The organism is Rhodospirillales bacterium (genome assembly GCA_016710335.1).
GTDB lineage: Bacteria > Pseudomonadota > Alphaproteobacteria > Rhodospirillales > Defluviicoccaceae > JADJXQ01.
In genome coordinates this window covers 57,672-113,812 of record JADJXQ010000005.1, presented here as the reverse complement: position 1 = coordinate 113,812, position 56,141 = coordinate 57,672, and the positions used below count along the sequence as shown (strand labels likewise).

Genomic DNA, 56,141 nt, shown 5'->3' with positions numbered 1-56,141 from the left:
CCGCAGCTCCATCACATAAGGCCCGTTACCGGCCCGCACGTGGGCGACGACGTCGGCCGCGGCGGCGCGCACGTCGAGCACGTTCATGCCGTTGACCTGGAGTCCGGGGATGCCGAACGCCTCGCCGCGACGGTAGAGGTCGGTGGTCGCGGACGCGCGTTCGACCGATGTGCCCATGCCGTAGCGGTTGTTCTCGATCACGTAGATCACCGGCAGCTTCCACAGCGACGCCATGTTGAAGGATTCGTAGACCTGCCCCTGGTTGGCAGCGCCGTCGCCGAAATAGCAGAAGTTGATACCGCCGTCGCCGCGGTATTTGTGGGCGAAGGCGAGGCCGGTCCCGAGCGGCACCGAGGCGCCCACGATGCCGTGGCCGCCATAGAAATTCTTCTCGCGGCTGAACATGTGCATCGAGCCGCCCTTGCCCTTGGAATAGCCGCCGCTGCGCCCGGTGAGTTCCGCCATCACACCTTTGGCATCCATGCCGCAGGCCAGCATGTGACCGTGATCCCGGTAGGTGGTGATCACCGAATCGACGGCTTCCGAAAGGGAATGAATGCCGACCACCACCGCTTCCTGGCCAATGTAGAGATGGCAGAAGCCGCCGATTAGCCCCATCCCGTAGAGCTGCCCCGCCTTCTCCTCGAACCGGCGGATCAGCAGCATCTGGCCGTAGAGCTCCAGGAGCTGCTCCGAACTCAGCCCGGCGCTCGTTGACGCTTCGGCCGTGCTGTCGTCGTGGCTTGCGGAACTGGCCTCGATTGCCATGGAACCTACCTCTGATCGCTTGAGAATCAGGTGCGGCCGCACGTCGAATGGCGGGCGGGTGGGCGACGATTCTGCATACTATTGCGACGGCTTCGCAGACACAAGGCTCGCCGCGTTCCGCGTATCGGTCGCGATGATGCTCAAGGACGGCCATGTTCGATGTGAGCCTTTGCCTGTACCGGACGGCCGGGCGCCCTGTGGGTCCGCGACGGGAGAGGAAGGCCGCCTGTAATCGTCTCAACACGGTCCCGCCGCTGCGCTTGACCTCGGTCCCCCCTTGCGCCTAGTGTGCATGAGCGAACGATGCGCCGCGCGGAGTTGCAGAAATCCATTTAAGTTGTGAGGGTTGCCTGAGGTTTTTGCGCGCCGGGCGGCGGGTCAAGAGAAACTTTACGGGAGATGGCGGCAACAATGAAACTTCTCGTCGGCGTCAAGCGCGTCATTGATTACAACGTCAAGATCCGCGTCAAGGGCGATGGCTCCGGTGTGGAGACCGCGAACGTCAAGATGTCGATGAATCCCTTCGACGAAATCGCCGTTGAGGAGGCGGTGCGCCTGAAGGAGGCGGGCACCGCAACTGAGATCGTCGCGGTGTCGATGGGCGCGAAGCAGTGTCAGGAAACCATCCGTACCGCGCTGGCCATGGGCGCCGACCGCGGCATCTTGGTCGAGAGCGACGCCGAGTTGCAGCCGCTGGCCGTCGCCAAGCTGTTCAAGGCCTTGGTCGAGCGCGAGACGCCGGACCTGGTGGTGCTCGGCAAGCAGGCCATCGACGACGACTCCAATCAGACCGGACAGATGTTGGCGGCCCTGCTCGGCTGGGCCCAGGGGACCTTCCTTTCCAAGCTTACGTTGAAGGACGGCGAGGCAGAGGTGGTCCGCGAGATCGACGGCGGCCTCGAGACCGTCGCCATCAAACTGCCGGCGGTGCTCACCGCCGACCTCCGCCTCAACACGCCCCGCTACGCGTCGCTTCCCAACATCATGAAGGCCAAGAAAAAGCCTATCGAAACGATCAAGGCCGAAGAGCTCGGCGCCGACATCGCGCCGCGGCTGAAAACGATCAAGGTCGCAGAGCCGCCGAAGCGGGAGGCAGGCGTCCGGGTCGAGAGCGTCGCCGAACTCATGGACAAACTCCGGAACGAAGCGAAGGTCATCTGATGAGCGTCCTCGTCATTGCCGATCACGACAACAAAGCACTTAAGGCCGCCACCCTCAGCACCATTGCCGCCGGGGGTCAACTGGGTGACGTCGCGGTGCTGGTGGTGGGCAGCGACTGCCGCGCCGTCGCCGAGGCGGCGGCCAAGGTGCAAGGCGTCAGCAAGGTGCTTTTGGCCGATGCCGAGGCTTACGCGCATCCGCTGGCGGAGGCATTGGCCCCGCTCATCGTCAAGCTGGCGGCGGATTATTCACATATCCTTGCGCCGGCGATGACCACCGGCAAGAACGTCTTGCCGCGCGTGGCAGCGCTTCTCGACGTGGCGATGCTGTCGGATGTCAGCGCCATAGAAGACGCCGACACCTTCGTCCGCCCGATCTACGCAGGAAACGCGCTGGCGACGGTCAAGAGCGCCGATCCTGTCAAGGTCGTCACCGTGCGCGCCACGTCCTTCGAAAAACCGGACGCCGAAGGGAGCAGTGCGGCAATTGAAGAGATCCAAATCGCAGAGGACCCCGGCCTGTCGCGGTTCATCGGCCAGGAACTGACCAAGAGCGAACGCCCGGAACTGACCACGGCCGGCATCGTCATTTCCGGCGGCCGCGGCATGGGCAGCGGCGAGAACTTCAAGCTGATCGAAGAGTTGGCCGACAAGCTCGGTGCCGCTGTCGGCGCATCCCGCGCCGCGGTCGATGCCGGATTTGTCCCCAACGACTATCAGGTGGGCCAGACCGGCAAGGTGGTGGCGCCGCAGCTCTACATTGCCGTTGGAATTTCGGGCGCCATCCAGCATCTCGCCGGCATGAAGGACAGCAAGGTCATCGTCGCCATCAACAAGGACGAAGAGGCGCCGATCTTCCAGGTCGCGGACTACGGCCTCGTCGCCGACCTGTTCAAGGCCTTGCCGGAGCTGTCTGCAGAGCTGGACAAGTAGAAGCTCCGGACCAGAATCCGGGCGCCTCGGGAGAACGCCGCCGATGGCCATTGCCAAGGTCGCCATCATCGGTGCCGGGCAAATGGGGACCGGTATCGCCGAAGTGTGCAGCGTCGCCGGCTACGATGTCTACCTCATGGACGTCTCCGAAGCCCGCCTTGCGGCCGCCACCGACGCCATCAATGAAAGCCTCGAGCACATCGTCGAGCGCGGCCGCATGACCGAGGCCAACGCACGCCAAGCCCTCGCCCGCATCACCTGCGGCCTGGACTATGCGGGCGTCGGCGACGTGGAACTGGCGATCGAAGCCGCCGACGAAAACGAGGAGATCAAGACCCGTATCTTCCGCGAGTTGTGTCCGGCGCTGCGTCCGGACGCCATCATCACCACCAACACCTCGACGCTGTCGGTGACCCGTCTCGCCGCGCGCACGGATCGGCCGGGTCGGTTCATGGGCACCCACTTCATGAACCCGGTCCAGAAACTGGAGCTGGTCGAACTGATCCGCGCCATCACCACCGACGAGGACACCTTCCGGACCATCCGCGAGTTCGTGACCTCGCTCGGCAAGACGCCGGTGCCGGCCGAGGACTTCCCCGCCTTCGTGGTGCACCGGGTGCTGATGCCGATGATCAACGAGGCGATCTACGTGCTCTACGAGGGCGTCGGCACGGTGGTCAGCATCGACACCGCGATGAAGCTCGGCACACACCATCCCATGGGTCCGCTGGAGTTGGCGGACTTCATCGGCCTCGACACCTGCCTGGTCGCCATGCACAACCTGCACGAAGGTCTCGCCGACACCAAGTACCGGCCGTGCCCGCTGCTCGTCAAATACGTCGAGGCCGGCTGGCTGGGGCGCAAGACGGGGCGCGGCTTTTATGACTACTCGGGGCCTGAGCCGACGCCGACCCGCTGACCGGGCGCCGGGACGGGTTGCAGAAGCAGTCGAATCCACTTGATGCCGCCGAAGGCGTTTGCCATACCTGTGTCATTCGCTGGCCGTCGTTCATAACGGAGCCCCTCGAACTGGTTGCTCAGATGGCAATGCTCGACACGGGGCGGAACAGCGAAATTCAGCCGTTGATCGTCAACAATTTTGCGCTCCGCCTGGCACGCAACGCTGACGAGGTCGACGCGGCGCAGGCCCTCCGCTATCGCATCTTTTACGAGGAGTTGACGGCGGAGCCGACTCCGGAAATGAAGGCCCGCCATCGGGACTTCGACGACTTCGACGACATTTGCGATCACTTGCTGGCCATCGACATGGATCCCGAACACGGCGGCTTCGTCGTCGCCGGAACCTACCGGCTGCTGCGGCGCTCGGTGGCGACGCGGCACTGGGGATTCTACTCCGAGAAGGAATACGACGTCGCCGACCTGCTCAGCTTTCCCGGCGAGATCGTCGAGCTCGGCCGCTCGTGCGTCGACCTGAACTACCGCTCCCGCGGCGTCCTAAAGCTGTTGTGGCGGGCACTGGCGAATTACGTCGCGCATTATGACATCGACCTGTTGTTCGGGTGCGCCAGCTTCCCCGGCACCGAGCCCGACGCCATGCGCGCGCCCCTTTCGTACCTCAACCACTTTCACATGGCGCCGCAGGGGCTGCGGCCCCGCGCCCTCGATCAGCGCTATGTGGGCATGAACCTTCTGCCGCCGTCGGAGATCGACGTGCAGTCGGCGCTCGGGGATTTGCCGCCGCTCATCAAGGGCTACCTGCGGGTCGGCGGGTTCGTCGGCGACGGCGCCGTCATCGACCGCCAGTTCAACACCACCGATGTCTGCATGATCGTCAAGACGGACCAGGTCACCAAGAAATACGACCGCCACTACAAGCGCGGCACCGGCGACCCCCCCGGCAGTTGAGCATGCCCGTGTCCCGCTTGCGGTCGGCAGTGCGGCTGACAGGCTTCATCCTGCTCACGGCGGTGTTGTTGCCGATATACGCGCTCAGCCTGGGCCCGTTCCTCCGCACCAGGCGCCCGATCCAAGTCTTCTGGTGCCGGCTCGTGTGTGTCCTTTGCGGGCTGACCGTCCGTGTCTCCGGTACGCGCCACGACGGCGGCGCCACGCTGTTCGTCAGCAACCACGTCTCCTACCTTGACATCCCCGTCCTCTCCCGGCTGATCGAGGCGACGTTCGTCGCCAAGAGCGAAGTGGCCGATTGGCCATTGTTCGGCCTGATCGCCCGGCTGACGGGGACTGTTTTCGTCGATCGGCTGAGCAGCAAGGCCCGCGGTCAGCGCGCGGAAATTCGCCGCCGGTTGGCGGGCGGCGAGAACCTGTTGCTGTTCGCGGAAGGAACCAGCACGGACGGAACCGCGGTCGCGCCCTTCAAGTCGGCGTTGATGGACGTCGCCGTCGACAGCGCGGCGCCGGCCAACTGCGTCGTGCAACCGGTCTCCGTTACCTACCCCCGCGCCCGCGATGGATCGCCCCTGACCGGCGCGCGAGCGCAGCACTACGCCTGGTACGGCGACAAGACCCTGGCGCCGCACCTTTGGCAAATGCTGGGGCGGCCAGGGGCCGAGGCCGAGGTTCAATTCCATCCGCCGGTGCATCCGGCGTCTTTCGCCGACCGCAAGAGCCTTGCCCGCCACTGTTACGCCGCCGTTGCTTCGGGCGTTGCCGCGGCGCATGCCCGGGCCTATAGCGGGTGGAATAAGCACGCCGCGGAGTAACCGGCCACCGCCGCCAGTGCGGTCACGAACGTGCCCCAAGCGAGGTCGACTACTGCAAAGCGGAGCGGCCAGTCGCGCAAGGTGGCGAGATTGGTCAGATCATACGTCGCGTAGGCGAATAGACCGAACAGGGCGCCGAACACCAACGCGGTGCGCCACGATCCAGTCTCGAACGCCGGCGACACCGCGAACACGACGACGCCGACGATATAAAGAAGGTAGAACACCGCCGCCGCCGCAACGTTCACCTGCTCCGCCATCATCGGACCGATGGCGTTGCGGTAGAAGGACTTGGCCACCAGTCCGAGCCAGAAGCCGTCGGCCACCAAAAACACGGCGGCGGCGGCGGCATAGGCGATCGCGAACTTGAGCATTCTGCTATCCTCTCTGCGCGCCGCCGATGCCGGCGGCTCCGATGGATGGAGGTACGCGGCATATTGGCGGGGGGATCACCGGCGACAGCGGGCGCCAAGTCGAAGCGGTGCACGCCGCCGGCGGGACATGGAAAAGGAGGAGCCGGTGAAATTGCCGGGAATGCTTGCGTTGCTGGTCTGCTGCGTAACCGTCGCCAACTGCGCGAGCGGACCGAGGTTTGGCAATGTCGAAAGGAAGCTCGCCGCCCTTCCGCCGGGGATGGCCCGCGTTTACTTCTACAGAACGGGATTGCTCGGGGCAGCGGTTCAGCCGGACGTCTATCTCAACGGCTACCGGATCGGGGAATGTGTGCCGAACGAAGTCTTCTACCGCGATGTCTGGCCAGGGCGGTTCGAGGCCGTCGCCGTAACCACCACTGAACGCAGGTTCACGTTCTCCATCGCCGCCGGCGAGACCAAGTTCGTGAAATGCTCGGTCGGCGTCGGGTTGGTGTTCGGCCACGGCCAACTCGAAACCATCGACCCGGTGCAGGCGCGGCGCGCCATTCAGGATTTGGAATTCGTCGAGCCCTAGATGCTGAACCTCTGGCAGTTACTCGCACAGCATGCTGTATACCGGCGCGAAACTCCGGCGATGATGTGGCGTTACGCCGAGGCGTGCGATCGCCATACGATGCTCTGCGGTGCCGTAGCCGGCATTCCGCTCCCAACCGTAGCCGGGATAGAGGCGGGCAATCTCCTCCATCCAGCGGTCGCGGGTGACCTTGGCGACGACGGAGGCCGCGGCCACGGAGAGGCAGCGTCCGTCGCCGCCGACCACACAGTGGGCGACGCAGGATAGCGCAGGAGCGCGATTGCCATCGACCAGCACCGCATCCGGCTCAACCCCCAGCGCCGCGACGGCGCGGGCCATCGCCAGCAGCGTCGCCTGCAGGATGTTCACATGATCGATCTCAACAACATCCGCGTGCCCCACGCCCACCCGGCTGCAGGTCGCCAACATCTCGAACAGCGACTCACGCGTGGGCCGGCTGAGGCGCTTTGAATCATCCAGCCCGTGCAGCAGCGCGTCGCTCAGGCAATCGAGGTCGAGGATCACAGCGGCAGCCACGACAGGACCGGCCAGGGGCCCGCGGCCGGCTTCATCGATGCCGGCAACAAGGCCGCCCAGCGCGCGTTCCATGGTGAGATCCGGCACCTCAGCCCCCCGTCATGAATTCCTCGAGCAGCGCCTGAATGCGGACCGGATCGGTTTGCTCCATGATCTGTTGGGCGCGATGAGTGGCGGCGACCAAGTCGAGGTCCAGGATCTGACGTTTGACTGCAGGCAAGCTGGTCGCCGTCATCGACAGTTCGCGGAAGCCGAGGCCGAGCAGCAGGGCGGTCATGCGCGGATCCCCGGCGATCTCGCCGCAGACGCTAGCCGGGATGCGCGAGCGCAGCGCGGCGGCCGCAGCGAACTGGATCAGTCGCAGCACCGACGGGTGCAGCGGATCGTAGAGATGGGCGACCCACTGGTCGCCGCGATCGATGGCCAACGTGTACATGGTGAGGTCATTGGACCCGATCGCGAAGAAGTCGCTGACCAGCGCCAACGAGTCCGCGGCCAGGGCAGCGGCCGGCAACTCGATCATGGTGCCGAGCGGCGGCAGCGCCATGGGGATCGCGGCGCCCCGGCGGTGCAGTTTGCGGGCCGCCCTGGCGAGGATTTCGCGGGCGGCCCGGACTTCGGCGAGAGTGGAGACCATGGGCAGCAGAATCCGCACCGGGCCATGGGCGCCGGCTCGCAGAATGGCGCGGAACTGCATTTCGAGCATGTCGGGGCGCGCCAGCGACAAGCGGATGCCGCGCATCCCGAGCAACGACGCGCCGCTTTGCCCGAACTCAGCCGCCATCGTCTCGGTGGCAAGCTCACCGCCGAAGTCGGGGGTGCGGATTGTCACCGTGTGGCCGCCGGCGCGTTCGACCAGTTCGTGCAGGGTCTCGTACTGCTCTTCCTCGTTGGGCGGGTTCGGGCGATTGATGAACAGGAACTCGCTGCGCAGGAGGCCAACGCCGGAGGCTCCGACTTCGTTGACCATGTCCATTTCGATCGGCAGCTCGACGTTGGCCTGCAGGCTGATCTCGACACCGTCGCGGGTGATCGCCGGTCGCTTGGCGAGCCGCGTCAGGCGCCGCTTCTCGCGCAACCGGTCGCTGCGCCGACGGCGGTATTCAGTCAGCGTGTTCGGGGTCGGGTTGACATAGACGCGCCCCAGATCGCCATCGACCAGCACCCGCTCGCCGGGCTTGATCTCCCCCGTAATGCCGGGGATGCCGAGCACCGCCGGCAGTCCGAGGGCGCGCGCCATGATCGCCGTGTGGCTCTGGCGCCCGCCGGCGACGGTGGCGAGACCGACGACGCGCGTCGGGTCGAGCTGCGCGGCATCGGCCGGTGTCAGCTCATCGGCGACGATGACGCTGTCCTTGGGCAGGGTCGAGAGGGTGGTGCCCGGCGTCTGCTGGACGAGATGCCGGATCAGGCGACGCCCGACCTCCCGGATGTCGTCGCCACGAGCGGAAAGGTAGGGATCCTGCATTGCCTGGAAGCCGTCGGTGATCGACACGATCTGCGCCTGGACAGCGGCCTCGGCGTTGATGCGGTCACTGGCGATGCGGTCGTTGGCGCCCCGCACCAGCCGCGAGTCCTTCAGCATGTGGAAATAGACATCGAGGAGGAGGCCGATCTCCTCCGCGGCGATGCCGGAGATGGCGTGGGCCTTGCCGCGCACCTTGGCCTGCAGGCGCTGGATCTGGCGTCGCGCACGGATCGCTGCGGCCTTGAGCCGCTTCTGCTCGGCGATCACCTGGCCGGCCGCAATGCGGTACTCCGGTACCTCGCCGAGACTCGACTCCCGAACGTAGGCGGTGCCGAGGCCGACACCGGGCGACACGCCGAAACCGTCGAAGATCAACTCCGGCGGGACGTCCTCTGGCACGAGGGCGTCAGGAAGTGCGTCGCTCTCCGGTTCCAATCTCACCACCTGCGATCATGCGTTGCCCATTGACGGCCTGCGTAAATGTCTCAGTCCTCCTCGAACTTCGCTTCGATAATGTTGCTGAGCACCCGAATGGCTTCCTCCGCCTCGCGGCCTGTGACGGCCAGCTCCAGCTCCGTACCGCAGCCTGCCGCCAGCATCATCAGACCGAGAATCGACCGGCCGGACACCGACTGGCCCTTCTTGGTGACCGTAACGTCACAATCGAAACCGGCCGCCAGCTTGACGAACTTGGCGGCGGCCCTGGCATGCAATCCTCGCTGGTTGGAGATCACGACGGTTGTGCGTAGGACATCGCTCCGCTGTTCTGCAGGGCCATCGTCGACGCTCACGTTTCCTCCTGCGTGAGCAGACGGGACGCGATGTTGATGTACTTGCGCCCCGCCTCCTGCGCGGACTGGGCGGCGTCCTGCAGTGACTCGGTCTGCCGCACGCTGGCAAGCTTGATCAGCATCGGAAGGTTGACGCCGGCGATCACCTCCACGTTGGCCTGGTGCATGATGGAGATTGCCAGGTTGGACGGCGTGCCGCCGAACATGTCGGTCAACAGGATCACCCCGTTGCCCTCCTCGGCGCGCGCGACGCTATCGAGGATCTGGGAGCGGCGCAGCTCCATGTCGTCGTCCGGACCGATGCAGATCGCCACAATGTTGACCTGTGCGCCGACAACGTGTTCGAGGGCGAGGATCATCTCTTCGGCCAAGCGACCATGGGTTACCAGAACCATTCCGATCATGGGATCGACATTGCCCCTTGTTGTTCCGCGCCGTCAGTCGCTTCTGTCGACATCGCGATGGAAGAGACGGACGCGGTGTGCCGTTTGCGCCAACCACGCTGCGACCTGTTCGGCGACGAACACTGAACGGTGGCGGCCGCCGGTGCAGCCGATGGCGATGGTGAGATAGCTCTTCCCCTCCGCCGCATAGCGCGGCACCAGAAGCCGCATCAGTGCCTGCAGGGTGTCGATGAACTCGGCCCAGGCAGCATCGTTGCGAATGTAAGCGGCGACCTCCTGGTTTTTGCCGGTCAGCGCTTTCAGTTCGGGTTCATAGTACGGGTTGGCGAGAAAGCGAACATCAAACACGAGGTCCGCCTCCCGCGGCAGACCGAGGCGGAACGAAAAAGACGTGACGAAGATGGTCAGGCCCGGCTCGCTCGTGTTCCCGAATTGCGCTTCCAGTATGCGCTTGAGGTCGCCGAGGTTGAGGCCGGTCGTGTCGATGACTTGGTCGGCCCGCGTGCGCAACGGGTGTATCGTCCGCCGCTCGATGGCGATCCCGTCGCTGAGCGGACGGTCGACGGCAAGCGGATGTCGGTGACGCGTGACGGTGTAGCGCCGGCTCAGTTCCTGATCATCACAGTCCAGAAACAACAATTCGACGTGCCGACCGCTTTCCTCGGCGACGCGGCCAAATTCCTGCAGGAAAACGTCGGCATCGAAGGCGCGGGTGCGAATGTCGATGCCGATCGCGAGAGATCGGGCCGGCAACGCGCCGTCGGCTCCTGTGGGAACGACCAGTCGATCCAGCAGCGACAGCGGAGCATGGTCCACGGTCTCATAACCGAGATCCTGAAACGCCTTGAGCGCCGAAGTCTTGCCGGCGCCCGACATGCCGGTCACGAACACGACACGGGCGGTTGGGCGCGCGCGCAACTCTGAAAGCTCCGGCACGTCTCCACCTGCGGCCGGCGGGGATTCACGTCTGGTGTTCATTGAACCGGCATTATACCGCCAGTGGCAATCCGCACCGCAAGCCGAACCTTGGCCGCTGCCGATGCTTCGAATGCTGCCAATCGCACGAGCGGCAGGGAGACACCGGCGATGTCGGTGGCGGCGGGCGCCGGCAGCCGTTCCACCGACGACGATGATCCGAGCTCGACGACGACGACCACGCGCACTGGCGCGTGCGCGGCGAAGCGGAGGATGCCGAGCCCGCGCACTTCGATCAGGCCGCGGATCGGCTCCGGCGCCGTCGCCGTCAGCCCGCCGTCGTTGATGGTTAGGGCGGTGTAGTCATCGGCAACCAGCCCGGCGCCGTCATCGATCAAGCGAAGCGCGAGGTCGGATTTACCGGAACCGGACGGGCCGCGGATGAGCACGCCGTGCCCGTCGACCGCGACGCATGTGCCACGAATGTGTTGCATCTCCGGAACAGTAGGAAGGCCGCGAAGCGGCTGTCAACTAGCGCTCAGTTTAGGGTGCGCTCTGCGGTTGGCCTTGTGGCGCGTCGCCGGCAGCCGCAGCACGAACCGCGCGCCAAGCACCCGGCCGTCGCCGCTCAGGAGGTTCTCTCCGAAGATTCTGCCAGCGTGCGCTTCGACGATCTGTTTGGAGATGCTGAGCCCGAGGCCGGAATGGGTTCCGAACTTCTCTCCCTCCGGTCGCTCCGAATAGAAGCGGTTGAAGATCGCCGCTTCCTTGCCGGCTGGCAGCCCGGGCCCCTGGTCTCGCACTTCAGTGACCACCATACCGTTCTCCCGCCTTGCCATGAGCACGATTTCGCCGCCGGCGGGACTGAAGGAGATCGCATTGGCTATGAGGTTGCGGAAAACCTGAACCAGCCTCCCCTCCATACCGTGAACAACAAGGTCCTTTTGGTCCCTGAGCCGCAACCGGAACTTGAGGCCATGGGCCGCTGCTGACATTTCGGTGACTTCCGCAAGCGTCTCAAGCATCTTGCCCACGTCGATCGGCGTCGCCTCGGCGCGGGACAATTCCGCATCGAGGCGCGATGCGTCGGAGATGTCGCTGATCAGGCGATCTAGCCGATGGACGTCGTCTTCGACGATGGCGAGAAGCTTGTTGCGCTGCTCCGGATCCTTGACCCGGGCCGCCGTCTCCACCGCGCTCTTGAGGGACGTTAGCGGGTTCTTGATCTCGTGGGCGACATCGGCGGCGAAACGCTCTATGGCGTCGATACGCGAGCGCAACGCCTCGGTCATTTCGCGGAGTGCTACCGAAAGCTGACCGATTTCGTCCCGGCGGTGGCCGAAGTCGGGGATCACGTGTTCGCGCGACCGATCCTTGCGCACCCGCTCGGCAGCTCTGGCGAGGCGCAAGATCGGCCGTGCGATGGTGCCGGACAGATAGATGCTGACCAGAACGGTCACCAGCAATGTCACCGCGAACACCTTGAGAATATCGAGCCGAACCTTGAAGAGCGCTCCGTCGATATCGCGCGCCGTCTTGGAGAGCATGAGCGCGCCCAGTACGTGCTTGTAGCGCTGCACGGGAGCGGCAACGCTCAGGAGGGTCGAGCCGTCGGGGAGGATGCGGACGCTTTCGCCTTGTTCGCCGAGCAGGGCTTCGAGCACCTCGTCATAATCCGCAGCAGTCTGTACCGACTTCTCGCGGTAGACCGAGGTGGCCTTGTCGCCCTTGAAGCGCTGGATGATGTCGTCGAACAGGTTGAGGAACGTGCTCAGGCGCTCTTCACCCCGGCGAGGCGGCGGCAACTCCTGGATCAGCACATTGCCGCCCGGCCCTTCCAGGATGCGGCTGTCGGCGAGCAGCGCGCCTTCGACGCCGAACAGGCGGGCGCGAGTGTCGGATGCTTCAGCCAAGCGTCGTGTGATCTGTTGGGCAATCGCCGGGTTGAGAACCTCGTCGCTCGATGCGCTCGTGGGGTCTAGCGACCATGCACCCTCGCCGAGGGCAGCGGCGAACAACTCCGCCTGGGTCTTCAACGCCGCAAGCTCGGCGTCGATGAGGCCGCGCCGGTAATCCGCCAAGTACAGCATCCCGGCGACGAGGATCACCAGGGCGAGAACGTTGACCGTAAGGATGCGACGCGTGATCGGCGATATCGAGCGCCGATCGGACGGCAGTTCGGGATCTTTGCCCAGAAATCCGAGGAACACGGTGGCTTAAACGCCTTCACGACGCGCGATAGCGATACCCGACCCCATACAGCGTTTCGATGTGTGCAAACTCCGGGTCGGCTTCCTTGAATTTCTTGCGAAGACGCTTGATATGGCTGTCGATGGTGCGGTCATCCACGTAGATGTGCTTCCCATAAGCGGCGTCGATCAACTGATCGCGGCTCTTCACATGACCCGGCCGGCGCGCCAGGGCCTGCAACAGCAGGAACTCGGTCACCGTCAGGTTCAGCTCCGCCCCGTTCCATCGGCACAGGTGACGATCGGGATCAAGAACCAGCGCGCCTCGGCAGATGACGCTACTCTCCTCCTGACCCTCGGCAAGGTCCGGCACCCGCCGCCGCAAGACGGCACGGATGCGCTCGATCAGGAGGCGCTGCGAGAAAGGCTTGGTGATGTAGTCGTCCGCCCCCATGCGCAGTCCGATCATTTCATCCAATTCGTCGTCCTTGGAAGTAAGGAAGATGACCGGGAGATTGCTGTGTTGACGGAGGCGGTTGAGGAGTTCCATGCCGTCCAGCCGCGGCATCTTGATGTCGAGGATGGCGAGGTCCACCGGTTGGCGCAAAACTCCGTCGAGAGCCTCCGCGCCGTCCGTGTAGGACTGGACCTCGAACCCTTCGGCCTCCAGCCCCATGGTAACGGACGTCAGTATGTTGCGGTCGTCATCGACGAGAGCGATGGTGTGCGACACGTATTGAACCCCTCCACATCAGCAGTCAGTCACGCCCGCGCATGAGTGCGCGCAGCGATTAGAGCCAACGTATCGTCCGATTGTGGCCAAATCAGAGTGGAGCCGCAGACTCTGGAAGTAAACTCTTTTCAGGTTAGGCGATCAACCTCGTGAGAACGAACAATGATCGAGCGACGCGCCGCCATGTGATTTTCGCAGGTCAGATGCGCTAACCCCTAATCCGCTTACTCCGGCGGCATCGATATCATAGGCACGCCATGGGGACGCCCGGACGACAACATCGGCATCGGCTACGCCTTCCTCGACGGCGGCAACGGGGACCTCAGCGCCGCTCATGTCGCGGAGGTGTACTACCGCTTCGCCGTTACTGAGCACCTGGGCCTGACCGCGGATGCCCAGTACCTGAACGACAACATCAAAGCCGACACCGGCCCCTCCGGCTTCATTCTCGGGCTGCGCGCCACCGCCACGTTCTGACGGCGTGGATTCCGGCGCCGGCGTGATCCACAATGCCGCGCGTAGCGCTGGTGCAACAAGCGCCGCGCGCTCCAGGGTGCGGCGCGGCGGTGGGAGAGGGGTCGACCGCACATGGGGCCGTACATCCGCCGCTTCATCCGCCTACTGGCTTCGGCGTTTCGGGATCTCCTGCCGATGGCGGTTGTGATCGCGTTCTTCCAGTTGGTCGTCCTCCGGCAGCCCTTCCCAAATCTGGAGCAGGTGATCGCCGGCGTCGTTTTCGTCGCGATGGGACTGACGCTGTTCGTCCGCGGCCTGGAGATGGGGCTGTTTCCGCTCGGCGAGGCCATGGCCGATGCTTTCGCCCGCAAGGGCAGCTTGACCGCCTTGCTGGCGTTCGCGTTCGCGCTCGGCTTCGGGACCACGATAGCCGAGCCGGCGCTCATCGCCGTGGCGGGTGAAGGAGCGGACGCCGCCGCCGATTTCGGCGCCATTGCGTCCAGCGATCACGCCAAGGCTGCGTACGCCATGGAGATCCGGCTGACCGTGGCGCTCGCAGTGGGTTTGGCACTGGTCATCGGCGTCGTGCGCATCCTCAAGGGATGGCCGATCCACTACCTGATCATCGGCGGCTATGTGGCGGTAGTGGCGCTGACGGCGCTTGCCCCGGACGAGATCATCGGCCTTGCCTACGATTCCGGCGGGGTGACCACGTCGACGGTGACGGTGCCGCTGGTTGCCGCTCTCGGAGTGGGCCTGGCGTCGTCGATCCGCGGACGCAATCCGGTGATCGACGGGTTCGGGCTGATCGCCTTTTCGAGCCTGACACCGATGATGCTCGTCCTCGCCTACGGGATCATGACCCACGGCGGGTGAATGGAGCTCCTCCTACAATTATTGGCCACGTTGCTGGCGACGGTGCGGGACGTGGCGCCGATCGTGGCGATCCTGGTGTTCTTTCAGTTCGTCGTGCTTCGCCGCCGCCCTCCCAATCTCCGGCGTATCGCCCTCGGCGTCGTTTACGTGGTCCTCGGCCTCGCGCTGTTTCTGGTCGGGCTCGACGAGGCGCTGTTCCCGATCGGCAGAACCATGGCCGATCAACTGTCGTCCGACGACTTCGTGCGCGAGATGGCGTCGGGCGGCCCGGCCGCCTGGCAGCATTACGGCTGGGTTTATGCATTCGCCGCGGCGATCGGCTTTTCGACGACGGTTGCCGAGCCGGCGCTGATTGCGGTGTCTCTCAAGGCGCAGCAGGTATCGGGCGGCGCCATCCGGGCGGTGCCGCTCCGCATGGCGGTCGCGTGCGGGGTGGCGGCGGGCGTCGCCATCGGGGCGCACCGCATTGTCGTCGGCGCGCCGCTGCCGTACTACATCATCGCCGGCTACGTGATCGTCATGCTGCAGACCCTTACCGCACCGAAGATCATCATTCCGCTGGCCTACGATTCCGGCGGCGTAACGACTTCGACCGTCACGGTGCCTGTCGTCACCGCCCTCGGTCTCGGGCTGGCGTCAACCATCCCCGGGCGAAGCACGATGATCGACGGGTTCGGACTGATTGCATTCGCCAGTCTTTGCCCCATTATGGCCGTGCTAAGCTATGCCTGGACGGCGGAACGGCTGCAACGAAGGCGGGCGCGCAGGCGGGAGGCCGCGCAATGAACCTGAAGCTGATCATGGCGCTGGTTGCGGACGAAAAGACCGAAGCCGTTCTCAAGGCTGCGCGCGACGCCGGCGCCACCGGCGCGACGGTGGTCACCAACGTGCGCGGCGAAGGGCTGAAGAAGGAGCGCACGTTTCTGGGCCTCGAGCTGACCGGCCAGCGTGACGCGCTGATGTTCCTGGTGGCCGAGCCCAAGGCGCGGGAGATCCTGGAGACGATCGCGGCGGCCGCGCAGCTCGACGACGAGCCTGGCGCCGGCATCGCTTTTCAGCTCGCCATCGAGGACGCCGTCGGCCTGCGGACCCAGGAGCCGGCTCTGATCAAGGAAATCGAGGACCGCATATGAACGGCGCCCTGATCCGCGTCCGCGACGTGATGACGCCGTCCATCCGCATGATCGGGCGCATGGACACGGTCGCCCAAGCCATCGAGGCGATGCGGGACGCCGGGGTCAGCTCCCTCGTGGTGGAGCGCCGCGATCCCGCCGACGAGTACGGCCTCGTCACGGTCGCCGGCATCGCCCGCGACGTGATCGCCCGCGAGCGCCCGCCGGAGCGGATCAACGTCTACGAAGTCATGACCAAGCCGGTGCTCACCGTGCCCACCGACATGCAGACCAAGTACGCGGTGCGTCTGCTCGTCACGTTCGACTTGTCGCGGGCGCTGGTCGTCGATCATTCGCGGGTCCCGGTCGGCATCGTCACGCTGCGCGACATGGTGCTGCGCGAGGCCGGATCGACAGCGCAGCAGCTACGATGACTGCAGCGGCTGCGCCTGAGGCCGAGGCGCGCACGGTCATGCGCCGCGCGCGCTCCGCCGCGCTGGCCACATTGATGACCGGCGCCGACGCCCACCCCTACGTATCGCTGGTGACGGTCGCCACGGACGTGGACGCGCGCCCGATCCTGCTGCTCTCCGACCTCGCCGATCATACCCGGAACCTGCAGGCGGACGCCCGGGCGTCTCTGCTGTTCGAGAACGCTTCGGGCCGCGCCAACCCGCAGACCGGCCCGCGGATCACCGTGCTCGGCCGCATCGGCAGGGATGACGATCCGCGCCTCCGCCGGCGATTTCTCGCACGCCATCCGACGGCGGAGCTCTACGCCGGGTTCGCCGACTTCCGCCTGTATGCGATGGCTGTGGAGCGCGCCCACTTCGTCGGCGGCTTCGCGCGGGCGCAGTGGATCGAGGGACGGGATGTGCTGCTGGACGCCGCCGCCTCGGCTGGCATCGCCGCCTGCGAGGCATCCGCCATCGACCATATGAACGCCGATCACGTTGACGTCGTCCGGCTCTATGCCAGCCGGCTCCTCGGGCGCAGCGGCGACGACTGGCGTTTGGCGGCGATCGATCCGGAAGGCTGCGACCTGATGGCCGGGCACCATCATGCCCGCCTAGATTTCGAGAAGCCGGTCGCCGATGCGTCTTCGTTGCGGGCTGCGCTAATGGAGCTTGCGGCAGCAGCGCGGGGCCGCTTGGTCAGGTAGAGTCTCGCCGATATTAACGACCGGTTGGAGGAGAATACCCGAAACGCGCGCAGAGCGTTAGGCGCGGCGCGTACGGTCGGTGGTCGCCGGATTCGCTTGATGCACTGCAACGAACTCCCTACACTGGACGAATTCCAGAAAGCGGGACCGCTCAAGAATCTGGCGTGGTATCAGCCGCCATTGCATGCCTTCCAAGAGGACCATGGAGCGGACCCATCGGACAACGATCTTGCGAGGGAACAACATGACAGCTCCTACCAACAACGCCAAGCTGATCGCCTGGGTCGACGAATGGGCGCAGCGATGCAAACCGGATCGCGTTCATTGGTGCGACGGCTCCCAAGAGGAAGCCGATCGTCTGAGCGAAGAGATGGTGCAAGGCGGCACTTTCATTCGCCTGAACCCGGAAAAGCGCCCGAACAGCTATCTTGCCCGCTCCCATCCCAGCGACGTCGCGCGGGTCGAAGAACGCACCTACATCTGCTCCAAGAACAAGGAAGACGCCGGTCCAACCAACAACTGGATGGACCCGGACGAGATGCGGAAGACGCTCTACGAGCAGTATGACGGGTGCATGCGGGGCCGCACCATGTATGTGATCCCGTTCAGCATGGGCCCGATCGGCTCGCCGATTGCCTATCCGGCGGTGCAACTGACGGACTCCGCATACGTGGTCGTCAATCAGCGCATCATGACGCGCATGGGCCAGAAGGCATTGGATGCCATCGGCGATGACGGGTTCTACATCCCGTGCGTGCATTCGGTCGGCGCGCCGTTGGAGCCCGGCCAGAAGGACGTGCCTTGGCCGTGCGAGGGCGACATCAGCCGCAAGTACATCGTTCACTTCCCCGAGACCCGCGAGATCATGTCCTACGGCTCCGGTTACGGCGGCAACGCGCTGCTCGGCAAGAAGTGCCTGGCGCTGCGCATCGCCTCGGCCATGGCCCGCGACGAGGGCTGGCTCGCCGAGCACATGCTGATCCTCGGCCTGGAGTCGCCGGAGGGCGAGAAGACCTACCTCGGCGCCGCATTCCCGAGCGCCTGCGGCAAGACCAATCTCGCCATGATCATGCCGCCGGAGGGCTTCGAAGGCTGGAAGGCCTACACCGTCGGCGACGACATCGCCTGGATCAAGCCGGGGCCAAACGGCGAGCTTCGCGCAATCAACCCCGAGTACGGGTTCTTCGGCGTCGCCCCGGGCACCTCGTACAATTCCAACCCGATGGCCATGGAAACGCTGAAGCCGGGCAACTGCATATACACCAACTGCTTGCTCACCGACGACGGCGACATCTGGTGGGAGGGCATGGACGGGCCTCCGCCCAAGCATGGCATCGACTGGAAGGGCAACGAGTGGACGCCGGAGTCGGGCACCCCCGGTGCGCATCCGAACGCGCGCTTCACGGCGCCGGCCAGTCAGTGCCCGACCATCGATCCCGCCTGGGAAGATCCCGCCGGCGTGCCAATCAAGGCCTTCCTGTTCGGCGGCCGCCTCTCCAAGACCTTCCCACTGGTCTACGAGGCACGGGATTGGAACCACGGCGTGTTCATGGCCGCATCCATGGGCTCGGAAGCGACCGCGGCCGCCATCGGCCAGGCCGCCATCCGCCGCGACCCGATGGCGATGCTGCCGTTCATCGGCTACGACATGTCCAAGTACTGGACCCACTGGATCAACATGGGGAAAAAGTCGAACCTCCAACTCCCCAAGATCTTCCGGGTCAACTGGTTCCGCAAGGACGAGAACGGCAAGTTCGCTTGGCCCGGCTTCGGCCAGAACATGCGTGTCCTCAAGTGGTGCATCGACCGGGTGAACGGCAAGGCCGACGCCGTCGACAGTCCGTTCGGGATGATGCCGCGGTACGAGGACATCACCTGGGCCGGGATCGACTTCTCGCGCGAGAAATATCGCGGCATCACGGATATCGAGCGTGAAGGCGCGGTCGCGGAGGCGGAAGCCCTCAAGGACTACTTCGCCCAGTTCGACTTCCTGCCGCCCGAGTTGGAGCAGGAGCGCCAGGACCTCGCCGAACGCGCCAAGAAGGCGCCGGAAGTCTGGAGCGCCGCCGCCTGACACCGGCGCCGCAACAGCCAACTGACACGGAAGCCGGCCTTCGGGCCGGCTTTTTTTTCGCGAGGACAAGAGTCCCAGCGCCAGAGTCAAGGTGCGTTGTTTCAGCAGGCACCACTATCACATGTTGCAACTGCTTCCTATGTGGCGTACTTCCCCGCTTGTGCCGTTTCATGTAGAATAGGGGAAAGGGTCGCGGCCAGCAACTTTGGTAGGCGTTCAGAAGAAGCCTGCTGCCCGCAGGGGAGGCGACCATGGGGCGGTTTCTGTATGCGGTCGTACTTGGCGCGCTGCTCTTCGCGTTTGAATTTCCGTACAGCACGGCGGTGGCGGCGCCGTGGATGGGCAATCTCGTTGTGCGGGACGCGGCGGTTTGGCCGGGCGGACGCGCCGGCAATTACGGCACCGTCAAGTATTTCGTGGACGAAGACGCCGGCGACTCCATCCCGGTTCAGGTGACGGTGGAGGTTTACAACGACGGCCAGCCGCCGGCCGGCCTCGAAGTGCAACTGTTCACCAACCTCAATCGCCGTCAGTTCGCCAAGCCGTTCGAGACCCCCGGCGCCGCGGGCTTGAGCGACAGCTACTGGATGACGGTGCCGATGGCCTATGCCGGGCCGAGCGGCAACAACCACCTTTATCGCGCCAACCTCGACGTGATGCGGACCGGAGCCTATCGCATCACAGCCCGCTTCCGCGACGGCGGCGGCCCCTGGCTGTGGCTCAACGACTTCGACCTCGACGGCGCCAAGCAGCGCGACTGCGCCGTGGTGGTGTCGCCGAAGAAGGTGCTGGGCCTCACGCTTTACGAGGTCAATACCCTGGTCGTCGAAGCGTTCCCCGGCGGCGGGTCAGGCCAGCGCAGCACCCTCGAGGACTTCACCGACCACGACGCCGACGGGCACGACCCATTCAACCTCGCCCACATCCGCAACACCCTCGGTTTCCACGGGGTGTGGCTGATGCCGGTGTTCCCGATCACCAACCTCCGCTACGACCCCGGCGTCGGCCACGACGTCGCCAACAACGCCCCGGGAAGCCCGTACTCGACCAGGAATTATTATGCGGTGAACGGCCTCTTCGACGACACCGGCGACGAGGCGGCGGCTTTGAACGAGTTCGAATACCTGGTCGACCGCGCCGAGACCCTCGGGCTCGATGTGTTCATCGACGTCGCCTTCAATCACTCCGGTCGCGACACCGTTTTCGGTCAGGGCGCGGTCGATCTCGGGCTGGTGCCGCCGGCGGACGTCAACACCGAGATCCGCCTCCGCCGGCCCGCGTGGGCGACCAACAACGCCGACTACCGCGACCACGCGCACGACTTGTTCCAGTGGGCGGTGTTCGCCCCGAAGGACAGGCTCGGCGAACATCAGTGGTATGACGCAGGGCTGGATTGGTATTTCGGCAACTATTCGTCGCTCGGCCCGAAGCCCGGCTTCGGCGACACCTCCCAGGGCGGCGCTCTCGACGAACGCGATCTCTACTACACCGATCTCGACCCGGTCGGCGGCCACGATAGCGAGGTCAAAGCCGTTTGGGACTACTTTGCGAATGTCCTGCCGTACTGGCTGGAGCGCACCGACAACAAGCTGGACGGCATCCGCGCAGATTTCGCGCAGGGATTACCGCCGCGCGCCTGGGAATACATCATTAACAAGACCCGCCAGAAAAAATGGGACTTCGTGTTCCTCGCCGAGGTACTCGATCCCGATCAAGTCCGCTACCGGGCAAACCGTCACTTCGACATCGTCACCACCGTCGACCACTATCTCTACCGCAACAACGACGTCACCATGGGGCAGCTTCAGGGAAGCCTTGAGGGTGAGACCGGGCTCTACGGCTACAACGCCGCGGTGCTCCACAACGGCACCAGCCATGACGAAGACGGCAACGGCAACGTGTGGTTGATGGCGGCCCGCTATGCCGTCGCGGCGGCGAGCTACGGTGTCCCCATGGTCTACATGGGCCAGCCGCTCGGCGTTCCCTACAAGGTCGACTTCCAAAACTCCTGGCAAGACATCAAGAGCTTCTGGGACAACGCCAATCCGGCCGCGTTCACGATGTACCGGCGCATCAACGCGGCCCGGGATGCGAGCCCGGCGCTCCGCTCGACCAACCGCTGGTTCCTCACCCGACAGGCAGGCGGCGGGTTCAACGAAGCCATCTTCTCGACGGCGCGGTGGGTCGATGACCAGGTGGTCCTGGTGTTCGTCAATCTCCGCGACGCAGTGATCCCGCCCGAAACCTTCGCAATTCCCGGTGCGGTTCCGCTGGACGCAGGCTCCGGCGTCCGCTACCAGGCTTTCAACCTGCTCGCCGACGATCCCGACGCGCCACTGTGGCCGACGCCCCGCAGCGCCGCCGACATCTACGCCAACGGCATCTTTGTCGGCTTCAACTTCGCCAACGAGAGCCAGTACCTGCAGCTTCGCAAGGTTCCTTGAGTTCGGCAGGCTCTCGGAAGTCATTCGTGCGCCAATTTTCGGATACCTTGTCGCTGCCGCTCTTCGTGATGACGGACAGCATCGGAAACACCCGCAGCGGTCGTTTTGTCCTTGCCAGCGGGCGCCGGAATGCGCCACACGGCTCAAATGGCGGATGTCGTCGTCTGTTACGCCGAACAGGATGCTGCGATCGCGCGCCGGCTGATCGCCTCGCTCCGTGAGCGCGGCTGGTCGGTCGACCCGACCGCCGCCGCCGCGGCAAGTTCGGGGGACGAGGCGACGGAGCCGGAAAGTCCTGACGCGGCGCAGCTGATCGTCCTGTGGTCCAAGGACGCCGTCCGCAGCGAGTGGTTGACGACCCAGGCCCGTCGCGCCGCCCGCCGCATCCGCCTCATCTCCGGCCTCCTCGATGACGCCCGGCCTCCGTTCGTGTTTCCCATGGTGCGCCCCATTCCGTTGACCGACGCCGCCGGCCGGCTGAGTTACCCCGGCCTCCTGCAGCTCAGCAACGCGCTGTTGCGGTCCGCGAAGACGGGGCCGGCTCCGACGGTTGCCGCCGACGATGCACCCGCATCGGCCTCAAACGAAGTTGGCGGCGACCTCCACAACCGGCTGCGCCGCTACGAGGCAGGACGCCGGCTCTTGCGTCTGTTTGATGATATCGAAGCCTCCGACGCAACACTCCCGCAGGCTGAGATCCAGTTCGCCAAGGTGTTCCTGGCTGCGGAGATGCTGGGCGATGAGCGGCCGGCGCCGGACGTGCAGTGGGTGCTGACGGACGTCAACAACGAGATCTATAGCCGCATCATTTCCAGCGCCTGCGATCAGATGGCCGAAGCCGGCTGGGGCGACCTGCCGGTGCCGCTCAGTGTGATTGTCATGGGTTCAGGCGGGCGCGGCGAGAACTACCTGTTCTCTGACCAGGACAACGGCTTCATCCTCGGCGACTACCCGGACGAAGACCACGGGCGCATCGACACCCATTTCCGGGAACTGGCCGAACGCCTCAGCCGTCGCCTCGACGATGCGGGCCTGCCGTACTGCAGCGGCTACTGCATGGCCGTGAACCCGCTGTGGCGAAAGACCCTGCCCCAGTGGGCGGAGCAGATCTCGCTGTGGATCACCAGAAGCAACTTCGTCGCGCTCCGCTTCGCCGACATTCTCCTCGACTTCCGCGTCGTGTGGGGCGACGAAGGCATGGGGCGGGAGTTGCGGCGCATTATCGTCCAGTTGAACCGCGACGACCCGCTGATGCTACAACAAATGACCCGGCAGATTGCGGTCAGCAAGGTCGCGCTCGACTTCTTCGGCAACATCTCGCCCGAGAAGGACGACGGCCGAGGTCTCCGCCGCGTCAACGCCAAACACGCCGGCATCATCCCGCTGGTCGAGACGATCCGGGTCCTCGCGCTGCGCGAAGGGTTGGCGGAGACGTCGACGCTTGCCCGCATCGGCGCGCTCCAAGCACACGGCAGACTGAGCGACACCGAAGGCGCCGACCTGACCGCCGCCTATCATACGCTGGCCGACATCCTGCTCCGCAAGGAGATCGCGGCGTACCGCGCCGGTCAGCCGATCAACTACGATCTCTACCCGGACACGCTCACCGAAAGGGAACGGATCCTCCTGCTCGAAGCTTTGCGGGCCGTCCGCAGGCTGCGCCGCCGGGTCCGCCGCGAACTCCTGCGCGAAGAGCTATGACGGCGTCGCCGGCGCCGATGTCGTTGGGCTTCCGACGCCGGCCTCGGGCGAGCGGGCGTCCGGGTGCCTCCGGATCAGGTCGGCCATCTGGTTTGCCTCGCTCTTCGCGAAGGCGAACACGATGAGAGCCCGGCCGGCCTCCAGGTCAGGCCCGAAATCCGCCGCCTTGGCATCGGCGGGCGCGTTTCCCATGAGGCCGGCGAACAGGGACCCGATTCCCTCGCCGGTAACCATGGACTGCTCCATGTCCGTCGGCTCGGGCAGCCCAGCAGCGACCAGCGCTGCGCGATCCTTGGCGAATACATGAATCTGCGATTGCGGCACCCCGGCGGCGACGAGATCGTCGTACACGCGTCTGGCGGCTTGGGCGTCCGGTGTCACCACGTGCCAGCGCTTCATCGTTTTGCTCCTATCCTACTGGAACGGCGTGCGACATGAACGAAACGCCCTACAGGGCGCGTGGTTCCGTCAGGCGCCGGTAAAGGCCTGGAGGCCGGTCTGGGCGCGGCCGAGGATGAGGGCGTGGATGTCGTGGGTGCCCTCGTAGGTGTTGACCGTCTCCAGGTTCATGACGTGGCGGATGACGTGGAACTCGTCGACGATGCCGTTGCCGCCGTGCATGTCGCGAGCCATGCGTGCGATGTCGAGCGACTTTCCGCAGGAGTTGCGCTTGACCAGCGAGATGACCTCCGGCGCACAGCGGCCCTCGTCCAGGAGTCGCCCGGCCCGCAAGCACGCCTGCAGGCCGAGGGTGATCTCGGTCTGCATGTCGGCGAGCTTCTTCTGGACGAGTTGGTTGGCGGCGAGCGGGCGGCCGAACTGGCGGCGGTCGAGGGTGTACTGGCGGGCCGCGTGCCAACAGAACTCGGCCGCGCCGATCGCGCCCCAGGAAATGCCGTAGCGCGCCTTGTTGAGGCAGCCGAACGGGCCCGCGAGGCCGGAGACGTTGGGCAGGATGTTGGCCTCGGGAACGAACACCCGATCCATAACGATCTCGCCGGTCGCGGACGCGCGGAGCGAGAACTTGCCTTCAATCTTGGGCGCCGACAGCCCCTCCATGCCTTTCTCGAGGATGAAGCCGCGGATCTTGCCGTCGTGCTTGGCCCACACGACGAAGAGGTCGGCGATCGGCGAATTGGTGATCCACATCTTGTTGCCGGTCAGCACATAGCCGCCGTCGGCGCGTTCGGCACGCGAGCGCATGCCGCCGGGGTCGGAGCCATGGTCCGGCTCGGTGAGGCCGAAGCAGCCGATCAGCTCGGCGCGGGCGAGGCGGGGCAGGTACTTCCGCCGCTGCTCTTCGCTGCCGTAGGCGTGGATCGGATGCATGACCAGCGACGACTGCACGCTCATCGCCGAGCGGTAGCCGGAGTCCACGCGCTCGACCTCCCGCGCCGCCAGTCCGTAGCAGACATGGTTGACGCCGGCGCCGCCGTACTCCTCCGGGATCGTCGGTCCGAGCAGGCCGATCTCGGCCATCTCCGCCATGATCTCGATGTCGAACCGCTCGTGGCGATTGGCCATCAGGATCCGCGGCATCAGCTTCTCCTGGGCGTAGTCGCGGGCGGTGTCGCGAACCAGACGCTCCTCTTCACTGAGTTGGTCTTCGAGGAACAACGCGTCATCCCACTGGAAGACCGGTGCGGACGTTCCCGCATCCAACGGCGCCATCATGTTTCTCCTGATTTTCTCTGAGCCGGCAGGGTCATTCAATCTGTCCGTAGCGCCCTCACCCCGCTTGAGCGGACTTCTTCCCGTCCCGCTTGCGGGAGAGGGTCGGGTTGAGGGCCCTCTCCCGCTTGCGGGAGTGCGCGGTCACGAAGCTTGGCGCAATTGTCCGAGCTTGGCCAGCTTGTCGTACCGGAAGGCGCCCCAGAGAGCTGCGCCGATGGCGCCGGCATAGATGGAATCCGGGTGGCTGCGGGTGGTCACGTTGATGCCGCGGATCTTAGCGATCTCCTCGACCAGGGCGGCGACCAGGCCGTCGTCGAGGGCAAGGCCGCCGGTGACGGTGACGGTGCCTTCGCTTACCCCAATCGCCTTCAGGAGCTTGGCGAGACGGCCAGCCATGGAGAGGTGGATGCCCTTCAAGATGTTGGGCGCCGAGATGCCGCGGGACACCATGTTGATGACGTCCGTCTCGGCCAGCACCGCGCAGATCGAGCTGACGTTCTCCGGCTCATCCGCAGCCTTGGACAGGCTTCCGATCTCGTCCTGGGCAATGCCGAGGTAGCGGGCGATGTTCTCCAGGAACTGCCCGGAGCCGGACGCGCACTGGCTGGTCATCTTGTAGTTCAGCACCTTGCCGCGCTCGTCGATGCGGATGGCGCGGCCGTGCAGGGCGCCGATGTCGAGGGCCGCCCGCGACTCGGGCTCGAGATAGATGGCGCCGCGGGCGTGGGTGGTCATCGAGTAGAAGTGGCCGGTGCGGAACGGCACCCCTTCGCCCTCGCCGGTGGTGGCGACGTAGGCGACGTCGTCGCGGCCGAGGCCGGCCTCCTCCAGCACGTGGTTGAACGCCTCTTCGGTCAGCTCCATGGGATCGCGCTGGCGGATGCGGAGCGTCTCGCGGGCGAGCCAAGTCGTCTCTCCGTTGTTGACGTCGAACACCACCGCCTTGACGGCGCCGGTGCCGAGATCGATGCCGGCCGTAATGGTCATGAATTCACTCCCGCTCTAGCGTCCTCGAATGCAGCGCTTTCTCCTGCACGCCGGGCAAACTCCGCGGCGCCAAGAGCGCCGGTGTAGATCGACTCGGGATTGATGTTGATGGTCACCTCGCCGTAGTTCTCCTTGACCAGCTTCCTGAGCTCGCGGACCGCGGCCTCGTTCTTGGCGACGCCGCCGGTAAACGTGAACTCGTTGGCGATGCCGCCGGAGCGCGAGATGATCGACATGGCGCGGAGGATGATGGCGCGGTGCAGGCCGGCGAGGATGTCTTCCCGCTTTTCCCCTAGCGACAGTCGGTCGCGCAGTTCGGCGCCGGCGAACACGGTGCAGGTGGAGTTGATGCGGACCGGCTTCTCCGACTTGATCGCCATCGGGCCGAGCTCGTGCAGGCCCATCTTCATTTCATCTGCAATGTAGCCGAGGTAGCGGCCGCAGCCGGCGGCGCAGCGATCGTTCATCTGGAAGTTCTCGACGATGCCGTTTGCGTCTACCTGGATGCCCTTGGTGTCCTGGCCGCCGATGTCGAGCACCGTGCGGGTGCCCGGGTGCATCATGTGGGCGCCCAGTCCATGGCAGAGGATCTCCGAGCGGATGTGTTCCTTGGAGAACGGCAGCGTCACCCGGCCGTAGCCGGTGCCGACCAGAAAGACGTCGTCCAGCTCGATGTCTAGGGCGGCGCCGACGGCCCGCTCGACGGCGTCGCGCTGATCCGCGAACGGGCCGCTCCGGCCGTTGCTGTCGCCGATGAGCGCCGAGAGCGCGCGACGGAACTTGCCCTTGATGTCGCCGCCGGGCGGACGGTTCTCCACCTCGATAATGGACTTGTCGTAGACGTTGAGCAGCAGGTCGTAGGAGAGGCCGGCGTCCCGCGCCACAGCTTCCGAAACCGCCAGATAGCGGCCGCCGGCGACGTCGCGGAAGAAGTCCGACTTTCGTTTGGCTCCGCGGCCGAACAGCGCGGGAGCCTCTTCGCGCAAACGGGCGAACACCTCGGCCAACGCCACCTTGGCGGCGTCCCGCACCGAGGCGAAGCGCTCATGGCGGAGCTGCCCGAGGCAGGTCTCCTCCAGGTCGCCCAGTTGCTCCAGGAACTGCTCGAGGCGGAAGGCGCCCTCCAGATCGCCAAGAAACTCCTCGAGCCGGCCGCCGAGGCCGCCGACCTGCTCCAGCGCCCGGTGGCAGAGCATCATGTGGGCGTCGATGCGGGCCTCCTGGCTGGCGACGCGGGTCGCGGTGTCGTAATTGGAGCGCGAATTGGTGATGCCACGGCCGATGACCCGCTGGTTCTCGTCCATCAGCACCGCCTTGGTGGTGGTGGAGCCGAGATCGATGCCGGTAAAGGTTCTCATGCCGCCGCTCCCGCCTCGACGTGTCCCGCTTCTACATGCTTGCCGGCACGCTTCTGCTCGATCATCTGAAAGTAGCTTTCCAGGCGGTTCTTGATGTTGGCCGGCGAGAAGTAGCGCGGATCGACCAGGTCGGATTCGATGAACGCCGCCGGCTTGCCGGTTCGCTTCTCCACCTCGCGCATGATCAGAAGCTGGCCGGCGGAGAAGCTGTTGCAGCTCTTGATGGAGTTCACCAGGAGGCCGTCGGCCTGGTAGTCGTTGACGTAGGAGGCTAGCATCTCGACCCGCTGCGGCAGCGAGCGGTTGGTGTAGACCCCGAGGCAGTAGTCGGCGAGGGTCTCCAGCGGATTGTCCGGATCGTGGCGGAATCCGAAGTCGTAGACGCCGCCGACCTTGGTGTAGCTCGACGCGACAACCACCGCGCCCTCCTCGTAGAACATTTTCCAGAAGTCGCGGAAGCTGGTGTAGTTCGGCGGCCCCTCGACCACGAGGCGGTACTTCTCTCCGTCCATCTCCCCGTCCGGCGTCACCGGGCCCTGGTGGGCATCGAGCCGGTCCTGCACCTCCGCCCGGAGAGCGCCATAGTACTCGGTAGCCTCCTTCGTGCCGCGGAAGGCGCCGAAGATCGGCCCGATGTAGTAGATGCCGCCAAAATAGGCGTCGATCGGCGACGGCTTGTTCTTGGCGCTCTGCAGGACCCAGACGAGATCATCCTCGGCGCGGGCCGACTCCTTCAGGTACTCGCGCAGCCGGTCGATGTCGAACTTGACGCCGCTCACACGCTCCAGCTTGGGGATCACCTCTTCCTTCAGCTGCTTGACCATGTAGTCGCGCATGTTCTGGGTGATCTTGCCGTCCCCGGTGTAGGGCGTGTGCATCATGATGGTCTCGCAGTCGTACTGCTCGCGCAGCAGCTCGAACCATTTCATGAAGGTGAAGCAGCCGGTGTAGGAGAGCAGCAGCACGTCCGGGTCCGGCAGTTGCAGGCCGTAGGGGCCGACGTTGCCGCGGGCGATCATGCCGAGGTCGTTCTTGACGTAGGTGCAGACGTCCTCCGAATGCCCGAGCTTCTCCGCCTCCATGACGTAACGGCCGCTCTCCTTGCGGAGGCCGCTCTGAATGGCGTTGACCTCCGGCAGGTTGTTGAGGAGATCGAAGCACATGATGAGTTCGTTCAGGTTGCCGGGAACGAAGGTCGCGGCGACCTTGCGGCCGTCCTCCCCGGCGGTGGAGAGGCGCCGATAGTGGCCGGCGATCATCTCTTTTTGCTTCAGCATGGAGGAGTCCTTGCTGACGTCTTTCTGCTTGGCGGAGGCTTTCGGCGGTTGGGTCATGCTTCGCTCCACAACTTGATGGAATCGGCGAATGTGCCGGCCTGTTCGCGGATCGGCTGCATTTGCCCGGAGTTTTCGGCGTACTTGAAGGCGATGTAAGGGACGCCGGCCTCGGTCAGCACGTGCTGCAGCATCGGCCGCTCGAGCAGCGCCGGGTCGCAAAAGCTGGGGGCGGCGAAGATGACGCCCTCGGCGCTGGCGCGGCGCACCATCTCGACCAGGTACTTGCCCTTCTCGGCGGAGTTCGGTTCGTACTTGGCGGCGGTGTTCTCCGAGTGATGCAGGAAGGCGGCCGCCAGGTTTTCCAGCGGATCGCCTTCGATCGGCACGTCGTCCAGCAGCCAGCGCGTGACCAGCAGCCAGTCGTCGTCGACGACGTAGCAGCCGGCGAGCTCCAGCGACTTGATCAGGTTGAGCGGCGGCTGTTCGCAGAACATGCCGGTGACCACGATGCGGCAGTTGTCGCGCATCGGCCGGTCCTCGCCCTCGACCGACTCCATGTAGTCGCGGATCAGGCGGGAGTGTTCGTCGACCGGCAGCACCATGCCGGCCCGCAGCACCAGGTAGACTTCCGGCGCCGGCACCTGCCATGGCCGCTCGATGCGGAGCGCGTAGAGGTCGCGGACCAGACGGCGGTTGTCGTTGTACGCGGCGATGGAGGCGCGAAGTGCATCGTCAGTAATGGGGCGGCCGGTGAGCTCGCCCAGGTCGTCGCGAAGGTCCTTGAGCTCGCCTACGTAGTAGCTGCCGCCGATGTCGTCCCGGTAGTTCTGCGGCACGTCGAAGTACTTGGCGTAGACGCCGGGGAACATCAGCTTCCACATGCCGGACAGGTTGCGGATCACGTCGCAAATGCTGGGAAACAGCATCCCGTCGACGAAATCGAGGCGACCGGTGACCCCGAGCTCGATGGTCGAGCGCGGGATGCGGCAGATGTAGCTCTGATAGTACGCGTCGCCGTGGATCACCTCGAGCTGGTCGCCGCCGCCGAGAATGCCGAGCGGCAGGGCGCCGGCGGCATGGATCAGCTCCCGCGGCACGTAGATCGGCATGTAGCCGATGACCTTGCGGCCCGGCACAGCGTCCTTCCACGCGCGCGCGGCGGTGAAGTTGAGGTCCTCGAAGAGGGACTGGCAGTGGCCGACGATCTCGGCGGTGGTTCTGGTCATCAGTGGTGCTCCCAAACGGCCGGACGCTTCTCGAGGAAGGCATTCAGCCCCTCCACCGCGTCGCGGGTGGACATCAACCCATCAAGGTAGAGCCGCTCGACCGCGTCCAGCCCGGATGCTACTCGCTCCTTGAACCCGCTCCGCGCCGCCTCGACCGCGAAGCGCAACGAGCTGGCGCTCTTGCCTGCGAGATGCTGGTCGACGTAGTGCAGCGCCGCCTCTTCCGGGTCGTCGCCGACCTCGACCGCCAAGCCCATGGCGCCGGCAGTGGCGCCGTCGATGCTGCGTCCGGAGAGCAGCAGGTCGGTGGCGCGGGCCCGGCCGACGCGCTCAGGCAGCAGGCACGACGCCGCCGGCGCGAACACGCCGAGCTTCATCTCCGGCTGGCCCAGCTTGGCGCCGGGAGCGACGAACATCAGGTCGGCGGCCAAGGCGACTTCCAGTCCGCCGCCGAGACACTGGCCGTTGACGGCGACGAGGATCGGCGCCGGGAACGCCAGCATAGCCTTGACGAGGCCATGCAGGCTGCGGAGCATGCTCCCGCACTGCCCCGGCAGATGCTCCTCGACGCTCGCGCCGAAGCTGAAGTCGGTCCCCTCGGCGTCCAGCAACACCGCGCAGAGGTTGGCGTTCGTTTCATGCTCAGCAAGCGCCGCCTGCAGCGCCGCCAGCATCTCCGCGTCGATGAGGTTGGCGCGCGGCCGGTTGAGCCGTAGGCGCAAGAGCTTCCCGTCCCGCTCGGTCCACACCTCCAGCGGACCGGCCACCGGTTCGGCCTCATGCACCCCATGCGTGATGGCTTCACCCGTCACTTCGCTCATCGTCATGCCCTTGCTTTCGGCATCAGGCTCTCGGTGAGTTCGTCGGTCCAGCCGTCGCCGCGGGCCAACGCCTGGCGGAGCGCCACGAAATCGATCTCCCGGCCGGTCTCCTTGGTGCCTTCGTTGAAGGCGCGGAAGCCGCAGCGGGCCTCCGTCATCATGTTGAGGGCGAGCCAGGCGCGGGCGTCCTCCTTGTTGTGGTTCCACGCCTCCAGCTTCGGTTTTCGCAGCTCCTCGACGCTCTTGGTGACGCAGTCCGGGAAGGTGTAGAGGAGCTTGGTGCACAGCTCCTCGACGCGGGCGTCGAGCATGCCGAGGTCGACTTGGCCCTTGCCCATCAGCGCCTTGCCCTCGGCAAGAGCGTCTGCGTCCTTAGGCTCGCCGTAGCAGATGCGGCCGTATCGGTCGAACATCCGGTCGGTCCACACCAGCGGGTTGGGGACGTAGTCGCCGTCAACCTTGAGGGCCGGCACCACGTCCATGACGATGCCGAGGCGATAGGCCTTGTGGGCCGAGAACGGCTCGCACAGGACGGCGGAGACCATGGCCTGCTCGCAGCCGATCATGACGGGGAGGAAGTCCGTCGCGCCACCGATCGCCGCCGAGCCGTGCTTGGGACCGGCTTGGCCGAAGCGGGCCAGGTCCTGCGCGACGGAGAAGTCGCAGGCCATGCCGATCTCCTGGCCGCCGCCGATGCGCATGCCGTTGACCCGGCAGATGGTCGGCTTGTCGCAGGCGAGGATGGCGGAGACCATGTCGTTGAAGAGGCGCATGTACTGCCGGTACTCCTGCGGCCGGCCGGCGTAGTACTCGGCGTACTCCTTGGTGTTGCCGCCGGTGCAGAACGCCTTGTCTCCCGAGCCGGTGAACACCACGGCGACCACGTCCCGGGCGTTGGAGGCGGCGCGGAAGGCGAGGATCGCGCCCTTCACCATGTCGGTGGTGTAGGAGTTGAACTGCTTTGGATTATCGAGGGTGATCCAGGCGGTATAGAGGCCGGAGACGGTCGTCCCGTCCTCCGCCTTCACTGGCCTCTTCTCGTAGAGGATCCCCGGCGACACCTGCTGACGCATGTTGTCCGAGACGAGGTTGTGGTCGATGAGGCGTTCCCCGGTGCGGTTCGCCGCTTGATCGTTCATGAACTGTCTCCCCTTAGGCGTTGGGAACGAGGATGACGCGGCGCGTGAGTTCGCCGGCGTGCACGGCCTCGAAGATGCGGTTGATGTCGGTTAGCGGGTGCGTCTCGACGAATGGCGCCACCTTGACGCGGCCGTCGAGGACTAGGTCCAGAGCCTGGGGATAGAGTTCCGGCGCGCAGCCCCAGTTGCCCAGCGCCCGAGCGTGGAACGCCATCAGGTTGGAGAGACGCACCTCCACCCTGTCCATGGTGAAGCCGACGATGCAGAGGGTGGCGCCGTGGTTCAGCAGATTGTAGGCAGTCAACTGCCCGGCGGCGGTGCCGGAGCACTCGAAGATCGTCCACTCGCGGCTGCGCAAGTTCTCGGACTTGGCGAAGTCGGCGATGGCCTTCTTGAGCCCGCGGCCGTCCAACTCCCGGGCGTTGAGGGCGAGGGCGGCGCCATGGTCGGCAATGGCGTCCAGCTTGGCCTGGTTGACATCCACGGCGACCACCGTGGCGCCCATGGCGTTCGCCACCTGCACCGCGTAGCCGCCGACGCCGCCGACGCCGACGACGACGGCGAGGTCGCCTTCGCCAAGTCCCGCCTGGACCACGGCCTGGTAGGGAGTAGTGAGCGCATCGGCGATCACCGAAACTTGTGGCAGATCCATTCCGATCGCCGCCAGGCGGTCCTCGTCGACCGGGCATAGGCCATGGGCCGGGACCACGACGTGGGTGGCGAAGCCGCCATGAATGTCGTTGCCGGGCATCTTCTGGTTGGGGCAGATGGTCGACTTGCCGCGCCGGCACGCGTCGCACTGGCCGCACGGGATGACCGCCGGAATGATCACCGCCCGCCCTTCCCAGGACTCAGTGCCGGGCCCTGTCGCAACCACATGGCCGCTGATCTCGTGGCCGAGCGCCAGCGGCAGCGGGTGGTTGGTGCGCACGCCGTCGTAGTAAAAGCCGAGATCGGTGTGGCAGACGCCGCATCCGGCGATGGCGACACTGACCTCCCCCGGCCCAGGCGACGCCGCGTCGAACTCCGACGCCGCCATCGGCCGGCCCGGCTCCGTCATCACCCAACGCTGCGCCACATCGTTCATCGGCCGCTGTCCTCCCGCCGTGCTCACGTTTGCTTATTTGGTAAATGAGTACCGCAATGCGCATTTGTTGTCAACGGCAAATGCATGGGTGCCGCTGGTGTCGGTCGGCCAGCGCCACCGCGAGCCAGCATCGCCGCCACACGGCAGCGCCCGCGCCGTCGCCGTCGCCGTCGCCGAAGTGGGTGGGGGGACCGGCGTCAGAAGGAATGGGAGGCGATTTCGCTCTCGACGCCCAGCATGCTCCGTGCATGAGCGACGGCCGCGTGCGCGTCGAACCCCTTGCAGGTGTAGAGCAGGAGCGAGAAAAACCGCGGGCCGGTCCAGACGTAGGCGGAAATGCCGCTGTCGATCAGCGGCACGAAGGCGTCGAAGCCTGCGTTCTCTTCCTTGCCCATATCGCTTGCCGGCTGAAAGATGACCGGTTCGCCGTAGGCACGGAGATCGAGCGCCGCGGCAAGCTGGAGCAGAAAAACCCGCAGGCGATCGCGGGACATCTCGCCGCTGAAAAAGCCCTCGATGAGGAGCCTTTGCCGGAAGATGTCGGGCGCGAGGTCCTTCACCCTGTTTGCATCCGGTCGATCATGGCGCACCTCTGAGACTTTTGGTCAAGAGGATCCAGTTGGCCGCGACTCTACGGGTCAGCGGTTGGCGCCGGGGACCCAGAGAACGTCGGCGGCGCCGTTGGCGTTGAGATGGCGGGCGAGGACGAACAGGTGGTCGGATAGGCGGTTGATGTAGCGAAGCGCCGCTTCGTTGACCGACTCGGCCGCCGCCAACTCGGACATCAGGCGCTCTGCGCGGCGCGACACGGTGCGGGCCAGGTGCAGGTACGCCGCGGCCGGCGAACCGCCGGGCAGGATGAACGAGTTGAGCGGCTGCAGTCCGGCGTTGAGGGCGTCGATCTCGCGCTCGAGGCGGTCCACCTGGGCATCGACGATGCGGAGTGCTCCCTCCGCCTTGCGGCCGGTTTCCGGCGTGCACAGGTCGGCGCCCAGGTCGAACAGGTCATTTTGGACGCGGGCCAGCATGGCGTCCACGTTGGCGTCGGCGGTGGTGTGGAGGCGCGCGACGCCAACGACGGCATTGGTTTCGTCCACCGTGCCGTAGGCGGCGACGCGGAGTTCCGACTTCGGCACCCTGCGGCCGTCGCCGAGGGACGTCTCGCCGCGGTCGCCGCCGCGGGTGTAGATCTTCGTCAGGGTCACCATCGTCAGACGCTCCGGTTCCGTGCCGCGAAACCCTGGCGGGGCCCCGACAAGACCCCGATCGAGCTAAGCCAAGGACAGGAGCATCATGACAGCGAACACGGCGATCGCAACCCCCTGCAGCACGACGCGCGCGGTCATCAGCTTGGTGCCGAGGGTGCGGTCGCTGCGCGGGCCGAAGGCGAACGACACGATTCCCGCAAACAGGACACCCGCCGTCGCCAGAATGGCCAAGCCGAGGACGTATGGAATAACGCTAGACATCATAACAATATAGTCTGCGGATGCCGATTGTCACACCTGGCTGATGAAAAACTGACACGGGTCTCATCGCGAGGAAGCCTGGTGGATCGGATCAGGCCTCAAGACACCTCAGTCAAGGCGCGAAGGGCGATCCGAGCGTTGGCGCCGTCGGTCAGAGCGGGTCGAGCCTGGGTTGTTCGCTATCGGCGAGGGTCTTGACCATGTTGCGGACCGTGCGACGGACTGCGTCGTCCGGCAACTGAGCGTAGACGCGGGCGAATTCGCGCGCCTCCGTCATCATGCGGGCGGTGACCCTGGGGATGTCCGCCTCGTCGATTTCTTCGGTGTCGGAGGAGCCGGCGAAGAAAGACTCCACGCCGACGCCGAGGACGGTCGCGAGGCGGTAGAGCTGGGCGGCGCCGATGCGCCGATGACCACCCTCGAGTTTCTCCACGGTTCCCGGAAGTTCGCCGATCAACAGGTCGACAAGCCGCGTGTCCAGCCGCAACTTCACGCGGCGCGCGCGCAACCGGGCAGCGGCGGCGAGGTCGATCTCATCGAGATCGCGGCAACCGTGCCGCGCCCTCTTGGTCAGTCCTTTAACCACACGCACAATGCCCCCGCAACACTCCCACGGCACTCCGATGACGGGCTTGATCGCACTCAACACCACTGTAGCGGGAAGCTCTTCCGGTTGCAACCCTGCTTTGTATGTGTGATAAGTGGCGGGTGCCGGCTCTTCGGGGATGCTTGACTTGCATCGGGCGGAAATTTAAGGTTCGTTCCCTGTGCTTGAAGCTGCCATCCTCTCAAGGACGGCAGTCGCGCAGCCAGTCCGCGAGTTTCGCGCACTGGCTTTTTTGTGTTGACCGCGCTTCACCGAAATCGGGTGACGGGGCCGGAGGAGACCTGAAACCGTGTTTGACCAACTGAGCGACCGGCTCGGCGTTATTTTTGACCGCCTCCGCAAGCGCGGTGCGTTGAGCGAAGAGCTTGTCAACGAGAGCCTGCGCGAAGTGCGCATCGCGCTGCTCGAGGCCGACGTGGCGCTGCCGGTGGTCAAGGAATTCATCGCGACGATCCGCAAGCGCGCCATCGGCCAGGAGGTGCTGAGGAGCGTCACGCCGGGGCAGATGGTGGTCAAGATCGTCAATGACGCCTTGATCGACATGCTCGGGGGCAGCGCGGATCAGGACAAGCCGCCCGTCGAAGACAGCGGCATCAACCTCGTCGGCAGCGCGCCGGTGGCCGTGCTGGTCGTCGGCCTGCAAGGGTCGGGCAAGACCACGACCTGCGCCAAGATCGCCCTCCGTATCAAGAAGCGCGAGAAGAAGCGGGTGCTGATGGCGTCGCTCGACGTCTATCGCCCGGCGGCGCAGCATCAGTTGGCGGTTCTCGGCGAGCAGACCGACACGAAGACCCTGCCGGTGGTGATGGGCGAGATGCCGGTCGGCATCGCCAACCGCGCCATGCAGACCGCGCGGCGCGAAGGCTACGACGTGGTGCTGCTCGACACCGCTGGGCGGATGCATCTCGACGAAGCGATGATGAGCGAGGCTGCGGCGGTCAAGGCCGCGACCCTGCCGGTCGAGACATTGCTGGTCGCCGACGCGCTCACGGGCCAAGACGCGGTGACCTTGGCGCGGGAGTTCAACGACAAGGTCGGCGTCACCGGCATCGTGCTGACCCGTATGGACGGCGACGCGCGTGGCGGCGCCGCACTATCAATGCGGGCGGTCACCGGCCAGCCGATCAAGCTGATCGGCGTCGGAGAAAAGCTCGACGCCATCGAGGCGTTCCACGCGCCGCGCATCGCCGGGCGTATTCTCGGCATGGGCGACGTGGTCGGGATCGTCGAGCGCGCGTCGGAAGTGATCGAGCGCGAGGACGCCGAGAGGCTGGCGGAGAAGCTCGTCAAGGGCGACTTCACCCTTGAGGACATGGCCGGTCAATTCCGGCAACTGCGCAAGATGGGCGACGTCAAGGGCCTGTTGGGAATGCTGCCCGGCATCGGCAAAATTAAGCAACAGCTTTCCCAGGCCAACATCGACGACCGGATGATCGCCCGCCAGGAGGCGATCATCCTCTCCATGACGCCGGCGGAACGGCGCAACCCGAAGCTGCTCAACGGCTCTCGGCGACGGCGCATCGCCGCCGGCGCCGGAGCGACCGTGCCGGACGTCAACCGTCTCCTCAAGCAGCATCAGCAAATGAGCAAGATGATGAAACAAATGGGCAAGCTGGGGCGCAAGGGCCTGTTCGGGCGAGGCGGGCTGCCGCCGGACCTGTTGGCGTCGATGCCCCCCATGCCATCCGGCCGCTGATGTGCCGCGAGGATCGCAGCAACGCTGAACTCCGGGCCGCGGCGCATTTACGCCGCGGCGTCGGTTTGCGACCACGCCTGCAGTGACCTTATCGTGAGCGCCACCCTACATCAATTTGTCCCCAGTAAAGGAAGATCGAGCGGAACCATGAGCCTCAGAATTCGTCTGTCGCGTGGCGGCGCCAAAAAGCGCCCGTACTATCGCATCGTCGTCGCCGATTCACGGAGCCCGCGAGACGGGCGGTTCGTCGAGCGGGTCGGCACCTATAACCCGATGGTCGCCAAGGACCACCCAGAGCGGGTCCTCCTCAAAGAGGAGCGGATCCGCCACTGGCTCGGGGTCGGCGCCCAACCCAGCGATCGCGTGGCGCGGTTTTGCGCCGAGGCTGGGCTGATGGAAGCACGGCCGCGCCCGGAGCAGACCAAGAAACCGCTGCCCAGGAAAAAGGCGCAGGAGCGGATGAAGGCCGCCCAAGAAGCGGCTGGGCAGGCGGCTGCATCCTCGGGAGAGGGATAAAGCGCTCGCCCGCGCATCTCGTCGGCCTGTCACCCGAGCCGAGCGGGACAAGACGCAGTCGTGGGTTAAGCAAGCATGGATACGAGCAGGATGATCTGCGTCGGCATGGTCACCGGCGCGCACGGCGTGCACGGACTGGTCCGCGTCAAGAGCTTTACCGCAGAGGCGTCGGACCTTACTGCGTACGGCCCGCTCTGGGACGAGCACGGCGCATCATCGTTGCGCCTGTGGGCGACGGGCGAGGTGCGGGGACAGCTTCTGATGCGGGTTGAGGGCGTGCAGGATCGCACCGCCGCGGAGCGTCTCCGCGGGCGGCGGCTCTACATTCCGCGGAGCGCGCTGCCGGAGCCGCGTTCCGATGAATACTACCACGCGGACCTCGTCGGTTTACGAGCGGAGTTGGTCGGCGAGCCCGGACGGGAGGCCGTCGCGCTCGGATGCGTTTCGGCCGTGCACGATTTCGGTGGCGGGCCGATGCTGGAGATCGCTGCCGACAACGGCGGCATGATCATGGTGCCGTTCACCCACGATGCGGTTCCCGTAGTGGATGTTCCGAACGGCCGCCTGGAGATCGCGCCGCTTCCCGGCCTACTCAACGACGCGAGCCACGAGGCGCCCGGCTCCGCAGCGGCATCCGGAGCGACCGACGAAGAAGCGAACGCCAAAGGGGTGCACGAATGAACGATGCGCCGATTTGGACCGTGCGGGTTCTGACGCTGTTTCCGGAGATGTTCCCGGGGCCGCTTGCTTTTTCGCTCGCCGGACGGGCCTTGAAGAACGGTCGCTGGGGACTGGAAACGGTGGACATTCGCCGGTTTGCAGGCGATAAACATCGCACCGTCGATGATGCGCCATACGGCGGCGGGCCCGGTATGGTGATGCGCGCCGATGTGATCGATGCCGCCATCGCCGCCGCCGTGAACGTGGAGCGGCCGTTGCCGCTTGTTCATCTGACGCCGCGCGGGCGGCCTCTGAGCCAGGATCGGGTGCGGTGCTGGGCGGATGGGCCCGGGATGGTGCTGTTGTGCGGCCGCTACGAGGGTATTGACGAGCGGGTATTGGAGGCGTGGCAGCCTGAGGACGTGAGCCTCGGCGACTTTGTTCTGTCGGGTGGCGAACCGGCCGCAGTAGTGCTGATCGACGCCTGCGTGCGGCTGCTGACTGGCGTGATGAGCGAACCCCGGAGCATCGAGGACGAAAGCTTTGAACACGGCCTTCTGGAATACCCGCACTATACGCGGCCGCGGCTATGGAAGGACCGGGAGGTGCCGGAAGCTCTGCTGTCCGGCGACCATCAACGGATACGCGCGTGGCGGCGAGGCGAGGCGGAGCGCATCACCGCTGAGCGTCGGCCCGATCTGTGGGCGCGCTACCGCGGGGAGAGCCGGAGCGAACGAGGTTGCGCATTGGGCGCCGCCTTGCCTTGATGTGCCCGTACTGAGGTGCCCGTACCGAAGTGCATGAGTTGAAGGAACAGATACGATGAACTCTATCGAGGAATACGAGCGCGACGAGATCGAACGGCTGGTCGGGCAGCGGGACGTTCCATGGTTCGCGCCAGGCGACACGGTGCGCGTCAAGGTCAAGGTCGTCGAAGGAACGCGGGAGCGGCTGCAGGCCTTCGAGGGCGTCTGCATCGCGCGCCGCAACCGGGGCCTCGGCTCGTCATTCACCGTCCGCAAGATCTCCTACGGCGAAGGCGTGGAGCGCGTGTTTCCGCTTTATTCTCCGAACGTCGCGGAGATCGAGATCGTCCGCCGCGGCGACGTGCGCCGGGCCAAGCTCTATTATCTCCGTGACCTGCGCGGCAAGCGGGCGCGCATCGCCGAGAAGACCGACGGATTTGCGGCCAAGGTGGTCGCGGAAGAGAAGCGCGAAGCGGTGATCGCCAAGGAGGCGACGAAGCGAGCCAGCGTCGCACGCCAGGAGGAGAAGGCCGCCCAGAAACAGGCGGCATCCGAGGCCGGCGCCGACAGTTGATGTGTTCAGAGCGAGCTTGAGCGGGAGGCGCCGATGCCGCAGCCGCAAACGTTGTTCGACAAGATCTGGGCGAGCCATCTCGTCGATGTTCGCGACGATGGCACGTGTCTTCTCTACATCGACCGCCATTTGGTGCACGAGGTCACCAGCCCGCAAGCCTTCGAAGGATTGCGCACCGCTGGGCGAAGTGTACGGCGGCCCAACGCGACCTTGGCGGTCGCCGATCACAACGTGCCGACCACCGATCGCGCTCTCGGCATCGCCGACGACGAGTCGCGCATCCAGATCGAGACGCTGGCCGACAACTGCCGGGCATTCGGCATTCCTTACTTCGGCATGTCGGACCTGCGCCAGGGCATCGTCCACATCATCGGACCCGAGCAGGGTTTCACGCTGCCGGGCATGACCATCGTCTGCGGCGATTCCCACACCTCGACCCACGGCGCCTTCGGGGCGCTGGCGTTCGGCATCGGCACGTCGGAGGTGGAGCACGTTCTCGCGACCCAGACCCTGATGCAGACGCCGGCGAAGAACATGCGGGTGACGGTCTCGGGCGATCTGCCGCCCGGGCTCACCGCCAAGGACCTGATCCTGGCGATCATCGGCACCATCGGCACCGCCGGCGGCACCGGACACGTCATCGAGTATGCCGGCGAAGCGATCCGGGCGCTGAGCATGGAAGGGCGGATGACGGTCTGCAACATGTCCATCGAGGCCGGTGCCCGCGCCGGGCTGATCGCCCCCGACGACACCACGTTCGCGTTCCTGGCCGGCCGGCCGCTGGCGCCGACGGGCGAAGCATGGGAACAAGCGGTCGCGCTCTGGCGTCAACTGCCGTCGGATGCGGGTGCCCGCTACGATCGCGAGATAGCGCTGGACGTGACGGCGATCGCGCCACAGGTGACCTGGGGCACGAGCCCGGAAGATGTGGTGCCGATCACCGGCGCGGTGCCGGATCCGGCCCAGGAGACGGATGACCACAAGCGCCAGTCCATGCGCCGGGCCCTGGGCTACATGGGACTCGAGCCGGGCACCCCGATGCAGGACATCCGCGTCGACCGCGTGTTCATCGGCTCCTGCACCAACGGTCGCATCGAGGACCTGCGCGCCGCCGCAGACGTGGTTCGTGGCCGCAAGGTGGCCAATCGTGTCGGCGCGATGGTGGTGCCGGGTTCCGGCCTGATCAAGCAGCAGGCGGAGCAGGAGGGGCTCGACGCCGTGTTCCGCGACGCCGGTTTCGAATGGCGGGAGCCGGGGTGCTCCATGTGCCTCGCCATGAACGCCGACCGCCTCGAGCCGGGCGAACGGTGCGCCTCGACCTCCAACCGCAATTTCGAGGGCCGCCAGGGGCGCGGCGGGCGCACCCACCTCATGAGCCCGGCGATGGCCGCGGCCGCCGCGGTGACCGGGCGCCTCGCCGACGTCCGCCGGTTGCTGTAGGCGAGAGCAGGATCCACCATGGAACCATTCATCAAGATTTCGGGCGTCGCTGCGCCGCTGGCGATGAGGAATGTCGACACCGACATGATCATCCCGAAGCAGTTCCTGAAGACCATCAAGCGCACCGGTCTCGGCGCAGGCCTGTTCTTCGACTTGAGGTTCGATGAGGGCGGTCGCGAGCGGCCGGATTTCCTCCTCAACAAAGCGCCCTACGACCACGCGGTGATCCTCATGGCCGGAGAGAACTTCGGCTGCGGCTCGTCCCGCGAGCACGCCCCCTGGGCGTTGCTCGATTTTGGCATCCGCTGCATCATCGCCCCCAGCTTCGCCGACATTTTCCACAACAACTGCTTCAAGAACGGCATTCTGCCGATCGTGCTGCCCGACCGCGAAGTCGATCGGCTGATGGCGGCTGCAGTGCAGGAGGGCGGCCCGACCTTCACCGTCGATCTTGAAAGCCAGACAATCGCCACGCCGGACGGCCGCAGCGTCGCCTTCAGCGTCGATCCGTTTCGCAAGCACTGCCTGATGAACGGCCTCGACGACATCGGCCTGACCTTGGAGAACGGCGCGGCGATCGATGCTTTCGAAGCGCGCCGACGATCCGAGCAGCCGTGGCTTGATTGATGCCGCCGGCGCGTCACAGGACCCTGTAACACCATGTCTCAGCAAAAATCCCTCCTGATCCTCCCTGGGGACGGCATCGGCCCGGAGGTGATGACAGAAGTCTGCCGCCTCATCGACTGGCTCGACCGCCGCCGCAATGTCCGCTTCGACGTTCACGAATGTCCGGTGGGCGGGGCGGCCATCGACGCGGAAGGTGCGCCCGTTTCCGATCTGACGATGGAACGGGCGCTGGCCGCCGACGCGGTGCTGCTCGGCGCCGTTGGCGGACCCAAGTGGGACAACCTGCCGTTCGAACAGAAGCCGGAGCGAGGGCTGCTGCGGCTCCGCAAGGACATGGAGCTGTTCGCGAACCTGCGCCCGGCGGTGGTGTTCTCCGCCCTCGTCGACGCCTCGACCCTCAAGACCGATGTAGTCGCCGGGCTCGACATCATGATCGTCCGCGAACTGACCGGCGGCGTCTATTTTGGCGCCCCGCGCGGCATCGAGACGTTGGCCGACGGCACCCGCCGCGGCGTCAACACGCAGGTCTACACGACGCCGGAAATCCACCGCATCGCCCGCATCGCCTTCGAGCTGGCGCAGAAACGCAGCGCGCGGGTGTGCTCGGTCGATAAGGCCAACGTCATGGAAAGCGGCGTGCTGTGGCGGGAGGAGGTGCAGCGCCTGCACGACGAGGCGTTTCCGGACGTCGAGCTCAGCCACATGTACGCCGACAACTGCGCCATGCAACTGGTTCGCAATCCCCGCCAGTTCGACGTCATCGTCACCGACAACCTGTTCGGGGACATGCTGTCTGACGAAGCGGCGATGCTGACCGGATCGCTCGGCATGCTGCCGTCCGCTTCCCTCGGCGGGACGGACGCGAGCGGTCGGCGGCGGGCCCTGTACGAGCCGGTGCACGGCAGCGCCCCCGACATCGCCGGCAAGGGCCTCGCCAATCCGCTGGCGTGCATCCTCAGCTTCGCCATGTGCCTCCGCTACTCCCTGGACATGGCGGACGACGCAGACCTGATCGAGGCCGCGGTTACCGAAGTATTGGACGGCGGGTTGCGCACTGCGGACATCATGCAGGCGGGCAAGGCGCGGGTGTCGACGCGGGTGATGGGCGAGGCCCTGATCTCGACGCTCAACAAGATGACGGGTTGATGCGCAACTTCCATAAAGGTTCGGAGGATCGACGATGAGTTACAAAGTGGCGGTGGTCGGCGCCACCGGCAACGTCGGGCGTGAGATGCTGCAGACGCTGGCCGAGCGGCGGTTTCCGGTCGGGGATGTGGTGGCGCTGGCGTCGGAGCGCTCGATCGGGCGCGAGGTGTCGTTCGGCGAGGACGACGTCCTCAAGGTCCGCGATCTCGCCACCTTCGACTTCAGCGGCACCGACATCGTGCTGTCGTCACCCGGCGCCAAGGTGTCGGCCGTGTTCTCGCCGAGGGCCGCAGCCGCCGGCGCGGTGGTCATCGACAACACGTCGTACTTCCGCATGGACCCGGATGTGCCGCTGGTGGTGCCGGAGGTCAACGCCCACGCCATCGGCGGCTACCGCAAGCGCAACATCATCGCCAACCCCAACTGCTCAACGATCCAGCTCGTCGTGGCGCTGAAGCCGCTCAACGATTTGGCGCCTATCCGGCGGGTGGTGATCGCAACCTACCAGTCGGTGTCCGGCGCCGGCAAGTCGGCCATGGATGAACTGTTCGAGCAGACCCGTGGCATCTACGTCAACGAGCCGGCGGAGGGCCGCCGCGAGGTGTTCACCAAGCAGATCGCCTTCAACGTGATCCCGCACATCGACATGTTCATGGACGGCGGCGACACCAAGGAAGAATGGAAGATGGCCGCCGAGACCCGCAAGATCATGGGCGGCGACATCCGCTTGACCGCGACCTGCGTGCGGGTGCCGGTCTTCATCGGCCACGCCGAGGCGGTGAACGTGGAGTTCGACGCGGCGGTCGACGAGGACGAGGCGCGGGACGCGCTCAGGCAGGCGCCCGGCGTCAGCGTCGTCGATCATCGCGCCGACGAGGGCTATGTGACCCCGGTCGAGGCGGCGGGCGAGGACCAGGTCTACGTCAGCCGCATCCGGAGGGACCCTACGGTCCGGCACGGGCTCAATCTCTGGGTTGTGGCCGACAACCTCCGCAAGGGCGCTGCGCTCAACGCCGTGCAGATCGCCGAGGAACTGGTTCGCGCGCCGACCCTGCAGTCCGTGTAACGCGCCGATGCGCGGCACCGGTGCGCCGCTTGAGTGAACAGGGGCCATGGCCGGCCGTCTGAGAGTCGCACGTCTGAACCCTTCCGGCCATGTGCCGCTGGCGCCGGAGGCCGCAGCAACGCCGGAGCTGCACCGGCGCCTTACCGCCGTCATCCGCCGCCACCTGCCGCCGGTCACCGCCTCGCTGCTGACGCTGCCGGCGCCGACCGCAGACGGGCGCCTCATCGAGTGGTATTCCGATCTGGCCGGCCAGCCGGTGCCGCTGCCGGCCCTGCCGGAGGCGGAGCAGGCGGCGGCCCGCGCCGTGCTGCACGAGCGGCTGACGTCGGTCCGCGACTTGGCCGACCGCCTGCCGGCCATCGATCCCGACTCCGCCGGCGTGGCGGAACCGCTGCGTCAGGCCCTCTCCTACCCCGGCGACGACACGGTCTACGTGGTCGGCGGTCAGCCGGTGCTGACCTTCTGGGGCTATGCCTCCGCCGCGCCGCCGGCTCCCCCTGTGCCGCCGCCCGTTCCGCCGACGGAGACGGCGACGCAGGTGCGGAGCGGCCTGCCGTGGTGGCTGTGGCTGCTGATTGCGGCGCTGCTGGCGGCGGCGCTGGCCATCGGCGCCTGGTGGTATTACCGGGACCTGCGCTGGCCGCCTTGGGTGGACTATGAAGCGCTGTCCCAAGACTTCGCGGACGAGGAGGCCGCGCTCCGGCAGCGTGCCAACGCTCTCGAAGCCGAGTTGCGGCGGCGGCTCGATCTGTGCCGGTTGCGGGACAACCTGGCTGCCGCACGCCGGGATGAACGGGATCTGCTGCAGAGGTCCATAAGCCTCCACGCGAACCTCGCAACGTCCATGCAGCTCTGCCCGCTCAAGGCACAGGTGCAAGCCGCGGCGGCCGACGGCTTGGCGCTGCAGGCGCGGGCCGGCGCCGCCGAAGCGCGTCTGGCTCAGGCCTTGGACGCGTGCCGCCGTCAGGCGGACGCAGAGGAAGCTCGCCGTCAGGCGGAGGAGGAGGCGCGGCGCAATGCCGAGGAAGAGCGTCGTAAACAGGAGGTCACGTCGCCGGGCGAAGACCTCAAGATCCCCGAATCGGCGTGCCGGACGGGATCGACCGAGTTCTTCAATGGCAGATGGAAGACCACGGCGCGGGATCTTGCTAACATGTCGACGGGGGCGCCGGTCGTATTCATCATGGACGTTCGCAATGCGACGGGGCAGAGAACGTTGTTCGAGTACAACCGGAGCGGCGAAGTACGATGCGTAGCGCCGATTCGCGTCCGCATGGACCAGTGCCGTCTGATCATCGAGGACACGCGGCGCATGCGCTGTGAAAACGGCTCCCAGTACGAGCTAACGCGCTTCTCATGCTCCGCCGGAGCCGACCGGCGCGCCATGTGCAGCGCCAAGCAGGAGACGCTGCCGTTCGTCAACGTCGAGATCGAGAGGCTCAAGTAAACCAGCGGTTCTTTGCTTTCTGCTGAATATCACTCTGCCGCATGGTTGGACGCCGCGGCGGGTGGAGTCCAGCGCAACACCGGGGTGCGGGCGGCGCGGGTTTCGTCCAGACGGCGACGCGGCGCCAGCGTCGGGCTCTCCTCGAAGAACTTCGCGTCGCCGGAGCGGGCGCGGCCGACCAGCGCCTCGAGGCTGGCGACGAAGGTATCCAGGGTCTCCTTGCTCTCCGTCTCGGTCGGCTCGACCAGCATCGCGCCGTTGACGACCAGCGGGAAGTAGATGGTCATGGGATGGAAGCCCTCGTCGATCAGCGCCTTGGCGAGGTCGAGAGTGGTGACGCCGGTGCCCTTGAGCGCGCGCTCGTCGAACAGCACCTCGTGCATGCACAGGCCTTCGAAGGCCGGCGTCAGCGTCCCCTTGAGGCGCGCCAACAGGTAGTTGGCATTGAGGACGGCGTCGCCGGAGACCTGGCGGAGCCCGTCCGCTCCCATGCTCATCATGTAGGCGAGGGCGCGGACGAACATGCCCATCTGGCCGTGGAAGGCCTTAACCCGCCCGAACGGCTTGCCCCCCCCATCCGACGCGTGCTCGACGAGGCGCAGGCCGTCGCCGGCGTTCACCACATACGGCAGCGGCGCGTACGGCGCCAGCGTCTCCGACAGCACCACCGGGCCGCTGCCGGGACCGCCGCCGCCGTGGGGGGTCGAGAACGTCTTGTGCAGATTGATGTGCATGCAATCGACGCCGAGATCGCCCGGCCGCACCCGTCCGACATAGGCGTTGAAGTTGGCGCCGTCGCAGTAGAAGAACGCGCCCGCCCCGCGCACCGCCTCGGCGATCGCCGGCGCCGCGCTTTCGAACACGCCGCAGGTGTTGGGGATGGTGAGCATGATCGCCGCAACGTCGGTATCCAGCTTCTGGCGCAGCACGTCGAGATTGACCCGTCCGTCAGCGTCGGCCGGGATCGATTCCACCGCATAGCCGCAGGCGCGGGCGCTCGCCGGGTTGGTGCCGTGCGCCGATTCGGGCACCAGCACCCGCTTGCGCGCGTCGCCGCGATCTTCAAGGGCGGCGCGGATGCACATCAGACCGGTCAGTTCGCCATGGGCGCCGGCAGCCGGCGACATCGCCACCGCCGGCAGCCCGGTCAGCGCCTTCAACCAACCGGCGCAAGCGTCGATGATCGCCAGTGCGCCCTGTACTGTTTCCACCGGCTGCAGCGGGTGGAGATCGCCGATGCCCGGCAGCCGGGCGACCTTTTCGTTGATGCGCGGGTTGTGCTTCATGGTGCACGACCCGAGCGGGTACATGTTCGCGTCGATGGCGTAGTTCTTGCGGCTGAGGCGGAGATAGTGGCGCACCACCTCCGGCTCCGAAAGGCCGGGGAGGCCGACCGGCCGCCGGCGCCGCAGACCGCCCAGCCGATCGGCGCACATGGGGTCCACCTCCGGCAGGTCGACGCCGCACTTCTGCGGCGCGCCCTGGTCGAACAGCAGCGGTTCTTCCCAGTCGAGGCCGCGGTGGCCGCTGGTGGTGGCAGTCGGTCGAGCGCCGTAGCTCATGCCAGCGCCTCCCCAAGGCCCGCCGCCAGTCGTTCCATGTCCTTGGGCGTGTTCATCTCCGTCGCAGCGACCAGCAGCAGCGGAGCCATTGCCGGGTCGTCCGGGTAGAACCGCGACATGGGAACGCCCGCGAGGACGCCGCGCCCAGCCAGTTCCCGCACCACGTCCGCGGCCGGCCGGCTCAGGCGCAACGTGAACTCGTTGAAGAATGTCTCGTTCAGCACCTCCACGCCGGGGATCGCCGCAAGGTCGTCGGCGAGGCGCACCGCCGCGGCATGGTTGAGCGCCGCCAGCCGCTCCAACCCTTGTTCGCCGAGCAACGCCAGATGGATGCTGAAGGCCAGCGCGCACAGACCGCTGTTGGTGCAGATGTTGCTGGTGGCTTTCTCGCGGCGGATGTGCTGCTCGCGCGTCGAGAGCGTCAGGACGTAGCCGCGCCGCCCATCGGCATCGACAGTCTCGCCCGCCAGACGCCCCGGCATCTGCCGCACGAAGCGTTCCCGCGTCGCGAACAGGCCGAGGGTAGGTCCGCCGAAGCCAGGCGCATTGCCGAAGGACTGGCCCTCGCCGGCGACAATGTCGGCGTCCATCGCGCCGGGCGGAGTAACGAGGCCGAGCGACACCGGCTCGGTGACGGCGACCACCAGCAGCGCGCCGGCATCATGGCAGGCGGCGGCAAGCGGGGTGAGGTCGCGGACGCGGCCGAACACGTCTGGGTTCTGCGCAACCACGCAAGCCGTATGACGATCGACCAACGCGGCAAGGTCTTCCTCGCCGCAAGGATCCGGCTCCCGGATCTCCAGATCGAGGCCGAGAAAGCGGCAGTTGGTCTCGGTCACCGCCCTGTAGTGCGGATGGAGAGCGCCGGACAGAACGATGCGCCGGCGTCGGGTAAGGCGGGCGGCCATCTGCGCCGCTTCGGCGGTCGCGGTGGCGCCGTCGTACATGGAGGCGTTGGCAACGTCCATGCCGGTGATCATCGCCACCTGGGTCTGAAACTCGAACAGAACCTGCAGCGTGCCTTGGGACACTTCCGGCTGATAAGGCGTGTAGGAGGTCAGAAACTCGCCGCGCTGGATGAGGTGGTCGACCGCCGCCGGAATGTGGTGCCGGTAGCTGCCGGCGCCGAGGAACGTGGCGGCGCAGCCGGGGCTCAGGCTCCGCAACGCAAATGCGATGAACGCCGCCTCCACCTGCATTTCGCCTTGGCTGCGCGGCAAGTCCAGGGGTTGCTTGAGGAGCGTATGATCAGGAACGTCGCGGAACAGCGCATCGACGGACTCGACGCCGATGACCGCCAGCATCGCCTGCCGGTCTTCGTCGGTGAGCGGCAGATAGCGGCTCATCCAAGCTCCGCAACATGGGCTTTGTACGCGGCTTCGTCCATCAATGCGTCGAGTTCGCCCGGATCGGACAGCGCGATTTTGAAGAACCAGCCGTCTTTCTGGGCGTCGGCGTTAACGCGCCCGGGATCTTCGGAGAGCGCCTCGTTGACCGCGATGACCTCGCCGCCGACGGGCGCGTACACCTCGCTCGCCGCCTTGACCGACTCGATGACCGCCGCCTCGTCGCCCTGCTTGAGTTGCCGCCCGACTTCGGGAAGCTCGACGAAGACGATGTCGCCGAGTTGGTCCTGCGCGTAGTTGGTGATGCCGACCACGGCCTCGCCGCCGTCGACCTTGATCCATTCGTGCTCACGCGTGAACCACGTCGTCGCCATGCCGGATGTCTCCTGTCGATGAAACTCAGGGTGCGTATCGATGGGGAACGAAGGGCAGCTTCACAATCTCTCCCGGCAACGCCTTGCCGCGGACGACAGCGCGCACCGACGTTCCCACTTCGGCGTGCTCCGAGGCGACGTAGCCCATGGCGATGGGACAGCCGACGGACGGCCCGTATCCGCCGCTGGTGACGCGGCCGACGGATTCTCCGTTTTCCGCCTGCAATTCGGCGCCGGCGCGCGGAACGCCGTGTCCCTCGAAACGGACCCCCACGCGTTTTCGTTCGGGGCCTTCCGCCTTCTGCCGCAGAATGACTTCGTCCCCGGGGAACCCGCCTTCTTCGCGCCGCCGCGCGCTGATGGTCCAGGTCAAGCCGGCTTCCACCGGCGTCGTCTCGCTGTCGATGTCCTGCCCATAAAGGCAGAGGCCGGCCTCCAGCCGCAACGTGTCGCGGGCGCCGAGGCCGGCCGGGATCACCTCGTCTTCGTCCAGCAACAGCCGAGCCAGGCTTTCTGTCTCTTCGGCGGCGACCGTGATTTCGAAGCCGTCTTCGCCGGTGTAGCCGGATCGCGTTACCCCGCACTTGAAGTCGCCTATGGTCAGGTTCTCCATGGTCATGAACATCATGTGCCGGCTCGCCGGCGCGAAGCGCGCCAAAACCTTGCCGGCCGCCGGTCCCTGCAGCGCGAGCAGGGCGCGATCCTCGCGCACCTCGAGTTCGACCCGTTCACCCGCGCGGTCGCGGATGTACGCGAAATCCTCATCCTTGCGCGCCGCGTTGACAACGATCACCAGATAGGAGCCGCCGTTGATGACGATGAGATCGTCGATGATGCCGCCGCGGTCGTTGGTCAGCAAAGTGTAGCGGAGCTTGCCGGCGGGCAGGGCGGCGATGTCGCCAACGACGAGGTCGTGCAGCGCGGCAGCCGCCTCGGAGCCCCGCAAGATCGCCTGACCCATGTGCGACACGTCGAACAGCACCGCCTTCTCGCGGGCGTGGAGGTGCTCGGCAATGATGCCGCTGTACTGCAGCGGCAGTTCGTATCCGGCGAACGGCATCATTTTCGCGCCCAGCTTCTTGTGAAGAGCAGTCAGGGGCGTGTGCTTGAGGGGAGCGCCGGAAGGCTGTGCCAAAACGTCCACCTGTTGCTGGGTCGATCGGTCATGGTCGGGCGGCGGGGCCGGAACCGCAGTTTACCGGTTGCCAACCCGGCGTCAATTCTCGGAGGCGATACTCCCCCTGTCGCCGCGGTGGGCGCTCACTTCACCGATCCGGAGCGGCGGCGACTGTAATCCAATTCGGCTTCCGACAACTGCAGGCCCACGTACAGGCGATAGGCGCCGGCGCTGCCCACTGTCTGCAGCGGGATCTGGACGGTGACCAGCGGATCTTCGTCGCGGACCACGACCCGGCTGCGGTTTTCGGGGAAGACGATGTCCATGGAGAACTGTTGCTTGTTGAGCACCGTCTTGCTCTGGTCGACGACGCTGACGAAGTAGTCAAGGGTGGCGACTTGGCCGGTGTTGGCAGGGCCGCGGCTCGCGGTGATGACCGGAGTGAGTGCCACCAGCACTGCCAGGTCGTGATCCTCGGGGTCGCCGCTATAGTCGCAGCGCGACAGCACGTCGGTGATCTGCGCTTCGAACTCCACGTCGGTAAGGTCCTGACCGGCGCCCGGCGCGAACCGCGTCATCGCCGCGGCATCGGCGAGCACGGTGATGTCCGGGCACGGCCTCGCGACCTCGTCGTCCGATCCGGCGCACCCGGCAAGAACCGCCAGCAGCGGCAACACAACGAACCGTCGGGTCATGGTCGTCCTCCTGCTCGCTGCCGCCTCGACCGTTCCGAGGCCCGGCACTCTACGGGACCCGATTGGCGGAAACAAGAACCGGACGCTTGTTCATACAGCGTCCGGAGGCGCTTTCGACGGCGGCGGGTGGTGTGCCATCATGGCGCATGGCCGTTTACACCGACGTCACCGACGAAGAGATCGCCGCGTTCGCCGCGAATTACGATCTCGGCCAGGTTCTCGCCAGCAAGGGTATTGCCGAAGGTGTCGAGAACACCAACTACCTGCTCCTCGCCGAACGCGGTCCGTTCATCCTGACGCTGTACGAGAAGCGCGTCCGTGCGGCGGATCTGCCGTTCTTCGTAGCGCTGATGGAGCACTTGGCGGCGCGGGGCGTGCCGACACCGCTGCCGGTCGCCGGGCGTGACGGGCAGGTGCTGCGCACCCTTGCCGGCCGCCCCGCGGTCCTCGTGACGTTCCTCAAGGGCTTGTGGCCGCGCCGCCCGACCGCGGCCCATTGCGGCGCCGTCGGCGAGGCCCTCGCGAGACTACATCTGGCTGCAGTCGATTTTCCGATGCGCCGGTCGAACGACTTGTCGGTCGCGGGATGGCGTCCGTTGCTCGAGACCTGCCTTGCGGCCGGCGACGCGGTCGCGACCGAGTTGGCGCGAGAGTTGGCGGATGAGCTCGATGTCCTGGAGCGGCGCTGGCCGGACGGGCTGCCGGCCGGGATCATCCATGCGGATCTGTTCCCCGACAACGTGTTCTTCGAAGGCGAGCGGCTGAGCGGGCTGATCGATTTCTATTTCGCGTGCTCCGACCTCCTCGCCTACGACTTGGCCATCTGCCTCAACGCCTGGTGCTTCGAGCCGGACTTGAGCTTCAACGTCACCAAGGCGAGGCGCCTGCTCTGGGGCTACCAGTCCTGCCGCACGCTGTCCGCCGGCGAGCTGACAGCGTTGCCGATCCTCGCAAGGGGGGCGGCGCTGCGCTTCCTGCTGACACGCCTCCACGACTGGCTGCAGACCCCCAAGGATGCCTTGGTGACACCCAAGAACCCGAGCGAATACCTCAACAAGCTGCGCTTTCATCGCCGCGTGCGCGGGCCCGACGGGTACGGACTGGACTGATCATGACCGACACCAGGGCCCATGCGGACGACGTCGACGTGGTCCAACTGTTCACCGACGGTGCCTGCCTCGGCAACCCCGGACCCGGGGGGTGGGGCGCGGTGTTACGCTGGCGCGGGGTGGAGCGCGAGCTCAGCGGCGGAGCGGCCGACACCACCAACAACCGTATGGAACTGCAGGCAGCCATCGAGGGGCTTCGGGCGTTGAAGCGTCGATCCAAAGTCCACGTCTACACCGACAGCAGGTATGTCCACGACGGCATCACCGGCTGGATTCAGCAGTGGAAGCGAAACGGGTGGAAGACGGCGGCCCGCAAGCCGGTGCGCAACGCCGACCTGTGGCAGGCGCTCGACGCGCAACTGGGCGACCACACGGTAGACTGGTTCTGGATCCGCGGCCATGCGGGTCACCCCGAGAACGAGCGCGCCGACCGCTTGGCGCGTACCGCGGCCCGCCAAACTTCTCAGTGAAGTCAGGCACCACGTTGCATGGCGTGGTGGTTGAGATGGTTCTGCAACCAGGTTCGCGAGCCTCTCTCACCTACTCCTCCATGAGTGGATCTTTTCTCTGGCAGCGCACGCAGTGCCTGTTGTACATTGCCCTCAACACATACCCCAAACGGGGTACAACAAAACACTCAGATGCAACGGTTGCCTGTGACCTGTCTTCTAACGCACGCATATTGCTGCGAAATCCCTGCGTTCGCGTCCGACGCGCGATGTCTATTGCGGGTGATTTCGCTCCTCGACGGCCTCACTGAGGAGAAGGAGGCCGCGGCCTTGATCCCGGCGACGCTGACGACCCTGTCCCGCTACGCGCGCTTCCAGTTCGAGCGCGAGGAGCGGGTCATGGTGGCGTTCGACTACTGCGGTCTCGAGGCCCATCGCGCCGAACATCGGGGCCTGCTCGCACTCCTGTCGAGGAAGCGTTCGCGCTCGCCTCGAACCTCGGCATTGGCGTATGCAAGAAAGCTGCATGACGAGTTGCTGGCGTGGTTTCGGCATCATACGTTGCTCCAGCACGTGGCGCTTTTCTCGGAGATCGATGACCTGGAGAAAGCGGAGCGCATCGCGCGACTAGGCGCAGCGGACTGCCTGATCGACCTTGCCGCGACTGCCGTCCCGCGCGCCGCATCTCCTCCCCGCAAGGTACCGGCCGAAGAACGAATTGCCGCCCATGCCTGACATCGGATGCGACTAGTGCACAGACCCGTTCAGATGGTACGGCTGGCTGGGTCAGATCGTGCGCTAGAATTGACTGGTTGCGTGCAGCGACCGTGCATCCTTTGAATGCACCGATGCACTAGCGAGTTCAGGGGCTCCCGTCTCGCCGCCGGGGTTGCGGCGGAACATCCGCTCCGCTGGGGCCATCGAGAAAGCCGAACAGCCGGCGGAGGTAGCTGGGCGCCAGCGCCGAAAGCGGATTGACCGAGACGTCGGGATCGTCGAGCGGGCCGGTCACCGTGTAGGTCGCGGCGAAGACCCCCCCGCCCTTCTCGCCGCCGGTCAGCAGATTGCCGACCAGCGGGATGCGCCCGAGCGCGGCGTTGATTGAATAGATCGGCACGACCGTACCGGTGACGTCGACCCTGTCCTGGTCGAGGTCGGATCCGCCCGTCCGCGGTGAAGCCGATCGACAACCCGGTGGCGCGCGCATCCGTCATCGTCAGCGTGCCGTCGTCCAGCGTGAACGGCACGACCAACGTTGAAAACGTCAGGCTGTCGCCGCTGAGGGCGTCGCTCAGACCGGTCAGCGCAACGCCGCTCAGAATACGAGCGATCAGCGGTGCGTCCAGGATCCGATAGTCGGAGACGCGCGCCACCCCGCTGAGCGGCCGGCTCGGCTGGTCATCGGCGAACGTGCCCGCCATCGTCAACCGTCCGCCCTCCATCCCGGAAAAGAGCCCTAGAGCAGCCAGCGCGGCGCCGGCATCGTCGGCATGAACGGCGACGGCCCGTCGTTGGGGAGCCTGGCGTTCCAGTGTCGCCGTAACGCCGGCGCCTCCATCGACCCGCCCCTGGACGCGTCCCTTGACCCATAGGTCGCCGTCGCGCTCCGCGTCCGCAATGACACTGCTGAACTGCCGGTCGGGCGCGAGCCACAAGCGGCCGAGATTGACATGAACCACCAGGTCGGGCTGTCCGGAGCCGCTGCCCGCCGCCTCGGGCAGTGGCGTCTTCGGCTCCGCCCACAATGCCGCCAGATCGAGGCTGCTGCCGCGAACGTCGATGATCATGCGGTCCCGCGGTTGCATGACGAGAGTGGCTTCGACGTCGGTTCGCCCGGTGGCGATGCGCTGAACCACCAACTGTTTCAGATGGAATCCGGGATCGAAATCGGCAGCGCCGCTGGCGTTCAGGTCGCGTCCGGTCACCTCGACGCGCGGTATCGTGACCGATTCGTCCCGCCCGATACGGCCGTCGAGGGTGATTTTGGCAGGCTCGCCGACCGCTTTCTCCCAACCCAGCATGGGTATCGCGATGCGGGCTTCGGAGAGCCCCAAATCCAGGGTGAACTCCCCCGACCGATCGTCGAACTGAACAAACGTGCCTTCGGCTGCAACGGCGCCATCCGCGATGGCAGACGGTATCACCGTCTTCTTGAACAGCGTGCTCTGCAGTCGGGACAGCGGGACCTGCGGCGCGGCGACCGCTATGCGCCGGCGGAACGGGTCTCCGGCCTGGAAGTTCTCACGCGCGTCGACGCTGCCTTCGATCCCGTTGACGCGAAGGCGCCCCTCCACGTCCATCCGCTCCTTGTCGATGCTGAGGCTCAGGCGGCCGCCGTCGATGTCGTGGTCGAGAATCGCATCCTTGAGCAAAAGATCTTCGATGTCAGCGCGAGCAGTGATCTCCACGTCGTCGAAACTCAGATCCTTGAGGAGCGGGAAACGCAGGGACAAGGTGACGGCGGTGGTCCCGCTGGCGGCACCGGGGTCGATTCCGACCTCGCTCGCATAGCCCAGCGGCTCGTGGTCAATGAGGCGCAGCACGTCTCCGAGCCCGCCGGTCATCTTGAGTTCGATGTCGGCCTTCTCCTTGTTTCCGTCCAGGTCGAAAAAGACGACCGTCCCGCCGTCGACGGCAACGCCGGCGGCCTCGCCTCCCTCGATGGCGAAACTGAAGCGGGTCATGTCGAAGCTGGCAATCGCGGCGGCATCGTGAACCGGCGGAAGCGGCGGCAGATAGTCGACGGTCACCCCGGAAATGGTCATCGATCCCGTCAATCCGGAAACCTGCGAGGCGCCGGCGCTATCTGCGCCGAGCTCTAACCTGAACTGCGCTTGTTCGGCCACACCCTCCGAGAGATGCGCCATGACCCACTTGTAAGGATTGGGCGCCACTGCGCGTGGCCAGTACGTCGACAGGTCATTCACAGGCACGTCTTCGACGGTCCCACTTATGGTTCCACTGGGACCGGGTTCGGTAAAAGACAAGTTCGCGGAAATGGTTGCCTGGGGACCGCCCAGATCGAATTCGAGCGCGCGGACGTCAAGCTGAGTGGACCAAAAGTGGTAGCCGCCGCCGAAAGCAACCGATCGCAGCGGAAGGGCATGATCGAGCGGTGCGGGCATGGCGACATGGGCTCCAGCGCCGGCGTCGACACGCAGCGTGTCGATGTCGAGGTTCCCGCTGGCGCCTTCGTAAGCGCCCGCGAGTCGCCCGCCGGCGATCGGCAGCCGCTGCGCCCAACCGCTGGCGCCGAATTCCGCCGCCAGCGGTTCCGTCAGCACGAGGAAGCCCGGGCCCACGCTCAAGTCGAACCGGATCGTCGCGATCGCTCCGCCGGCGACTATACTCAAGGATGCGGTGCCGGTCAGGGGGGCGTCGACCGCCTCCAGCGCCGCACCCCTGCGGCTGATGCCGGCGAAATCCGGAAGGCGCAGGCCCCGGAGCGCCGCGTCAATCTGCAGGTCATGGCCGGCCCGGTCGTACCGGCCCGAAACCGTCAGCATTTCGGCGCCGTCTTCGCCATTGAGCGTCAGTGCGCCTGCGGGCCCATCGTCCGTCGGCCAAATTTTGGCTTCAGGGATCGCACCGGACCACACAGCGGCGCCAGCGGCATCCTCGATTCGCAGGTCGGCGTTGGTGATCGTCAACGCTTCCACATCCGCCATGCCGCCGTCGCCGGCAGCGCCCCCCGGCGCCGACACGAGTTCGTCGATCCACTGGTCGAGGATCCGGTCGTCGCGGTGGGGCAGCCGGAGCCGTGGGTTGTTGACGGTGATCCGGCGGGGCGAGACGTCGCCGCGAACAAGGGCGCCGGCGTCCAGCACCACCGCCATCTCCGGCACCGCAGCCAGTTCGCGCCCGTCCGGAAAGGTGACCTGCGTGTCTTGCAGATCCACCCCGAGCGTGCCGCTCGCCTCGTCCCATGAGACCCGGACCTCGCCGATCTCGAAGCGGGCCGTGTCGTGGCCGGCGTTGAGAATGGTTTCCATGGCCGGCGTCAGGAACGACAGCGACACCGGGCCCTGAGACAACCGCCATGCCAGCGCGACGGCGACGATCGCCAGAGCCGCGACGGCGGCGGCGAGCAGCCGCAGGGAGACCCGGAGTGCGGGACGTATCATCAGCCTCCTCTTGGGACTCCGGCCGAGGCGACCTTGACCGCCGGTCGCCTTGAGGCGACCTTGACCGCCTTATCGCCGGGCCGCAGTGTGCATGATCGGCTCGCCACGGATATTTGCATATGAGCACACTTGCGGACATGATCCATCACGCCTTTACATCCCGAGGCGACCGCCTGCCGGCGCCGGCCCATGAGGACTGGCTGGCCGCCGGCATGGCGCGATGGCGCGATGCCGTCGCCGCGCTCGAGGATGCGGACACGCGCGGAACAGCCGAACGCCTGGCCGACGCCGAGCCAAGCCGCACCCTGTTGGCCGCTGTCTTCGGCAACAGTCCGTTCCTCACCGGCGTCATGACCAAGGAGCCGGACTTTACCGTGGCGCTGCTGCGGGACGGTCCGGAGCCGGCGCGCGCCTCCGTACTGGCGGATGTTGCCGGGGCGCGGCGCATGG

Annotated in this window: 57 protein-coding genes and 1 pseudogene (2 of these 58 cut by a window edge); 29 read left to right on the top strand and 29 right to left on the bottom strand. The window is 66.1% G+C overall.

Features of this window, described 5'->3' with window-relative positions; translation table 11 throughout:
- A protein-coding gene (gene pdhA, locus IPM60_10265) for a pyruvate dehydrogenase (acetyl-transferring) E1 component subunit alpha (GenBank protein ID MBK8908267.1) crosses the window boundary here: on the bottom strand, positions 1-768 show its 5' portion. It extends 261 nt beyond the left edge of the window; the window shows 768 of its 1,029 coding nt (coding positions 1-768); the start codon lies at positions 766-768; the stop codon falls past the left edge of the window.
- Positions 769-1,179: 411 nt separating this feature from the next.
- On the opposite strand from pdhA, the gene IPM60_10260 reads away from it, so the two are divergent.
- The 5 genes from IPM60_10260 to IPM60_10240 all read left to right on the top strand — a co-directional run bounded on the left by IPM60_10260 (position 1,180) and on the right by IPM60_10240 (position 5,542).
- Positions 1,180-1,929: an electron transfer flavoprotein subunit beta/FixA family protein gene (locus tag IPM60_10260; GenBank protein MBK8908266.1), complete on the top strand. Its 750-nt coding sequence runs from the start codon at positions 1,180-1,182 to the stop codon at positions 1,927-1,929.
- Positions 1,929-2,861 (top strand): electron transfer flavoprotein subunit alpha/FixB family protein, encoded by a 933-nt coding sequence (locus IPM60_10255; protein ID MBK8908265.1) that lies wholly within the window; start codon positions 1,929-1,931, stop codon positions 2,859-2,861. Before IPM60_10260 ends, IPM60_10255 begins: the two co-directional genes overlap by 1 nt.
- Before the next feature lie 43 nt (positions 2,862-2,904).
- Positions 2,905-3,780: a 3-hydroxybutyryl-CoA dehydrogenase gene (locus IPM60_10250; protein MBK8908264.1), complete on the top strand. Its 876-nt coding sequence runs from the start codon at positions 2,905-2,907 to the stop codon at positions 3,778-3,780.
- Between the two features lie 128 nt (positions 3,781-3,908).
- The gene (locus IPM60_10245; GenBank protein ID MBK8908263.1) at positions 3,909-4,727 is read left to right on the top strand and encodes a GNAT family N-acetyltransferase; all 819 of its coding nucleotides are present in this window, start codon (positions 3,909-3,911) and stop codon (positions 4,725-4,727) included.
- Between the two features lie 2 nt (positions 4,728-4,729).
- Positions 4,730-5,542, top strand: coding sequence for a 1-acyl-sn-glycerol-3-phosphate acyltransferase (locus IPM60_10240; protein ID MBK8908262.1), 813 nt, complete (start codon positions 4,730-4,732; stop codon positions 5,540-5,542).
- Here the strand turns inward: IPM60_10240 and IPM60_10235 are convergent.
- Positions 5,509-5,916, bottom strand: coding sequence for a DUF2177 family protein (locus tag IPM60_10235; protein ID MBK8908261.1), 408 nt, complete (start codon positions 5,914-5,916; stop codon positions 5,509-5,511). The genes IPM60_10240 and IPM60_10235 overlap by 34 nt on opposite strands.
- Before the next feature lie 145 nt (positions 5,917-6,061).
- Between IPM60_10235 and IPM60_10230 the strand changes: the two genes are divergently transcribed.
- Positions 6,062-6,490, top strand: a complete 429-nt coding sequence (locus tag IPM60_10230; protein ID MBK8908260.1) for a DUF2846 domain-containing protein — start codon at positions 6,062-6,064, stop codon at positions 6,488-6,490.
- Between the two features lie 18 nt (positions 6,491-6,508).
- On the opposite strand, the gene IPM60_10225 is transcribed toward IPM60_10230, so the two are convergent.
- From IPM60_10225 to IPM60_10190, 8 genes and pseudogenes are all read right to left on the bottom strand, one after another.
- A complete protein-coding gene (locus tag IPM60_10225; protein ID MBK8908259.1) occupies positions 6,509-7,114 on the bottom strand; it encodes a ribonuclease HII in 606 nt (201 codons plus the stop codon).
- 1 nt (position 7,115) lies between these two features.
- The gene (ptsP, locus tag IPM60_10220; GenBank protein MBK8908258.1) at positions 7,116-8,894 is read right to left on the bottom strand and encodes a phosphoenolpyruvate--protein phosphotransferase; all 1,779 of its coding nucleotides are present in this window, start codon (positions 8,892-8,894) and stop codon (positions 7,116-7,118) included.
- Positions 8,895-8,980: 86 nt separating this feature from the next.
- Complete coding sequence (locus IPM60_10215) at positions 8,981-9,286, bottom strand: HPr family phosphocarrier protein (GenBank protein MBK8908257.1); 306 nt, start codon at positions 9,284-9,286, stop codon at positions 8,981-8,983.
- On the bottom strand, positions 9,283-9,690 hold the full coding sequence (locus IPM60_10210; protein MBK8908256.1) for a PTS sugar transporter subunit IIA: 408 nt from the start codon (positions 9,688-9,690) through the stop codon (positions 9,283-9,285). Before IPM60_10210 ends, IPM60_10215 begins: the two co-directional genes overlap by 4 nt.
- A gap of 33 nt (positions 9,691-9,723) precedes the next feature.
- Entirely contained in the window at positions 9,724-10,668 is a 945-nt protein-coding gene (gene rapZ / locus IPM60_10205) for an RNase adapter RapZ (GenBank protein MBK8908255.1), read from the bottom strand.
- Complete coding sequence (locus IPM60_10200) at positions 10,665-11,099, bottom strand: HPr kinase/phosphatase C-terminal domain-containing protein (GenBank protein ID MBK8908254.1); 435 nt, start codon at positions 11,097-11,099, stop codon at positions 10,665-10,667. Before IPM60_10200 ends, rapZ begins: the two co-directional genes overlap by 4 nt.
- A gap of 33 nt (positions 11,100-11,132) precedes the next feature.
- A pseudogene (locus IPM60_10195) lies at positions 11,133-12,758 on the bottom strand (sensor histidine kinase).
- Between the two features lie 73 nt (positions 12,759-12,831).
- Positions 12,832-13,527 (bottom strand): response regulator transcription factor, encoded by a 696-nt coding sequence (locus IPM60_10190; protein ID MBK8908253.1) that lies wholly within the window; start codon positions 13,525-13,527, stop codon positions 12,832-12,834.
- Between the two features lie 237 nt (positions 13,528-13,764).
- Here IPM60_10190 and IPM60_10185 point away from each other — a divergent pair, with 237 nt between their 5' ends.
- The 9 genes from IPM60_10185 (at position 13,765) to IPM60_10145 (ending at position 23,352) form a co-directional block, all read left to right on the top strand.
- Positions 13,765-14,004, top strand: coding sequence for a carbohydrate porin (locus IPM60_10185; protein ID MBK8908252.1), 240 nt, complete (start codon positions 13,765-13,767; stop codon positions 14,002-14,004).
- Between the two features lie 111 nt (positions 14,005-14,115).
- On the top strand, positions 14,116-14,859 hold the full coding sequence (locus IPM60_10180) for a DUF1538 domain-containing protein (GenBank protein ID MBK8908251.1): 744 nt from the start codon (positions 14,116-14,118) through the stop codon (positions 14,857-14,859).
- Positions 14,860-15,645, top strand: coding sequence for a DUF1538 domain-containing protein (locus IPM60_10175; GenBank protein MBK8908250.1), 786 nt, complete (start codon positions 14,860-14,862; stop codon positions 15,643-15,645).
- Complete coding sequence (locus IPM60_10170) at positions 15,642-15,992, top strand: P-II family nitrogen regulator (protein ID MBK8908249.1); 351 nt, start codon at positions 15,642-15,644, stop codon at positions 15,990-15,992. Before IPM60_10175 ends, IPM60_10170 begins: the two co-directional genes overlap by 4 nt.
- The gene (locus IPM60_10165) at positions 15,989-16,405 is read left to right on the top strand and encodes a CBS domain-containing protein (GenBank protein ID MBK8908248.1); all 417 of its coding nucleotides are present in this window, start codon (positions 15,989-15,991) and stop codon (positions 16,403-16,405) included. Before IPM60_10170 ends, IPM60_10165 begins: the two co-directional genes overlap by 4 nt.
- Entirely contained in the window at positions 16,402-17,133 is a 732-nt protein-coding gene (locus tag IPM60_10160) for a DUF2470 domain-containing protein (protein ID MBK8908247.1), read from the top strand. Before IPM60_10165 ends, IPM60_10160 begins: the two co-directional genes overlap by 4 nt.
- A gap of 244 nt (positions 17,134-17,377) precedes the next feature.
- On the top strand, positions 17,378-19,207 hold the full coding sequence (locus tag IPM60_10155) for a phosphoenolpyruvate carboxykinase (GTP) (protein MBK8908246.1): 1,830 nt from the start codon (positions 17,378-17,380) through the stop codon (positions 19,205-19,207).
- A gap of 251 nt (positions 19,208-19,458) precedes the next feature.
- Complete coding sequence (locus tag IPM60_10150) at positions 19,459-21,651, top strand: hypothetical protein (protein MBK8908245.1); 2,193 nt, start codon at positions 19,459-19,461, stop codon at positions 21,649-21,651.
- A gap of 129 nt (positions 21,652-21,780) precedes the next feature.
- A complete protein-coding gene (locus IPM60_10145; GenBank protein MBK8908244.1) occupies positions 21,781-23,352 on the top strand; it encodes a TIR domain-containing protein in 1,572 nt (523 codons plus the stop codon).
- Here the strand turns inward: IPM60_10145 and IPM60_10140 are convergent.
- The 13 genes from IPM60_10140 to IPM60_10080 all read right to left on the bottom strand — a co-directional run bounded on the left by IPM60_10140 (position 23,347) and on the right by IPM60_10080 (position 34,976).
- Positions 23,347-23,751 carry a hypothetical protein gene (locus IPM60_10140; protein MBK8908243.1) on the bottom strand — a complete coding sequence of 135 codons (405 nt, stop codon included), beginning with the start codon at positions 23,749-23,751 and terminating at the stop codon, positions 23,347-23,349. The two genes, IPM60_10145 and IPM60_10140, sit on opposite strands and share 6 nt — an antisense overlap.
- Before the next feature lie 69 nt (positions 23,752-23,820).
- The gene (locus IPM60_10135; protein MBK8908242.1) at positions 23,821-25,023 is read right to left on the bottom strand and encodes an acyl-CoA dehydrogenase; all 1,203 of its coding nucleotides are present in this window, start codon (positions 25,021-25,023) and stop codon (positions 23,821-23,823) included.
- Positions 25,024-25,167: 144 nt separating this feature from the next.
- Entirely contained in the window at positions 25,168-26,013 is an 846-nt protein-coding gene (bcrD, locus tag IPM60_10130) for a benzoyl-CoA reductase subunit D (GenBank protein ID MBK8908241.1), read from the bottom strand.
- A complete protein-coding gene (bcrA, locus tag IPM60_10125; protein ID MBK8908240.1) occupies positions 26,010-27,371 on the bottom strand; it encodes a benzoyl-CoA reductase subunit A in 1,362 nt (453 codons plus the stop codon). Before bcrA ends, bcrD begins: the two co-directional genes overlap by 4 nt.
- Entirely contained in the window at positions 27,368-28,705 is a 1,338-nt protein-coding gene (gene bcrB / locus IPM60_10120; GenBank protein ID MBK8908239.1) for a benzoyl-CoA reductase subunit B, read from the bottom strand. Before bcrB ends, bcrA begins: the two co-directional genes overlap by 4 nt.
- A complete protein-coding gene (gene bcrC / locus IPM60_10115) occupies positions 28,702-29,874 on the bottom strand; it encodes a benzoyl-CoA reductase subunit C (GenBank protein MBK8908238.1) in 1,173 nt (390 codons plus the stop codon). The genes bcrB and bcrC overlap by 4 nt, the downstream gene beginning before the upstream one ends.
- Positions 29,874-30,695, bottom strand: coding sequence for a cyclohexa-1,5-dienecarbonyl-CoA hydratase (locus IPM60_10110; protein ID MBK8908237.1), 822 nt, complete (start codon positions 30,693-30,695; stop codon positions 29,874-29,876). Before IPM60_10110 ends, bcrC begins: the two co-directional genes overlap by 1 nt.
- A gap of 2 nt (positions 30,696-30,697) precedes the next feature.
- Positions 30,698-31,834, bottom strand: a complete 1,137-nt coding sequence (oah, locus tag IPM60_10105) for a 6-oxocyclohex-1-ene-1-carbonyl-CoA hydratase (GenBank protein ID MBK8908236.1) — start codon at positions 31,832-31,834, stop codon at positions 30,698-30,700.
- 13 nt (positions 31,835-31,847) lie between these two features.
- Entirely contained in the window at positions 31,848-32,921 is a 1,074-nt protein-coding gene (gene had / locus IPM60_10100; GenBank protein ID MBK8908235.1) for a 6-hydroxycyclohex-1-ene-1-carbonyl-CoA dehydrogenase, read from the bottom strand.
- Positions 32,922-33,118: 197 nt separating this feature from the next.
- Positions 33,119-33,481 carry a hypothetical protein gene (locus tag IPM60_10095; GenBank protein MBK8908234.1) on the bottom strand — a complete coding sequence of 121 codons (363 nt, stop codon included), beginning with the start codon at positions 33,479-33,481 and terminating at the stop codon, positions 33,119-33,121.
- A 78-nt stretch (positions 33,482-33,559) separates the two neighbouring features.
- The gene (locus tag IPM60_10090; GenBank protein MBK8908233.1) at positions 33,560-34,129 is read right to left on the bottom strand and encodes a cob(I)yrinic acid a,c-diamide adenosyltransferase; all 570 of its coding nucleotides are present in this window, start codon (positions 34,127-34,129) and stop codon (positions 33,560-33,562) included.
- A gap of 63 nt (positions 34,130-34,192) precedes the next feature.
- Complete coding sequence (locus IPM60_10085; protein ID MBK8908232.1) at positions 34,193-34,393, bottom strand: HIG1 domain-containing protein; 201 nt, start codon at positions 34,391-34,393, stop codon at positions 34,193-34,195.
- 148 nt (positions 34,394-34,541) lie between these two features.
- Positions 34,542-34,976, bottom strand: a complete 435-nt coding sequence (locus tag IPM60_10080) for a hypothetical protein (protein ID MBK8908231.1) — start codon at positions 34,974-34,976, stop codon at positions 34,542-34,544.
- 310 nt (positions 34,977-35,286) lie between these two features.
- On the opposite strand from IPM60_10080, the gene ffh reads away from it, so the two are divergent.
- The 10 genes from ffh to IPM60_10030 all read left to right on the top strand — a co-directional run bounded on the left by ffh (position 35,287) and on the right by IPM60_10030 (position 44,915).
- On the top strand, positions 35,287-36,693 hold the full coding sequence (gene ffh, locus IPM60_10075; GenBank protein MBK8908230.1) for a signal recognition particle protein: 1,407 nt from the start codon (positions 35,287-35,289) through the stop codon (positions 36,691-36,693).
- 147 nt (positions 36,694-36,840) lie between these two features.
- Complete coding sequence (rpsP, locus tag IPM60_10070; GenBank protein MBK8908229.1) at positions 36,841-37,209, top strand: 30S ribosomal protein S16; 369 nt, start codon at positions 36,841-36,843, stop codon at positions 37,207-37,209.
- A gap of 75 nt (positions 37,210-37,284) precedes the next feature.
- Positions 37,285-37,890, top strand: a complete 606-nt coding sequence (rimM, locus tag IPM60_10065) for a 16S rRNA processing protein RimM (protein ID MBK8908228.1) — start codon at positions 37,285-37,287, stop codon at positions 37,888-37,890.
- A complete protein-coding gene (trmD, locus tag IPM60_10060; GenBank protein MBK8908227.1) occupies positions 37,887-38,636 on the top strand; it encodes a tRNA (guanosine(37)-N1)-methyltransferase TrmD in 750 nt (249 codons plus the stop codon). Before rimM ends, trmD begins: the two co-directional genes overlap by 4 nt.
- Positions 38,637-38,691: 55 nt before the next feature.
- The gene (rplS, locus tag IPM60_10055) at positions 38,692-39,189 is read left to right on the top strand and encodes a 50S ribosomal protein L19 (GenBank protein ID MBK8908226.1); all 498 of its coding nucleotides are present in this window, start codon (positions 38,692-38,694) and stop codon (positions 39,187-39,189) included.
- A gap of 33 nt (positions 39,190-39,222) precedes the next feature.
- The gene (gene leuC / locus IPM60_10050) at positions 39,223-40,629 is read left to right on the top strand and encodes a 3-isopropylmalate dehydratase large subunit (GenBank protein MBK8908225.1); all 1,407 of its coding nucleotides are present in this window, start codon (positions 39,223-39,225) and stop codon (positions 40,627-40,629) included.
- Positions 40,630-40,647: 18 nt separating this feature from the next.
- Positions 40,648-41,256: a 3-isopropylmalate dehydratase small subunit gene (gene leuD / locus IPM60_10045; GenBank protein ID MBK8908224.1), complete on the top strand. Its 609-nt coding sequence runs from the start codon at positions 40,648-40,650 to the stop codon at positions 41,254-41,256.
- 33 nt (positions 41,257-41,289) lie between these two features.
- Positions 41,290-42,402: a 3-isopropylmalate dehydrogenase gene (gene leuB / locus IPM60_10040; protein MBK8908223.1), complete on the top strand. Its 1,113-nt coding sequence runs from the start codon at positions 41,290-41,292 to the stop codon at positions 42,400-42,402.
- Positions 42,403-42,436: 34 nt separating this feature from the next.
- Entirely contained in the window at positions 42,437-43,468 is a 1,032-nt protein-coding gene (locus tag IPM60_10035; protein ID MBK8908222.1) for an aspartate-semialdehyde dehydrogenase, read from the top strand.
- Positions 43,469-43,514: 46 nt separating this feature from the next.
- Entirely contained in the window at positions 43,515-44,915 is a 1,401-nt protein-coding gene (locus IPM60_10030) for a hypothetical protein (GenBank protein ID MBK8908221.1), read from the top strand.
- 29 nt (positions 44,916-44,944) lie between these two features.
- Here IPM60_10030 and gcvPB read toward each other — a convergent pair whose 3' ends face one another.
- The 5 genes from gcvPB to IPM60_10005 form a co-directional block, all read right to left on the bottom strand.
- Positions 44,945-46,477, bottom strand: coding sequence for an aminomethyl-transferring glycine dehydrogenase subunit GcvPB (gene gcvPB / locus IPM60_10025; GenBank protein ID MBK8908220.1), 1,533 nt, complete (start codon positions 46,475-46,477; stop codon positions 44,945-44,947).
- The gene (gene gcvPA, locus IPM60_10020; protein MBK8908219.1) at positions 46,474-47,823 is read right to left on the bottom strand and encodes an aminomethyl-transferring glycine dehydrogenase subunit GcvPA; all 1,350 of its coding nucleotides are present in this window, start codon (positions 47,821-47,823) and stop codon (positions 46,474-46,476) included. The genes gcvPB and gcvPA overlap by 4 nt, the downstream gene beginning before the upstream one ends.
- Positions 47,820-48,197: a glycine cleavage system protein GcvH gene (gcvH, locus tag IPM60_10015; protein ID MBK8908218.1), complete on the bottom strand. Its 378-nt coding sequence runs from the start codon at positions 48,195-48,197 to the stop codon at positions 47,820-47,822. Before gcvH ends, gcvPA begins: the two co-directional genes overlap by 4 nt.
- Positions 48,198-48,222: 25 nt before the next feature.
- Positions 48,223-49,332 (bottom strand): glycine cleavage system aminomethyltransferase GcvT, encoded by a 1,110-nt coding sequence (gene gcvT, locus IPM60_10010; protein MBK8908217.1) that lies wholly within the window; start codon positions 49,330-49,332, stop codon positions 48,223-48,225.
- 125 nt (positions 49,333-49,457) lie between these two features.
- A complete protein-coding gene (locus IPM60_10005) occupies positions 49,458-50,009 on the bottom strand; it encodes a hypothetical protein (GenBank protein ID MBK8908216.1) in 552 nt (183 codons plus the stop codon).
- A 146-nt stretch (positions 50,010-50,155) separates the two neighbouring features.
- On the opposite strand from IPM60_10005, the gene IPM60_10000 reads away from it, so the two are divergent.
- The 3 genes from IPM60_10000 to IPM60_09990 all read left to right on the top strand — a co-directional run bounded on the left by IPM60_10000 (position 50,156) and on the right by IPM60_09990 (position 52,302).
- Positions 50,156-51,118, top strand: coding sequence for a homoserine kinase (locus tag IPM60_10000; protein MBK8908215.1), 963 nt, complete (start codon positions 50,156-50,158; stop codon positions 51,116-51,118).
- Between the two features lie 2 nt (positions 51,119-51,120).
- Positions 51,121-51,588 carry a ribonuclease HI gene (rnhA, locus tag IPM60_09995; GenBank protein ID MBK8908214.1) on the top strand — a complete coding sequence of 156 codons (468 nt, stop codon included), beginning with the start codon at positions 51,121-51,123 and terminating at the stop codon, positions 51,586-51,588.
- 261 nt (positions 51,589-51,849) lie between these two features.
- Complete coding sequence (locus tag IPM60_09990) at positions 51,850-52,302, top strand: hemerythrin family protein (GenBank protein MBK8908213.1); 453 nt, start codon at positions 51,850-51,852, stop codon at positions 52,300-52,302.
- Between the two features lie 29 nt (positions 52,303-52,331).
- On the opposite strand, the gene IPM60_09985 is transcribed toward IPM60_09990, so the two are convergent.
- Positions 52,332-55,691, bottom strand: a complete 3,360-nt coding sequence (locus tag IPM60_09985) for a hypothetical protein (protein ID MBK8908212.1) — start codon at positions 55,689-55,691, stop codon at positions 52,332-52,334.
- A gap of 212 nt (positions 55,692-55,903) precedes the next feature.
- On the opposite strand from IPM60_09985, the gene IPM60_09980 reads away from it, so the two are divergent.
- Positions 55,904-56,141, top strand: the 5' end (the start) of a protein-coding gene (locus IPM60_09980) for a bifunctional [glutamine synthetase] adenylyltransferase/[glutamine synthetase]-adenylyl-L-tyrosine phosphorylase (GenBank protein MBK8908211.1). It continues 2,714 nt past the right edge of the window; 238 of the gene's 2,952 nt are visible here — the first part of the coding sequence; its start codon is at positions 55,904-55,906; its stop codon lies beyond the right edge, outside the window.

What these genes read in the sequence shown, in the direction of transcription:
- IPM60_10005 (MBK8908216.1), bottom strand. Translation starts at nt 50,009, where the DNA reads ATGACCCGACGGTTCGTTGTGTTGCCGCTGCTGGCGGTTCTTGCCGGG.
- leuD (MBK8908224.1), top strand. Translation starts at nt 40,648, where the DNA reads ATGGAACCATTCATCAAGATTTCGGGCGTCGCTGCGCCGCTGGCGATG.
- IPM60_10030 (MBK8908221.1), top strand. Translation starts at nt 43,515, where the DNA reads ATGGCCGGCCGTCTGAGAGTCGCACGTCTGAACCCTTCCGGCCATGTG.
- IPM60_10135 (MBK8908242.1), bottom strand. Translation starts at nt 25,023, where the DNA reads ATGGCGCCGTTGGATGCGGGAACGTCCGCACCGGTCTTCCAGTGGGAT.
- rpsP (MBK8908229.1), top strand. Translation starts at nt 36,841, where the DNA reads ATGAGCCTCAGAATTCGTCTGTCGCGTGGCGGCGCCAAAAAGCGCCCG.
- leuC (MBK8908225.1), top strand. Translation starts at nt 39,223, where the DNA reads ATGCCGCAGCCGCAAACGTTGTTCGACAAGATCTGGGCGAGCCATCTC.
- IPM60_10085 (MBK8908232.1), bottom strand. Translation starts at nt 34,393, where the DNA reads ATGATGTCTAGCGTTATTCCATACGTCCTCGGCTTGGCCATTCTGGCG.
- IPM60_10165 (MBK8908248.1), top strand. Translation starts at nt 15,989, where the DNA reads ATGAACGGCGCCCTGATCCGCGTCCGCGACGTGATGACGCCGTCCATC.
- trmD (MBK8908227.1), top strand. Translation starts at nt 37,887, where the DNA reads ATGAACGATGCGCCGATTTGGACCGTGCGGGTTCTGACGCTGTTTCCG.
- rplS (MBK8908226.1), top strand. Translation starts at nt 38,692, where the DNA reads ATGAACTCTATCGAGGAATACGAGCGCGACGAGATCGAACGGCTGGTC.
- IPM60_10240 (MBK8908262.1), top strand. Translation starts at nt 4,730, where the DNA reads ATGCCCGTGTCCCGCTTGCGGTCGGCAGTGCGGCTGACAGGCTTCATC.
- had (MBK8908235.1), bottom strand. Translation starts at nt 32,921, where the DNA reads ATGAACGATGTGGCGCAGCGTTGGGTGATGACGGAGCCGGGCCGGCCG.
- IPM60_10000 (MBK8908215.1), top strand. Translation starts at nt 50,156, where the DNA reads ATGGCCGTTTACACCGACGTCACCGACGAAGAGATCGCCGCGTTCGCC.
- IPM60_10200 (MBK8908254.1), bottom strand. Translation starts at nt 11,099, where the DNA reads ATGCAACACATTCGTGGCACATGCGTCGCGGTCGACGGGCACGGCGTG.
- IPM60_10090 (MBK8908233.1), bottom strand. Translation starts at nt 34,129, where the DNA reads ATGGTGACCCTGACGAAGATCTACACCCGCGGCGGCGACCGCGGCGAG.
- IPM60_10140 (MBK8908243.1), bottom strand. Translation starts at nt 23,751, where the DNA reads ATGAAGCGCTGGCACGTGGTGACACCGGACGCCCAAGCCGCCAGACGC.
- gcvPB (MBK8908220.1), bottom strand. Translation starts at nt 46,477, where the DNA reads ATGAGCTACGGCGCTCGACCGACTGCCACCACCAGCGGCCACCGCGGC.
- leuB (MBK8908223.1), top strand. Translation starts at nt 41,290, where the DNA reads ATGTCTCAGCAAAAATCCCTCCTGATCCTCCCTGGGGACGGCATCGGC.
- bcrC (MBK8908238.1), bottom strand. Translation starts at nt 29,874, where the DNA reads ATGACCAGAACCACCGCCGAGATCGTCGGCCACTGCCAGTCCCTCTTC.
- bcrB (MBK8908239.1), bottom strand. Translation starts at nt 28,705, where the DNA reads ATGACCCAACCGCCGAAAGCCTCCGCCAAGCAGAAAGACGTCAGCAAG.
- IPM60_10175 (MBK8908250.1), top strand. Translation starts at nt 14,860, where the DNA reads ATGGAGCTCCTCCTACAATTATTGGCCACGTTGCTGGCGACGGTGCGG.
- IPM60_10110 (MBK8908237.1), bottom strand. Translation starts at nt 30,695, where the DNA reads ATGAGCGAAGTGACGGGTGAAGCCATCACGCATGGGGTGCATGAGGCC.
- IPM60_10210 (MBK8908256.1), bottom strand. Translation starts at nt 9,690, where the DNA reads ATGATCGGAATGGTTCTGGTAACCCATGGTCGCTTGGCCGAAGAGATG.
- IPM60_10170 (MBK8908249.1), top strand. Translation starts at nt 15,642, where the DNA reads ATGAACCTGAAGCTGATCATGGCGCTGGTTGCGGACGAAAAGACCGAA.
- IPM60_10145 (MBK8908244.1), top strand. Translation starts at nt 21,781, where the DNA reads ATGCGCCACACGGCTCAAATGGCGGATGTCGTCGTCTGTTACGCCGAA.
- IPM60_10160 (MBK8908247.1), top strand. Translation starts at nt 16,402, where the DNA reads ATGACTGCAGCGGCTGCGCCTGAGGCCGAGGCGCGCACGGTCATGCGC.
- IPM60_10150 (MBK8908245.1), top strand. Translation starts at nt 19,459, where the DNA reads ATGGGGCGGTTTCTGTATGCGGTCGTACTTGGCGCGCTGCTCTTCGCG.
- IPM60_10035 (MBK8908222.1), top strand. Translation starts at nt 42,437, where the DNA reads ATGAGTTACAAAGTGGCGGTGGTCGGCGCCACCGGCAACGTCGGGCGT.
- bcrA (MBK8908240.1), bottom strand. Translation starts at nt 27,371, where the DNA reads ATGAGAACCTTTACCGGCATCGATCTCGGCTCCACCACCACCAAGGCG.
- rimM (MBK8908228.1), top strand. Translation starts at nt 37,285, where the DNA reads ATGGATACGAGCAGGATGATCTGCGTCGGCATGGTCACCGGCGCGCAC.
- IPM60_10260 (MBK8908266.1), top strand. Translation starts at nt 1,180, where the DNA reads ATGAAACTTCTCGTCGGCGTCAAGCGCGTCATTGATTACAACGTCAAG.
- IPM60_09985 (MBK8908212.1), bottom strand. Translation starts at nt 55,691, where the DNA reads ATGATACGTCCCGCACTCCGGGTCTCCCTGCGGCTGCTCGCCGCCGCC.
- IPM60_10255 (MBK8908265.1), top strand. Translation starts at nt 1,929, where the DNA reads ATGAGCGTCCTCGTCATTGCCGATCACGACAACAAAGCACTTAAGGCC.
- IPM60_10245 (MBK8908263.1), top strand. Translation starts at nt 3,909, where the DNA reads ATGCTCGACACGGGGCGGAACAGCGAAATTCAGCCGTTGATCGTCAAC.
- gcvH (MBK8908218.1), bottom strand. Translation starts at nt 48,197, where the DNA reads ATGGCGACGACGTGGTTCACGCGTGAGCACGAATGGATCAAGGTCGAC.
- IPM60_10250 (MBK8908264.1), top strand. Translation starts at nt 2,905, where the DNA reads ATGGCCATTGCCAAGGTCGCCATCATCGGTGCCGGGCAAATGGGGACC.
- bcrD (MBK8908241.1), bottom strand. Translation starts at nt 26,013, where the DNA reads ATGACCATTACGGCCGGCATCGATCTCGGCACCGGCGCCGTCAAGGCG.
- IPM60_10180 (MBK8908251.1), top strand. Translation starts at nt 14,116, where the DNA reads ATGGGGCCGTACATCCGCCGCTTCATCCGCCTACTGGCTTCGGCGTTT.
- rapZ (MBK8908255.1), bottom strand. Translation starts at nt 10,668, where the DNA reads ATGAACACCAGACGTGAATCCCCGCCGGCCGCAGGTGGAGACGTGCCG.
- IPM60_10235 (MBK8908261.1), bottom strand. Translation starts at nt 5,916, where the DNA reads ATGCTCAAGTTCGCGATCGCCTATGCCGCCGCCGCCGCCGTGTTTTTG.
- gcvPA (MBK8908219.1), bottom strand. Translation starts at nt 47,823, where the DNA reads ATGAGCCGCTATCTGCCGCTCACCGACGAAGACCGGCAGGCGATGCTG.
- oah (MBK8908236.1), bottom strand. Translation starts at nt 31,834, where the DNA reads ATGAACGATCAAGCGGCGAACCGCACCGGGGAACGCCTCATCGACCAC.
- IPM60_10155 (MBK8908246.1), top strand. Translation starts at nt 17,378, where the DNA reads ATGACAGCTCCTACCAACAACGCCAAGCTGATCGCCTGGGTCGACGAA.
- rnhA (MBK8908214.1), top strand. Translation starts at nt 51,121, where the DNA reads ATGACCGACACCAGGGCCCATGCGGACGACGTCGACGTGGTCCAACTG.